The following is a 54,656-nucleotide window of genomic DNA, read 5'->3' on the forward strand; positions in this document are numbered from 1 at the left end:
AAAAAGTCAATTTATAGTTTCCAAGATTATCTCAATGGAAATAATAAAATGACTTTTTCTTTGTTTTTCTAGTCATATCTATTTGATGTTTAACAACTTATAAGTCCGAGCCAAGAAGGAGTACCGCAAGGTGGTCCATTAAGCCCAATCTTATCAAATATCTATTTGGACACATTTGACAAAGAGTTGGAGGAAAGAGGTTTGCGATTTGTAAGATATGCCGATGACTGTAATATATTCGTAAAGAGTGAAATGGCAGCAAATAGAGTAATGAAGTCAATCACATCGTGGCTAGAAAGGAAATTATTCTTAAAAGTGAATGCGACGAAAACGAAAATCGTGAGACCAACAAGAAGTCAATTTCTAGGCTTCACGTTTTTCAAAAATGGTCCCAAATGGAAATGTAAACCTACTGATGATAGGAAAGCAAATCTATACGCGAAACTGAAGGAAGTACTCCTCAGAAAACATGCAACATCAAGACCATTGGCAATAACATTTACAAGAGTAAATCAAATCGTTAGGGGATGGATAAACTACTTTCGTATTGGAAGTATGAAAACTTTCCTTGAAGAATTTGGTGGATGGTTACGACACAAGATAAGAGTCATAATCATAAAGCAATGGAAGAAACCAAAACGAATCTATATAAATCTAGAAAGATTAAACCGAGCACAACGCTTTAATTTCAAACATGAAGAAATATTTAAGGTTGCAAACTCAAGGTTGGGTTGGTATCGGAGGTGTGGAATGGATATAGTAAATTTTATCCTAAGTCCAAAAGCTCTAGCAGTAAAGAAAAAGGATAGACCAGGGTTGGTCAATCCTCTTCAGTACTATCTAAGATAGTCGTGTTTAATACATATGTAGCGCCGTATACGAGAACCGTACGTACGGTGCAATGGGAGGGGCGAAAGATTTTACTTTCCCTCTACCCTATTGTAGATGTGTTAACGATCTAAAATGGGGACATATTTTATGGTTTTTGTCGTTCGTTATAATTGTAGAAAGCATGCATTTTAGTTATTATAATATAAGTTAAGATTCATTGTGTAATTGATTTTTTAGGGATATAATAATAGGGTTCAAAAAGGAGGAATTATGGGAAAAATCAAAAAAATTAAATGGTATAACCTTGCCTTCATGGCGTTCTCATCTGTGTGGGGATTTGCCAATGTTGTGAACGGTTTTTCAGAGTACGATGGATTGAAAGCAATCGTTGCTTGGGTCTTAATCTTTGCATTGTATTTTGTGCCATATGCACTAATGGTTGGAGAAATGGGTTCAGCATTCAAAAACCTTGGTGGAGGTGTAAGTTCTTGGATTCAAGAAACAATATCACCAAAAGTTGCGTATTATGCAGGATGGACATATTGGATTGTCCATATGCCATACATTTCACAAAAGCCACAAAGTGCGCTTGTTGCATTAAGTTGGGCGGTAACACAAAGTCCAGATTTGACAAACAATATGAGCCCCATCTTATTACAGATTGGTTGTCTTATCATCTTCTTAATTTTTGCTTGGATTACTTTACAGGGTATTAACCCATTAAAAAATTTAGCAACAATTGCTGGAAGTAGTATGTTTGTGATGTCATTACTATATATATTATTAATGGTTGCAGCTCCTGCAATTGCACCAGACCGTATTCATGCAATTGATTGGAGTTTGGATAGTTTCATTCCAACTTTTGACTGGAAGTATTTAACGAGTTTCTCGATTTTAGTATTTGCGGTTGGTGGTTGTGAAAGAATCTCACCATATGTTAATAAAATGAGTGATCCTGCCAAAGGATTCCCTAAAGGTATGATTTTCTTAGCCTTGATGGTTGCAGCTTGTGCCATTCTAGGTACGATTTCCATGGGTATGATGTTTGACCCTGCAAATCCACCACAAGACTTAATGTTAAATGGTGCATATTACTGTTTCCAATTATTAGGTGAGTACTACCATGTTGGTAACTTATTCTTAATCGTATTTGCTTTATGTAACATGATTGGGCAATTGTCTGTACTTATCGTATCAATTGATGCACCATTACGTATGTTACTTGATTCAGCAAATCCACATTACATTCCAAGTTGGTTAACAAAACAAAATGCCAAAGGGGTGTATACAAATGGAGTGAAGATGGTTGTCATTATCGTAAGTGTCTTAATTATCGTTCCAGGATTATTACCAGGTGATGTAAACAGTATGTATAAAGGATTGATTCAATTGAACTCTGTGGCAATGCCTCTACGTTATCTATGGGTATTTGTTGCCTACATGGCACTTAAGAAAGCAGGTTCAAAATTCGATAGTGAATACAAACTGACAAAAAGTAAAACAATCGGTATGATGATTGGAGCATGGTGTTTCTTATTTACTGCCTTTGCATGTTTACTAGGTATGTTTAAAGGAGACATTGGACAAATTGCAATGAATGTTGTTACTCCACTAGTTCTACTAGGTCTTGGATTGATTATGCCAGCCTTTGCTAGACGTGAAGAAAGAAATAAACAAGCATAATAAAAGCGTGGGGGATGACCTCACGCTTTTTCTAGGTAGAGTCAATAGATTGAAAGCATAATAAGTGATATAATCACAAATGAAAGGAAGGTGCTTTATATGTCAGACAATAAAGAACTATTACACTTTTTAGAAAAAAGTAAAACACAATTTCATGCCATTCATGAGATTAAACAAATATTAGATACAAATAATTATGTAGAATTGAAAGAACAAGACCGTTGGGATCTAAAAAAAGGTGGTAAGTACTATACAACAAGAAATGGATCTGCCATTATTGCATTCCAAGTTGGTGAACAAATTGATGACTTACATTTCCAAGTAAGTGCAGCCCACTCAGATTCACCAACATGGAAAGTAAAAGAACATGCCCAATTAAAAGCAGGACCATATGTACAATTAAATACAGAAGGATATGGAGGAATGTTAATTGCTCCTTGGTTTGATCGTCCATTGTCATTAGCTGGACGCGTTCTTGTAAAAGAAGGAAATAAAGTCGTAAGCAAACTTATAGACATTGACCGTGATCTATTAATCATTCCAAATGTGGCAATTCACTTAAACCGTGAAGCAAACAATGGATACAAATACAACAATCAAATTGATTTGATGCCTTTATTAGCAATGGATAATAAAGATGATGCGATGTATCTAAAAATGATTGCCCAAGCAGCTGGAGTAAAGGTTGAAGATGTCGTAAGTCATGATATGTATTTATACAATCGAACAAAACCAACAACATTTGGTTACAATAATGAATTTATTGCATCTGGTAAAATCGATAACTTACAAAGTGCATTTACAACTTTACAAGGATTTATCGCTGGTAAAAATGATCAAGCAATTAATGTATACAGCGTATTCGATAATGAAGAAGTTGGATCTGCAACTCGTATGGGAGCAGGCGGAACGTTATTATACGATGTATTACAACGCGTAGTTACAAATTTAGGATATACAAGTGAAGACTATTATCAAGCAGTCGCAAAAAGCTTCATGCTTTCTGTGGATAATGGACATGCCATTCATCCAAATCATCCAGAGTTTTCAGACAAAAATAACCATCCAGTATTAAATGGTGGAGTTGTTATTAAATATAATGCGAATCAAAAATATACAACAGATGGATTAAGTGCTGCAGCATTTATGTCTTTATGTAAGGAAAACAATATTCCATACCAACCATATGCAAATCGTAGCGATATGCCTGGAGGGAGTACACTTGGAAGTATTTCATCAACAAACGTAGGGATGTTGGCAGTTGATTTAGGACTTGCACAACTAGCTATGCACTCAAGTTATGAAAGTGCAGGAGCAAAAGATCCACAACATATGATTGATGCTTGTAAAGCATTCTTTAGTACAAACATGATTGTAAGTGATGAAGGTGTACAGGTCGGCTAATGGATCAAAGAATGATCGAAGCCTATGAATCAGAAAAACAAGCACTTGAGCCTAAACAAAAAGCACAACTTGAATCAGTGGAACAACTGCTTTTCTCTAATAAAGAGTATCGTGAACAAGCATATGATTATTTGCGTCTAACGCTTGAAGATATCAAAGCAGGAAAAACTTTACCGAAAAGTTTAAAGACGTATATCAGTCAACTAAAAAACAGCGGACGACTCCATCAAGTAAGTGAAGATGAGATTAAACAAGATTATGAACACTACCGTATTCTATGTATGTGGATTGCGGTAGCAAGTTTACTTATCTTGCAATTTGTGAAAGCATGGCTAAATGAGAATTATATCGTTAGTTTCTCTGTGGATGTCATCTTTCCGATCTTTGGAGCATGGGTTTTATTTAAGAACTTAATCGGTAAACGTAAACTTGTTGAAAAGCATAAGTTTCCTAAAGCGTATTACACACTAGATTATCCAGTGTTATTTGTATCGTTGGTACTAAGTGTATTGATACGAACTCCATTCGATGTGAGTTTTGTCTTAGTTGCTTTGATTCAAGTATTCCAAGTACACAAAATAAAGAAAGAATTTCAATTGATAAAGTAACTGATAGATGTTGGTTACTTTTTCTTTTGGTTTTCACTAAAATTACGTATAATAGGGATATGAATAAATTTATAAAAACGTTCAGTAAGTGTTTGCTGCTTGTGTTTGTGTTGCTACTTGTGTATCGATTATATTTTGCATGTATTGTGACAAAATTTATTAGTGAACCACTAGATATCAAACAGATGTTGATAAATAGTAGAATTTTACCTAATGCAATAATGTTGTTTTTGATTGCCCTCTGGATGCGTGTGAAAAAGGTGAGCTTTCATGAACTGGGATTTGTTAAAATGCAGAAAGAAGGATTTGTTGATTGCTTTTACTTCTTACCAATTGTTGGTTTGTTACTTGTAATTTTTCTTACTATGCAACCATATGCGCCTATGGATGTAACAATGTGGATTATGGTGTTAATTGAGATCTTTCTCATAGCAATTATTGAAGAAGTCATATTTCGTGGGATAATTTATCGTGCATTACTACCTTATGGAAATTTAGTGACACTTTTTGGAACAGCGATTCTATTTACGATTGCACACATAGGCAGTTTGACTGAAATTTCAAGTGTCAATAATGAGTTAGTATTCTATTTACTAAGTTCGATGATGTTCTATTTTACAGTGTCATTAATGTTTTCGTACATACGTTATAATGCAAAAAGTATCATTCCTTGTATCGTTTATCATGTGTTGCACAATTTGATTGTCGTAAATACGAGTTTTGATGTTTTCTATCTAATTGCATTTTTTACAGCATATGCATATGCAATGCATGTTTATAATAAAAGAAAGGAAAGAATTGTATGATGTATGAAGAAAACCGAGAGAAAAATGTAAAAGTAAATGAGAAATATTTACAAGATTTTCTTAAGTATTTGATTGCTAATGGACTTAGCGAAAAAATGAGTTACAAGCATGTATATAACATGGATTTCTACTTGAATGATTATCTCAATTATTATGAGGTAGTGAAGATGAAAGATGGAGTAGAACACGTTGATGAATTTTTTATGGATTGGTTCAAACGCAAAGCTATGTGGTCAACTCCTGCAAGTTATAAACAAAACTTCACAAGTTTGAAAAAGTTTTATGGTTATATGTGTGAAAGAAATCTTGTATCAAAAGAGACATACGAAGAATTGCTAAGTACCATACGTGAAAGAAAAGCAATTTGGCTCAATGAAATTGATAGATACAATACACCAGATGATTTCATGTTCTAAAGTATTGAAATATAGATATGTCTAGTAAATCGTTATTGCGATTTTGCTAGACATGCCATATAATAAAGGAAGTTCAGACAGGGGCGCTATCCATTACGGTGGACGCTGAGATGTACGAAAGTACGGTCCCTTATGACCTGATCTAGTTAATGCTAGCGTAGGGAGTCTATCGATATGATATATCACTACGCCTGCCGTTTCATTATGGAGGTGTTTTTTTTATGAAAAAGAGCAGTGTTTTAGAACTTGTATTTATGGCGTTTTATGTAGCGTTGTTTATGGTCTTAGATTATATGACCAATATGCTATCGATTTTACAAATGCCACGAGGAGGATCTCTAGGGATTTCGACGATTGCCTTATTGATGGCAAGCTATCACTTAGGATGGCAAAAAGGTTTAATGGTTTCTTGTGTATCCATTTTGGCTCAATTTATTACAGGTCCAATGTATACACCGGATTTAATTGGATTCTTGCTTGATTACGGAATTGCGTTCTCAGTATATGGACTTGCTTGTCTATTGCCAAATATTGGCTGGTTTTATACTGGAATCTTAGCAACAAACCTTATCCGCTTTATGAGTAGTACTTTGTCAGGTGTTCTTGTATGGGATACACAGTGGTGGGCATCTGTAACGTATAATGCATCGTATATGATTCCTACATGTATTCTTGGATTAATTTTAATTCCAGTGTTAGATAATGCATTAAAAAAATACACAAAACGAGTGTAATAAAAGATTCAAACAAAAGGATGGAAACCCAAGTATCATGGGAATCCATCCTTTTTGATGTGATTAACTATTCATTCCATATATAACCATAACTACGTATAGCCGATATTGCTTGAATGTTCAGTTTGGAACGCAGTCGTTTGACATGTCCATCAATCACGCGAAAATCAATATCCTCAACTTCTGTGACCCAAAGCCGTTTTGCGATGATTTCACGACTTAAAGCAGAGCCTTTATATTCAAGAAACATAGACAACAATTCAAACTCTTTGTTTGTGACATGTATTGGTTTTTCTTCCTTAAAGACAAGTCGTTTGTCCGTGTCGATAGAAATCGCTTCTTTTGTAGAAAAAAGCATGTAACCTTGTTCATTTTGCTCAATCGTATCTTTACATAACACTTTATGAATATATGTAGTCAAGACAACGTGACTTCGATTGGTATTAAAGTAGAAATCAATTCCATGATCGAATGTATTGATTTCGATTTCATCGCTTTGATATGAAGACAACATGATACTGCGGAAAAAAGGTTTCATTTCCCGTAAAATTAGAATCAATCTGATTCCATCCATTTCCTTCATTTGATACTCACTGATTACAAGGTCATATGATTTCTTTGCAAAAAGTGCAATGGCATGGATTGGGCTTGTTGAACAATCAACACTATGTCCATATAATTCGATACTTTCTTTTAATTTCGAGGTGTATGTACTCGATGGTTTTACTAATAAAATTTTTTTATTCATACTAATTCCTTTACTCTAATATTCTAGTAAAAGATACCCGCGATATAACACACTATAAAATATTAACAAGATATAATGATTTGCACAATAGATTTTATTCGATTTCTTAAAACTTATTAATTCATTGGCAAATTTTGTAAACATATTTTACATAAACGACACATACCATTCGTAAAACATCACAAAAAAATGATGTACATTCAATGACCTTTGAGTTGCTAAAAGGAGCATTGCAATAATTTTTCTAAGATATATAGTACGAAACGTGTGTAGATATAATATGCATGATCGTAGTTAGTACTGAGAAAGGAGAACTGAAAAAGTTAACGACATGTTTGTTTAAAAGACATGGGGTGTAAAGAAAGGAATTGGATTGTATGGGAAAAAGGGAATTCGATTTATAGCAGTCATTATCATATTCGTATCTATGTTTACAAATACGCAACAAATTAAAGCGGCAAAGCAAGAACATGTAAAATATAATAAAGTAGAAATTGTAGCGATAGAAAAACATAATGATGCTAGTAAAAGTGTACAATCAACAAAATTTGATTTAAACCAACAAAGCACAAATCAACTGTCAACTAATGATGAGATAGCGCATGTGTGTATCATGATTTGTGCATTAGGGGTATCATGTTTGATTCTTGCATACATAGGAAGAAAAGTATATAAAAGTAAATAAATCAATAAATCGTGTGAATGTAAAGGAAACTCTATATATTATATATAAGGAAAAGAAAATGTACCTATTGGTTAAAAAAAGCCGGTAGGTACATTTTTGTGTATTTATTACTTTGTGGCTTGCTTGCTGTTAATTGAACTGGATTGAGTCAATAGTAGATGAATCACTATCAATATAGAAGCGTACAGTTCCGCTGTCTGTTTTCAATTCAGCTCTAGCGCTTCCATCAATTTGAAGTGGTTTTTCTTGATCCAACCATTCAGCAAGTAAGTCTTCATCGATATCACGAATATCAACTCCATTGTAGAAGAATGTATCTGCTCCAACTACATGTGTGCGGTAGTCGATCGTAAATGAAACGATCGTACCATTTTCAAGAGCGTTTTGGTATTCAGTTCCTACACTTCTTTCATCACCTAACCATGGTGTAGAAAGAGTGATGTCGATTGAAGAATACCCATCATCATACATTACATCAAAAGTCACAGTTTTGTCAGTCTTGTGAATTTTCCCTGAATACATATATGCAGTAGATGGTGTTAATTCTTTTAATGTATCAATGGTTTGTGTCCCATCAAATACAATATTGTTTCCTTTGATTGTTAGTACGTTAGGAAAAATCTTCGCTTCCTTTTCTGCTGGCGTGCTTTGACAAACGCAAAGCATACATGTTGTTAATAATACTGTAATTAATTTTTTCATAGTTTCCTTATTTTTAACTTTTAGCGTCAGAAGTCGCCCACTTCAACGGCGATAAGTAAGTGGGTGATGAATGACACCTTATGTCTTTATTAACACAAATAAATGACTCCTTTGTTTCAAGCAGTAAGGCGAATTATTGTGTGATAATTATTGTTGGTGATATTCCTACATGGTATAATCAGTATGAAGGATATATCATTCTACATTAGAGGTTATATATATGATAAAACTAGATAATAATAATCATTCGGTGTTCGCACTATATTACCATCTAATCCTTACAACTAAGTACCGTAGAGAAGTAATCGATGAAACTATCGCTAAGGAATTAGAGAACCACTTTATTCGAATTGCTAAAAACTACCATATCAAGTTGCAAGAACTCAACTTTGAAACAGATCATGTGCATATTTTGTTTAAAGCACATCCCAACAGTGAACTTTCTAAGTTTCTAAATGCTTATAAATCTGCTAGTTCTCGTTTGGTAAAGAAAGAACACCCAGAAATCAAAGACAAACTATGGAAGGAAATGTTTTGGTCAAAAACATTTTGCTTACTAACAACTGGTGGTGTCACAATTGACACAATAAAGGAGTATATTGAAAAACAAGGAGAAGCATAAGTTATCCACCTATGAAACAAGTGAAAAAAGCATTCGTATATCGTATCTATCCAAATGACTTGCAAAAAGAAATGTTTGCGAAGACTTTTGGTTGTGCTCGTAAGATATGGAATTTGATGTTAGATGATCGAATCAACAGTTACAAGCAGTACCACGAAGATGCTACGCCAATAAAAGAAACAACACCAGCAATGTATAAGAAAGATTATCCCTATCTTAAAGAAGTGGATAGTTTGGCACTGGCTAATGAACAAATGCATCTACGTCGTGCGTTTACAAATTTCTATCGTAATTCAAAGACTGTAGGTTATCCAAAGTTCAAAAGTAAGAATCGTAATCGAAACAGTTATACGACAAATAATCAAAATGGGACGATTGCCATTATTGATAAACAAGGAATCAAACTACCAAAGGTTGGTGTAGTTTCGATGGACTATCATCGTGAACATACAGGAAAGATAAAGAGTGCAACAGTTAGTCAAGATGCAACTGGTGCCTATTATGTAGCCATCCTATGTGAAACAGAAGTAGAGGCATTTGCAAAAACAAATAGTAGCATAGGTGTTGATATGGGTATACATCACTACGTTGTTCTTTCTGATGGTACCAAGATTGAAAACCCAAAGTATTTAAAAAAAGATATGCAACGACTACAGAAATTACAACGCAAACTTAGTCGAAAAGCTGAAATCGCAAAAGCCAAAGGTATTAAATTAGAAGATGCTAAGAATTATCAAAAATTAAAAATAACCATTGCTCGATTGCATAAACGCATTTATAATCGACGTCATGATTTTTTACATAAATTATCAACCTATCTCATCAAAAACCACGATGTAATTTGTGTTGAAAAACTAAGTGTAAAGAAGATGTTAGAAAGTCATTTAGCACAAGCAATCACAGATGCAGGTTGGACAAAATTTCTTGCTTTACTAAAATACAAGGCAGAATGGTATGGAAAGTCAATCAAAGAAGTCGAGCCATACTATCCATCTACACAGATATGTCATGTCTGTGGGAGTAAGGAATCAAAAAAAGCGCTCCACATAAGAGAATGGGAGTGCAGTAGTTGTCATAGTTATCATGACCGTGATATCAATGCAGCAATGAATATCCATCAACATGGACTAGCTATATAATTGAATAAAACACAATAAGGTCTAGGAACAGACCTGTGGGGTATATAGGAGCAACCGCTGATACAATATCAAGTACACTCTGTTTCCACGAAGCTCACACTTTAAATCGTTAGATTAAGTGGGGGTAGTTCACCACGAGATATATCATATCGAAATGACATTTATAAAGTCAAGTTGATTTCATTTAGTAACTTACATATATAGTTAGAAAAATATCGATATTTTTGTGAATGTATAGTCCAAAAAAGATTCATAAAAAAGACTAAAAAAATAATCAAGAAAATGCTTGCAAACCCAGTATTATAGGGTTATAATACTAACCGTGACCGCAATGAAGTGCGAGGTTGCTGACACACCGATACCCGTTGTCATGAGGTGGTGTGTTGGGGAATTCACATGGAGCGAGTCTATAGTTCATATAGATGAAAGGAGAACATCATGGCAAAAAACAGTGTACGTATTAGACTAAAAGCGTATGAACACAGAATCTTAGATGCATCTGCAGAAAAGATCGTGAAATCAGCACAATCTCACGGTGCGAAGAAAGTCGTTGGTCCAGTTCCACTACCAACTGAAAAACAAGTGGTAACAATTTTGAGAGCGGTACATAAGTACAAAGACTCACGTGAACAATTCGAAGTTAGAACGCACAAGCGTTTAATCGAAATCGTTGGGCCAACTGCTGAAACAATTGATTCTTTACAAAGATTAGAATTGCCAAGCGGAGTGGACATCGAAATTAAATTATAGGAGGTGAAAACTATGAAAGGTATTTTAGGACGTAAAATTGGAATGACTCAAGTTTTCACTGAAGACGGAGTTCTTATTCCGGTAACTGTAGTTGAAGCTACACCAAACGTAGTACTACAAAAGAAAACAGTGGAAAACGATGGATACGAAGCTGTGCAATTAGGGTTTGAAGATGTTAAAGAACAAAGAGCTACAAAAGCTAGCAAAGGGCACGCTGCAAAAGTAAACACAGCACCTAAGAAATTTGTTCGTGAATTCCGCGGAAGCGACATGGCTGACTTAGAATTAGGTTCTGCTGTTAGCGTTTCAATCTTTGAAGCAGGAGACATCGTTGATGTAACTGGTACTTCAAAAGGTAAAGGGTTCATGGGAACAGTTGTTCGTAACAACGCAAAAATTGGTCCAAAATCTCACGGTTCTGGACACCACCGTCACATCGGTTCATTAGCTACTGGAGGGATTACGTCTCGTAAAGGGAAAATCGACAAAGGTACAGTTATGGCTGGACAAGAAGGTGGATACAAAACAACAAACCAAAACTTAGAAATTATCGAAGTTAATGAAGCTGGTAACTACCTATTAATTAAAGGTAACGTGCCTGGACCTAAAAAAGGGTTTGTTATGGTAAAAGCCGCAGTTAAAAAAGACAAAACAGAAGCAAAAACATTAATTTCTTACGAAGTTGAAGAAGAAGTTAAAGCAGAAGCTTTAGTTGAAGAACAAGCTGTAGAAGCTAGTGAAGCAAAGGAGGCGTAGACGATGGCACAGATTAATGTAATCAACCAAAAAGGTGATAAAGTTAAAGACATCGAATTAAACGATGCAATCTTTGGTATCGAACCAAACCAACAAGTAATCTTCGACGCGATCGTTATGCAACAAGCAAGCAAACGTCAAGGAACTGCTGACACGAAAAACCGTACGGAAGTTCGTGGTGGTGGACGTAAACCATGGCGTCAAAAAGGTACTGGACGTGCGCGTCAAGGATCTATCCGTTCTCCTCAATGGAGAGGTGGAGGAATTGTATTCGGTCCAACACCAAGAAGTTACAAATATAACTTAAACAAAAAAGTTAGACGTTTAGCTTTAAAATCAGTATTATCTGAAAAAGCAATCGAAAAAGAAATTATCGTAGTTGATAAATTCGAATTAGCTGCTCCAAAAACTAAAGATTTCAAAGAAATCATTACAAACATTGGTGCAGGAAGAAAAACATTATTCGTCGTTGATAGCTCAGAAGACTATGAAAATGCATTCTTATCATTACGTAACATTGACTCAATGAGTATGTTACTTGCTGATGGAATCAACGTTTACGATATCGTAAATGCAAACAAATTAGTATTCACAGAAGCTGCAATGAAAAAGGTTGAGGAGGTGCTTGGATAATGAATAACGCTAGAGATATTATCATCCGTCCAATCATCACGGAAAAATCAATGAGATTTATGGATGCTGAAAACAAAATCACATTCGAAGTTGCAAAAACTGCAAACAAGACTGCGGTTAAACAAGCAATCGAAGAAATCTTCAACGTTGATGTTGTTAAAGTTAACATTATGAACGTTAGACCAAAAGCAAAACGTATGGGTAAATACGAAGGAAAAACAAAAGCAATTCGTAAAGCCATCGTTACAATTAAAGAAGGTCAAGAAATTAACTTATTCTCTGCTGAATAAGACGAGGAGATTCACGCTATTTCTCGGTAAAAAATGCGTTAGGAGGAACATGTTAAATGGGTATTAAATTTTATAAACCAACCACACCTGGTCGTCGTGGTATGACAAGTTTAACGTTCGAAGAAATTACGAAAACAACTCCAGAAAAAAGTTTAACGGAAACGTTAAGTAAAAATTCTGGTCGTAACAACCAAGGACGTATTACTACTCGCCACAAAGGTGGAGGTCACAAAAGACTATACAGAATTATCGATTTCAAAAGAAACAAAGATGCAATTCCAGCAACTGTTGCTGCAATTGAATACGATCCAAACCGTTCAGCTAACATCGCGTTATTAAACTACGCTGATGGTGAAAAACGCTACATCCTTGCACCAAAAGGATTAGAAGTTGGAGCGAAAGTTGAATCAGGAAGCAACGCTGACATTAAAGTTGGTAATGCACTTCAAATGAAAGACATTCCAGAAGGTACAACTGTACACAACGTGGAAATGAAACCTGGAAAAGGTGGACAACTTGCACGTAGTGCTGGATGTTCAGCGCAAATCCTTGGGTTTGAAGACAAATATGTAACATTACGTTTATCAAGTGGTGAAGTTCGTCGTGTAACTGCTGACTGTCGTGCAACAATCGGTGTTGTAGGAAACGAAGACCACAGCTTAGTAAATATTGGTAAAGCTGGTCGTTCACGCTGGAAAGGTGTTCGCCCAACAGTTCGTGGATCAGTAATGAACCCTAACGATCACCCTCATGGTGGTGGGGAAGGACGTACATCAATTGGACGTAAATCTCCAATGACACCTTGGGGTAAAAAAGCTATGGGTGTTGTTACTCGTAAAAAGAAAAATGCTTCGGACAAAATGATCGTTCGTCGTCGTAACAGTAAATAAGGCAAAGGAGGAACATGTTAAATGAGTCGTAGTCTTAAAAAAGGACCATTCTGTGATGATCACTTAATGAAAAAAGTGGAAGCAGTTAACGCGTCTGGAAAAAAAGAAGTAATTAAAACTTGGTCTCGTAGATCAACAATCTTTCCACAATTCGTGGAACACACTTTTGCCGTTTACAATGGTAAAGAACACTTACCAGTTTATGTTACAGAAGACATGGTAGGTCACAAATTAGGTGAATTCGTGCCAACGAGAAAATACTCTGGACACGGAAGCGATAAGAAAACGAAATAGAGGAGGAACTAACAATGGAAGTTAAAGCAACAGCAAAAACTCTACGTATTCCACCAAGAAAAGCTAGATTAGTTTTAGATCTTATCCGTGGAAAAGATGTAGAAGAAGCAGCAGCTATCTTACGTTTTACACCAAACTTCGCTGCAGAAGCAGCTGGTAAAGTGTTAAACTCTGCCGTAGCAAACGCTGTAAACAATCACGATTTAAATGAAGAAAAATTATTTGTAAAAGCATGTTATGCAGATGAAAGTGTTACATTAAAACGCTTCATGCCACGTGCTAAAGGATCTGCAAGTGCAATCCACAAACGTACTAGTCACATCACAGTTGTTGTGGCGGAAAGAGATTAGGAGGTAACTCATGGGTCAAAAAGTAAGTCCAATCGGATTACGAGTTGGTGTTATTAGAGATTGGGAATCACGTTGGTTCGCAGAAAAAGATTACGCTGACTTATTGTTAGAAGATGTTAAAATCCGTGAATATTTATTCAAAGAACTTAAGAGTGCTCAAGTCTCTAAAGTTGAAATCGAAAGAACAAAAAGCCGTGTTGATGTAATCATCAAAACTGCAATGCCAGGTATGGTAATTGGTGGTAACGGTGGTGAAAACGTTGAAAAACTGAAAAAAGCTTTAGTTAAGCTTACAAACGGTAAAAACGTATTCATCAAAGTACTAGAAATTGCTAACCCTTATTTAGATGCAAAATTGGTAGCTCGTAACATTGCTGACCAACTTGAAAACCGTGCATCATTTAGAACTGCACAAAAACGTGCAATTCAACAAACAATGCGTGCTGGGGCAAAAGGAATCAAAACAATGGTTTCTGGTCGTCTTGGTGGAGCTGATATGGCTCGTAGCGAAGGATACTCTGAAGGAAACGTTCCTTTACATACACTTCGTGCTGACATCGATTACGCATGGGAAGAAGCTGCAACGACTTACGGTCGTTTAGGAGTTAAAGTTTGGATCTGCCGTGGTGAAGTATTACCAGGACAAATGGTTCAAGAACCAGAAGCTCCAAAAGCTGACATGAGAGATCGTCGTCGTGGTGGACGTAACAACCGTGGTGGACGTAACGATAACCGTAACAACAACCGCAACCGTAACGCACAACAAGCAAAACCAGCAACAGCAGCTGCACCTGCACCTGCTAAGACTGAAGGAGGTAATTAATTATGTTAATGCCTAAAAGAACAAAATACCGTAGACCACACCGTTTAAGCTATGAAGGTCGTGCAAAAGCAGGACGTGACATCGCATTCGGTGAATACGGATTAATGGCTGATAACGGTAACTACATCAGTAACCGTCAAATCGAGGCTGCTCGTATTGCCATGACACGTTACATGAAACGTGGTGGTAAGGTTTGGATCAAAATCTTCCCTCACTTAGCAAGAACAGCAAAACCTCTAGAAGTACGTATGGGTTCTGGGAAAGGTGCTCCAGATAGCTGGGTAGCAGTAGTTAAAGCCGGAACAATTATGTTTGAAATCGCTGGAGTTCCTGAAGAAGTTGCACGTGAAGCATTCCGTTTAGCAGCTCACAAACTTCCAGTAAAATGTAAATTCGTTAAGAAAGGAGAAAAGTAAACTATGTTAGCTAAAGAAATCAGAGAAAAAAGTAATGATGAATTACTAAAAGATATCGATACACTAAAAGAAGAACTTTTCAACCTTCGCTTTCAACAAGCAACAGGAGCATTAGAAAACTCTGCTCGTATGAAAGATATTAAGAAAACAATTGCACGTATTAAGACAGTCATGGGCGAACGCGCTCGTGCTGCAGAATAGGAGGATGTGCTGATATGGAAAGAAACGCTCGTAAAGTACTTCGTGGTACAGTAGTGTCTGACAAAATGGACAAGACAATTACAGTTCTTGTAGAAACAAAGAAAACGCATCCTTTATATGGGAAACGTGTAAAATATTCAAAAAAGTTTAAAGCACATGATGCTAACAACGAAGCTAAAATCGGAGATAAAGTACTAATTATGGAAACTCGTCCATTAAGTGCTACAAAACGTTTCCGTTTAGTTGAAATCGTTGAAAAAGCAGTCGTGTTATAGGTCTAGGAGGGTAATTTTATGATTCAAAATGAAAGTAGATTACGCGTAGCGGACAACACGGGTGCTAAAGAAGTTTTGGTTATTCGTAACTTAGGAGGATCAAAACGTAAATTCTCTAACATCGGTGATATCGTTGTATGTACTGTTAAACAAGCGACTCCAGGTGGAACTGTTAAAAAAGGTGACGTTGTAAAAGCCGTTATCGTTCGTACAGTTTACGGAATCCGTAGAGAAAATGGAACATACATCAAGTTCGATGACAACGCAGTAGTAATTATTAAAGATGACAACACACCACGTGGTACTCGTATTTTTGGACCAGTGGCTCGTGAACTTCGTGAGAAAGACTTTATGAAAATAGTGTCTTTAGCTCCGGAAGTACTATAAAGGAGGTATCTTTGTGAAAATCAAAAAAGGTGATAAGGTTCAAGTTATTACAGGATCTGACAAAGGTACTGTAGCTGAAGTTAAAAAAGTTTTCCCTAAAGAAAACAAAGTAATCGTTGAAGGTGTTAACATGAAGAAAAAACACTTGAAACCAACACAAGAACAACCTGAAGGTGGAATTGCTGAATTCGAACACCCAATTCACGTTTCAAACGTAATGGCGTACGATGCAAAAGCAAAAAAAGCTTCTCGTATTCAATATAAAGTTGAAAAAGGCGAAAAAGTTCGCGTTTACGCTAAGAGCGGAAAAGCTGTAAAGTAGGAGGAACAACTTATGGAAAATAATGCATTATATGACAAATACATTAAAGAAGTTAGTCCTGCTTTAATGAAAAAATTTGAATACAAATCAGCAATGGAAGTACCAAAGATTGATAAAATTGTATTAAACATTGGACTAGGTGAAGCAGTAGCTAACCCTAAAGTGTTAGATGAAGCAGTAGCTGAGTTAACACAAATCACTGGTTTAAAACCAGTCGTTACAAAAGCGAAAAAATCAATTGCCAACTATAAATTAAGAGAAGGTATGCCAATTGGTGCTAAAGTTACATTACGTGGAGAAAAGATGTATGACTTCTTATACAAATTAGTTAACCTTACACTTCCTCGTGTACGTGACTTCCGTGGAGTTTCAACATCTGCATTTGATGGACGTGGAAACTACACATTAGGGATTAAAGAACAAATTATCTTCCCTGAAATCAACTATGATAAAGTAAACAAACTTCGTGGTATGGATGTTGTAATTGTTACAACTGCTAAAACTAACGAAGAAGCAAAAGAATTATTAACTGAAATGGGTATGCCTTTCAGAAAACAAGGAGGACAACACTAATGGCTAAAAAAGCGATGATTTTAAAATCACAAAAACCGCAAAAATTTAAAGTTCGTGAATACACTCGTTGTGAACGTTGTGGACGTCCTCACTCAGTATTAAGAAAATATAAATTATGTCGTATTTGCTTCAGAGAATTGGCTTACAAAGGTCAAATCCCTGGTGTAAAGAAGGCTAGTTGGTAAGAAGGAGGAATAGTTATTATGATTATGACAGACCCAATTGCGGATATGTTAACACGCGTAAGAAATGCTATTCAAGCACGTCATACAACAGTAGATATTCCTGCAAACAAAGAAAAAGTTGAGATTGCAAAAATCTTAAAAGCAGAAGGATTCATTACAGAATACGAAGTTAATGGAGACGTTAAGAAAACATTAACTGTAACGTTAAAGTATGGACCAAACAATGAAAAAGTAATCAACGGAATTAAGAGAATCTCTTCTCCAGGACTTCGTGTATACACAAAAGCAGAAGATATGCCACGTGTATTAAACGGACTTGGAATTGCGATTATCTCAACAAGCCATGGATTATTAACTGACAAAGAAGCTAGAGCTAAAAACGTTGGTGGCGAAGTAGTCGCTTACGTTTGGTAGTCTAGAATTACGGAGGAAAAGTAATGTCACGTATCGGAAATAAAGCGATTACCGTTCCTGCAGGTGTAGAAGTAAGTATTTCTGCAGCGAATGAGGTGACTGTTAAAGGTCCAAAAGGAACTTTATCTCGCCAATTCTCTCCATTAATGGATATTAAACAAGATGGAGAAATTATTACAGTTGCTCGTGCAAACGAACAAAAACACACAAAACAATTACACGGAACTACTCGTGCCTTATTAAACAACATGATCGTTGGGGTACACGAAGGTTACGAAAAAGACTTAGAACTAGTAGGGATTGGATTTAAAGCCGCTCTTAAAGGAAAAGTTCTTGAGTTAATTGTTGGGTATTCACACCCAGTTAACATCGAAATCGAAGAAGGATTAACTTGCGAAGTTAGTTCTCCAACTGCTATTAAGATTAGTGGAATCGATAAACAACGCGTTGGTGAATGTGCAGCCAACATTCGCGCAGTAAGAAAACCAGAACCTTACAAAGGAAAAGGTATTCGCTACAAAGGTGAATACATCCGTCGTAAAGAAGGTAAGACTGCTGCTAAGAAAGGATAATAGGAGGACACAATTATGATTAACAAAACAGCTAGAAATGTAGAACGTAAACGTCGTCACGTACGTGTTCGTAAAAAAATCAGTGGTACTCCAACATGTCCACGTTTAAATGTGTTCCGTTCAAACGCACACATTCATGCACAAATTATCGATGACGAAAACAGAAAAACTTTAGTATCAGCTAGTTCAGTATCAATGAAATTATCTAACGGTGGTAACGTTGAAGCTGCTAAACAAGTTGGTAAAACAATCGCTGAGTTAGCAAACAAAGCGAAAATTGAAAATGTAGTATTCGACCGTGGTGGATATGTTTACCATGGACGTGTAAAAGCATTAGCCGAAGCTGCTCGTGAAGCAGGGCTTAAATTTTAGGAGGAACTCATGATGGAAAACAAAGAAACAAATGTTGTTGAAGAAGTGAAAGCTCCTGAAGTGGAAGCTGCTACACCAGCAACTCAAGAAAAAGCGGCAGCTCCTGAAGCTAAGAAAAACTTCAAGAGAAATGACCGTAGACCACAAAGAAAACCAAGAAGAGATCGCAATGAAAAAGAATTCGAAGAACGCGTAGTTACAATTAATCGTGTTACAAAAGTAGTTAAAGGGGGACGTCGTTTCCGTTTCTCTGCTTTAGTTGTAATCGGTGATGGTAAAGGTCGTGTTGGATTCGCTACAGGAAAAGCAAATGAAGTTCCTGATGCAATCAAAAAAGCGGTCGAAGCTGCTAAGAAAAACGTATTTACAGTACCAATGGTTGGAACTACAATTCCTCATGAAATTACTGGAAACTACGGTGCAGGTAGCGTATTCTTACGTCCAGCTACAGAAGGTACAGGGGTAATCGCCGGTGGTGCGGTACGTGATGTACTAGAGGTTGCAGGAGTTAAGGATATCCTTACTAAATGTCTTGGTTCACGTACACCAATTAACATGGTGCGTGCGACAATTACAGCTTTAGAAGAACTTAAAACTGTAGAAGATATTGCACGTCTTCGTGGAAAAAAACCAGAAGAGATTCGTGGTTAGTAGGAGGGTGCACATATGAAATTACATGAAATGAAATATAACGACGGTGCTAGAAAAAACCGTAAACGTCTTGGACGTGGTCACGGATCTGGTCAAGGTAAAACTGCTGGAAAAGGACACAAAGGACAAAACGCTCGTTCTGGTGGAGGAGTTCGTTTAGGATTTGAAGGGGGACAAACACCTCTTGCAAGAAGACTTCCAAAACGTGGATTCACTAACTTTACTAGAAAAGAATACGGAATTGTTAATGTTGAAGCATTAAACAAGTTCGATAATGGAGTTGAAGTAACACCTGAATTACTAATTGAAACTGGATTAGTTAAAAAAGAACTATCTGGAATTAAAGTATTAGGTGAAGGTGCTCTAGAAAAGAAATTAACTGTAAAAGCTAACAAATTTTCTAAAGCTGCTATTGCTAGTATTGAAAAAGCAGGCGGGAAAGCAGAGGTAATCTAATATGTTTTCCACGTTTGCAGGATTCTTTAAGAACAAAGAGATTCGTAAAAAAATCCTGTTTACGATTGCGATACTATTTGTGTACCGTATGGGTGCACAAATACCTGTACCTAACGTAAGCTTAGATATAACACAAGTGTCTGAAACAAAATCGATTTTAGATATGATGAACCTACTTGGTGGGGGAGCCATTGATAAACTATCGGTCTTTGCATTAGGGGTTGGACCTTACATTACAGCATCAATTATTATTCAATTATTATCGATGGACGTAATTCCACACCTAACAGAACTATCAAAATCCGGTCAAACAGGAAAGAAAAAGCTCGACAAATACACAAGATATTTAGCAGTTGTACTTTGCTTCGTACAAGCATATACAACTACATTAGTCTTAACAAGACAAGATGGAACAAGTATACTTGAAAACTCAAGTACTGCTGGATTCCTATATGTTGCAATTGTATTTACCGCAGGAACCATGTTCCTATTATGGCTTGCGGATCGTATTTCAATGCATGGTATTGGAAATGGTGTTTCTATCATTATCTTCGCAGGTATTGTTAGTGATATGCCTTACCAATTCATCAATGCATTCCGCACACTTACAGCTGGTGCCAATGGAAGTTCATTCTTCTCAGGGGTGCTGACGTTTGTGGGATTTGTATTAGTGTATCTAATTATTATTGTACTGGTTATCTTTATGCAGACAGCCGTACGTAAAATTCCAATTCAATACACATCAAGTACTGTACAAAAAAGTGGAAAAGATATGACATATCTTCCATTAAAAATTAACTCAGCAAGTGTAATCCCGGTAATTTTTGCCAGCTCGATTATGATTGCTCCAGTTACAATTGTATCTTTGCTAGTAAATAATAATATTATTAAAGCAAGTGGATGGACGGAAACGATGCAAAACCTATTAGGTATGCAAAGTGCAACATCGCTTGTTATCTATGCAATCTTGATTGTATTATTTACGTTCTTCTATACAAAGCTTCAAGTTGATCCTGAAAAAATTGCAGACAACTTAAGTAAAAACGGAACGTACATTCCAGGTATTCGTCCTGGTAAAGAAACGAAAAACTACATCAACACGGTGTTATCAAGAATTACAGTTCTTGGAGCGATTGGATTATTATTCATCGCCTTGTTGCCAAACGTAGCACCATTGATTATGAAAAGTTTACCAAGTAGTATCCGTATGGGTGGTACAGGGCTAATCATTGTTGTTGGGGTAGCAATGGAGACGGTTGCTCAACTTAAAGGGCAAATGACTGCTAAGTCATACCGTGGATTTATGGGAGTAAAACGATAGTATGAACATTCTTATCATGGGAGGACCTGGTGCCGGTAAAGGTACAATGTCCAAAAAAATCGTTGAGAACTATGAAGTTACACATATTTCAACGGGAGATATCTTCCGTAGTGAAGTAGGAAATGGAACTCCATTAGGACTTGAAGCTAAGAAATATATGGATGCAGGGAAACTTGTTCCTGATGAAGTTACCAACCCAATGGTAAAAAGTTTCTTAGAAACACAAGATTTAGCAAACGGTTATCTACTTGATGGATACCCAAGAACCTTAGCGCAAGCAAAAGCGTTCGATGAACTTGTGAAAGGAAGCGATTTGGAAATTGATAAAGTGATCACACTCGACATTCCATTTGAGAAATTAGCAAAACGAATTACAGGGCGTCGCTTATGTAAAACTTGTGGACACATCTACCATGTAGATTACCATCCACCAAAAGTTGAAGGCATTTGTGATATCGATGGTAGTGAACTTTACCAACGTAAAGACGATACAATCGAATCTTTGGAAGTTCGTTTAGCAGAATACGAAAACAACGCACAACCAATTCTTGATTACTACAAGGATAAAGTTGTTATCATCAATGCTGACCAAAGCACGGATGATGTTTGGAAAGAAATCGAATCAGCTTTAGGAGGCAAGTAGTATGATTACTACGAAGTCTCCTAGAGAGATTGATTTAATGCGTAAAGCTGGTCATATTGTTGCACTGGCTCACAAACGTGCCAAAGAAGTCATTCGACCAGGTTTGAATACTTTAGAACTTGACAGAGCTTGTGAAAAGGTTATACTTGACCAAGGAGCAACCCCATCCTTCAAAGGATTGTATGGGTTTCCTAATGCTTGTTGTATTTCAGTGAATGAAGTGCTTGTTCATGGAATTCCTAATAAACATACAGTATTAAAAGAAGGCGACATTGTGTCTGTTGATATCGGTGCTTGTTACAAAGGTTACCATGGTGACTCTGCTTGGAGTTATCCAGTTGGTCAAATCAGTGAAGAAGCACAAAGATTACTTGACGTAACGGAAGAATCGTTATATAAAGGTCTAGAGAAAGCAAACGCACAGTATCGTTTAGGTGACATTTCACATGCGATTGAAGAGTACGTAGTAGAGCACGGATATTCTGTACCAAAGGACTATACAGGACATGGTATTGGAAGTGATGTGCATGAAGATCCAAGCGTACCAAATTTTGGTAAAGCAGGTAGTGGTATTCGACTTCGTGCTGGAATGTGTTTAGCAATTGAACCAATGGTTCAAGCTGGTAAACCACAAACCAAAACTTTAAGTGATGATTGGACAGTCGTTAGTCGCGATGGGTCCTTGACCGCACATTTCGAACATACTGTAGTGATTGGTGAAGACAGTTGTGAAATACTTACTAAATTACAATCAGAGGAGGACTAATGGGTAAGCAAGACGTTATTGAAATCGATGGAATTGTAGTTGATACACTTCCAAACGCAATGTTTAAAGTGAAATTAGAAAATGGGCACGAGATCATGGCTCACGTTTCTGGTAAAATCCGTATGCACTACATTCGCATTTTACCAGGTGATCGTGTAACAGTAGAAATTTCACCATATGATTTAACACGTGGGCGTATTACATTCCGTCATAAGTAAACGGATAGGAGGCTACATTATATGAAAGTAAGACCATCAGTAAAACCAATTTGCGACAAATGTCGTGTAATTAAAAGAAAAGGTCGTGTTATGGTGATTTGCGAAAATCCTAAGCACAAACAAAGACAAGGATAAAAGAGAGGTAAAGTAAAATATGGCTCGTATTGCAGGAGTAGATATTCCACGCGATAAGCGTGTAGTTGTTTCATTAACTTACGTATACGGTATTGGTCGTACAACAGCATCTAAAGTTTTAGCTGCAGCTGGTGTTGACGAAAACATCCGTGTAAAAGATTTAACTGAAGATCAACTTAACAAAATTCGTTCTGAAGTTGACGCAATTAAAGTAGAAGGTGATTTACGTCGTGAAACGCAATTAAACATTAAACGTTTAATGGAAATTGCATCATACCGTGGAATCCGTCACCGTAGAGGTCTACCAGTTCGTGGACAACGTACGAAAACAAATGCTCGTACACGTAAAGGTCCAGTTAAAACAGTAGCTGGTAAAAAGAAATAAGCAGAAGGAGGTAGACACTAAATGGCAAAAGGTAAACAAACGACTCGTAAACGTCGTATTAAAAAGAATATTGCTAAAGGTTGTGCACACATTCACTCAACTTTTAACAACACAATCGTTACCATCTCTGATGAAGGTGGAAACGCAGTTTCTTGGTCTAGTGCAGGAGCTTTAGGATTTAAAGGTTCTCGTAAATCAACTCCATATGCTGCACAAATGGCAGGAGAAGCGGCTGGTAAAGCGGCTATGGAACATGGAATGAAAACTGTTTCAGTTAACGTTAAAGGACCTGGTCCTGGACGTGAAGCAGCAGTTAGAGCACTACAAGTGGCAGGTTTAGAAATTACAATGATTAACGATGTAACACCTATTCCTCACAATGGTTGTCGTCCACCAAAAAGACCACGTGGATAAGATCATTAACGTAACGTAAAGAGGAGGTAATAGGAATGCAAAATTTTGAACGTGCGAATTTTGAAGTAAAAGAATTTATTGATTCTGAGAATTATGGAAAATTTGTGATTGAACCACTTGAAAGAGGGTTCGGTACAACGATTGGAAATGCACTTCGCCGTGTATTACTATCTTCCCTACCTGGAGGAGCTATTTTCTCTATTAAGGTTGATGGCGTATTCCATGAATTTACATCAATTCCTGGGGTAAAAGAAGATGTTACTTCGATTATCTTAAACCTAAAAAATGTAGTATTGAAAATTGATGATGATGAAATTCACACATTACGTATTTCTAAAAAGGGATACGGTGAAGTTCACGCTTCAGATATCGAACTTCCTGATGGAGTTGAAGTGTTAAATGAAGACCTATACATCTGTACAGTTGAACAAGGTCATACATTTGAAATGGAACTTCAAGCGAAAAGTGGAAGAGGTTACGTTAGTGCTGATCAAAACAAAGCATTATATGCAGGTGCTGGTCAAGCATTAGGAACAATCTATACAGATGCTATTTTTACACCAATTCAAAAAGTAGCTTACAATGTTGAACCAACACGCGTTGGTCAAAATGCAAACTACGATAAAGTAGAATTAGAAATCTGGACAGATGGTTCTATTACACCACAAGAATCTATCGCTTTAGGATCTAAAATCTTAATCGACCACTTAGAACTTCTAACAAATGTTCACGAAGTTGTAAATGAAATGGATTCAGTGATGAAAGATGTACAAGGTGAAGTTGTAAACAAAGGCCTTGTTATGATGATCGAAGACCTAGATCTTTCTGTTCGTTCATATAACTGTTTAAAACGTGCAGGTATTCAAACTGTTGAAGAACTTACACAAAAAACAGAAGACGAAATGATGAGAGTTCGTAACTTAGGTAAAAAATCATTAAAAGAAGTAAAAGACAAGATTTATGATTTGGGGCTTAGCTTCAAATCTTACGAATAGAAGGAGTATGAGGTATTATGAGAAATCGTAAACTAGGACGTAAAGCAGATCACCGTAAAGCAATGCTTAGAAACCTTGCAACTTCAGTAATTATTTCTGAAAGTGTTGAAACTACAGAAATGAAAGCAAAAGAAGTTAGTTCTGTGGTTGAAAAATTAATCACTCTTGCTAAAAGAGGTGACTTACATGCACGTCGTCAAGCGGCAGCTTATGTACGTGATGTTGTAGCTGATGAAACTACTGGACAAACAGCTCTACAAAAATTATTCTCTGAGATTGGACCTATGTACCAAGACCGTAACGGGGGATATACAAGAGTTGTAAAAACAAGAAACCGTCGTGGTGACAACGCTACAATGGCAATTGTACAATTAGTAAAATAATTGATGGAGAACTTCGGTTCTCTTTTTTTGTTTATAAAAAAACGAAAGACACCGGAGTAATGTCTTTCGTTAATTATCGATATAATATTGTAAATAGAATCCTGTTAAATCGAGTAATATTCGTTGCCAATTATCTTTAAAGCAATAATTTTTTACAACATCAATGTTTGGAAATCTTGTCATTAATTGAGTGAGTTCCAAATTGAATCGTTGTACTATTGAAGAATCCGGGCAAAGCATTACAGTCACAGAAAGTAAATAAAAATACGTCTCATTCGATGTACAAGGACCATAAACCTTTTCGAATTCATCAGAATGTAACAATTTAGGTGGTCTTTGTTTGTGTTCAACTTGGAATAGTCGTTCATAATGGCTACATTTATTACGAAACATACATAAACTTCGATACCAACTAACTAAAAAAGATCGAGCAATTCTTTTGTTTGGGAATCTAAAATAGCCATTACTTATTTCATCAATATGTTCAAATTTTAGACCCTCCAAAAGAGATGCAACATCTCCAAAAGAAAGAAATTCCATTAGTGCCCATAAAGGATATTCTCCACTATATTTATATTCATGTGTTTGAATGATTTTACTGTCTGCATGTTTCGATTTGTATGTCTGCATGCACTCCTCAAGATATGAAACATTTGAACTACGATAATAAATATCATTACTTTTATAGGATAGAGGTCCAATTTGGTTACATAGATAGTCAGTGATTATTGCCTTAAGACTTACTTCGACACTTTCAAGAAGCATAAGTGTACTCCTGCGTAAATACATATCAAATTGATAGCAATCATAGATATCCTCGAAGAATATATCACTTTTAAATTCTTGATCATTTTCGTAGAAACTGTTAAAGTACCCACTCAATCTATAATAGTTAATGTGACTCAAAGTATAGTATGCACTATTCTCATCTCTAAATTTTAATCCTCTATCAAGTAGTAAGTCAATTTGTTCAGTTATTGTTAGTGCTGGCTTTCCATTCTTACATTCCATTGTGCCCCCAAAATATTAAAAAGCCCCAGGCGAGTTAGCTTCAATGAGAGGCTCCCTGGGTTCTTACATATGTATAATAACACGAAATGTGAAGAATTGTAACTAAAAGAAATCTTAATTTTAAATTAACAATGTTTTAAAAATGTTGATGTTGTAAAAGATGATGGGTTCTACTACAATGAGTATAGAAAGAGATGAAGGAAGAAATCATGGAAAGAAAAAGCACAAAAGATGCTAGTGCTTTACGTATAGCACTTGAAAACCTACAAAATCATCCTTGTAAAGCAAGTGAAGTAGAACTTTATGCATGTTTAAAAGATGCACAATTGTATGCCCCAGTACATCCAAATCAACATACTTCAAAAAATCATAATGCAAATGTATTGGAATTAGCCACTGATTTTATGATGGTTTTAGATGCATCAAATGATTTATACTATCCAATTTTCAGTAGCAAAGAGGAACTGTTGAAGTTTACAAGTGAATTACAGCTTGGCTATATGAAAGTACGCTTACAAGATTATGAAAGTTTGCTTCATGGCCAAAAAGAAGTAAAAGGTGTTGTCTTGGATAAAGAATCCGTAAATTATTCACTGTGTTTAGAAGATATCTTGCATATTTATCATCATGTACAGTGTAGTGATATTACTAACTTAGAAATACGTGAGATCAAAGATCCAAACCACTATATAAAAGAAGAATTGGTACGTTTATTTAGCAAGATGCCACAAGTTCGTGCTGCTTATTTACATGAGCTATATTGTGATAAGCAAGCCAGTTATTTACTGATCATTGATAGTGATACTTTTGATGATGTAGCCCAACAAGTAAGTGACTTTCTGTATCCATTAACGTATGAAAATGGAGATCATGTAGAACTGATTGCGTTAGCAAGTCGTTTTGGTGAAAAAATCACACGTGAAGTCACACCATTTTATGAGCGAAAACAACGATTGCTGCATATATTACTACCCAAAGAGTAAAAACAAAAAGTCTTGAATGCAAGACTTTTTGCTTTCATTGAGTGAAAGCGTTGAATTTGGTATAATCGAAATAGAAAAACGAGGGAATACAATGAAAAAGATACTTACATTATGTGCAATCTTCATGTTAGTTGGTTGTAAAGATGTTGGTTGCGAAGCCATCTTATCAAATGAAGAAAAAAATACATTAAAAGAATATGGTGTACTAGACTATGTTGAAGATGATTGTAAAAACCAAAGAACCGTCCAAAAAATGTTGCATGATGATTTCAATAAAGACTATATAAAATCGTATTGTGCATTAAATATAAAAAGTACAGATCATGTCAATGATTTAATTGTTGCAGGATTTAGTGATAAAGAAATTACTGCATTATTAAAACTAGATAATTTAGATGAAGAACGTATTACACGTTATAAAGCATATACAGATGCAAATACTGAGAAAACGATGAAAGATATTGTTTTGGCTGTTAATTTAGATATGGATGAAGAAGCTTATGAGAATATCCAAATCATCGATGATGAAAGCTTGGATGTACTAATCAGCAAACATTATGGTTTAGCTGAAGGATATATTCCAAGTGACTTAGTTGATATTACATCGGTTTGCCAACAAGGAGTCGATTACTCTTGTTCGACAATGGATAAGCAACAACTTCGCAAAGAAGCAGCAGCTGATTATGAAGCTTTTGCTAGTTATGCAAAGGAAAAGAAAGGGTATGATATTGTTTCTATCGCATCATATCGCAGTTATGACTACCAAAAGAATTTATATAATTATTGGTTGAATGAAAAAGGTCAAGAATATGCAGATACATATTATGCTAGACCCGGTCATAGTGAACATAATGGTGGATTAGCTATTGATATTAGTGTTAGTGAATTTCCTTTCAATGAACTTGATACGTTTGAAGATTATGAATGGATTGTCGAAACGATGAAGGATTATGGCTTTATACTGCGTTATCCAGAAGATAAAGTAGATCTTACAGGATATGGTGCAGAAAGTTGGCATTTCCGCTATGTTGGTAAAAAACTAGCGAAGGAATTATATGCCGATGGATTAACGCTAGATGAGTATCATGCATTGGAGGCACGATAATGAAAAAACTTAAGATTGCATTACTATGTTTGTTTTTAGTTGCATGTAGTTCTCCTGCAAAAGAAGATACAACAAAAAAAGAAGAAGTAAAAGACACAACTGTTTCCTTCTTTGCAGTTGGTGATAATTTACTTCATGATACCATTAATGCAGAAGCAAAAACCTACGGGGAAACATCAGGACGTAATTATGATTATCGTCCATTTTATAAAAATTTTGAAAAGCAAATTCAAGGAGCAGATGTTGCTTTCATCAATCAAGAGACTATCGTTGGTGGTGAAGAACTGGTAATTTCAGGATATCCAAATTTTAACTCACCAAAAGAAGTAGCATCAGATTTAGCTACTACTGGATTTGATTTAGTGAACTTAGCAAGTAATCATAGTTTGGACCGTTCAAGCCAAGGAATTATCAACGCCTTGCAAACCTTTGATTTCGAAAAAAATCTCACAGTTGCAGGAATCAATGATAGCGAAGAACGTAAAAATGAAATAGCGACATTTAAACAAAAAGGTATTACCTTCTCATTTCTAGCATACACGTATGGAACCAATGGAATTATTCCTGAAAATGCATACGAAGTAAATTACTTTGGTGATGAACGTATTACAAGTGATGTCGCAAAAGCTAAAGAAGTTAGTGATGTTGTGATTGTCTCTGCACACTGGGGAGATGAAAACGCATTTGAACTAAATGATATGCAACAACACTATGCACAAGTATTTGCAGATGCAGGTGTTGATGTCGTCATTGGAACGCATCCACATGTTGTACAACCAGACACGTGGGTAGATGGAAAAGATGGACATAAAACATATGTGATTTATTCCCTGGGAAATTTTTTAGGTGGTATGCTTGATACGAAAAACATTGTCGGAAGTTATGCAACCTTTGATATTGTAAAAGATGGAAAAACGGGTGATATATCAGTTGAAAATGAAGATGTAAAACCACTAGTTATCGATTTCCATGGTAACCAAAACAATATTTTGGATGAACGTTATGATTATACAGTTCTACCACTTACAAAAGAGTACGATAAAGTAGCAAGCGATCATGTCTTACATGGATATGAAGGACAAGTCGTATCCTATGAGGAACTATTAAGGATGTGGACCTATGGAACAAAACGTGAAATTTAAGTTACTTGAAATGGAATCGTATGCTTCTTTACATCAAGTTCCAATTATGCAAAAAGAAGGAATTGAGTTTCTACAAACATACATTAAAGAGCATAAGGTAAAACGCATACTAGAATTAGGAAGTGCAATTGGTTACTCTGCTATCCAAATGGCAATAAGTGATCCAGATGTCACAGTTGATACAGTTGAACGTGATGATGTACGCTATCAAGTTGCGCAAGCAAATATTAAAGCATGTAACTTAGAAAATCGTATCCACTTATTTCATGAAGATGCACTTTTCTTTGAAACGAATCAAAGCTATGATTTGATCTTTATTGATGCCGCGAAAGCACAATACATAAAGTTCTTTGAACGTTATGAAAGTAATGTAAAAGTAAATGGAGTCATGATTAGTGATAACTTGGAATTCCATGGAATGGTACACGATATAGAACATATTAAAAATCGTAACACAAGACAGTTGGTGCGTAAGATCTTAAAATTTCGTGATTACTTACTTGAACGTAAAGATTTTGAAACAACTTTCTATGATATTGGTGATGGAATTGCAGTAAGTAAAAAACTTGTATTTTGATGAAAGACAGATGGAAACACTCTGTGCTATAATGTACATATCTATTTATGGAGGATAACTATGAAGAAAACATTAGGATTACTTGCAGCACTAACGGCAGCAGCTGCTGTAGCTGTATATAAATTATCAAAAGACGATGAAAAGAAAATTAAAGAATTAGATGATAGCAAAGAAAAAATCTTACGTTCAGTTGAAGAGCAAGGATTTGAACCTGTAGTTACTGACAAAGAAGAAACAGGTTTTGTTTCAAATGCTTACCCACATTTAACAGAAGCAGATCTAATTGAACTGACAAAAAAGAACGATGAGATGTTTGCAACAATTGCCGACTTGCAACCAACAGACGAATATCCAATTCAACATATGGTGCAATTTGCAAAACCAATTGATTTAGAAGAGTTCAAGAACATCGTAATCTCTGAAGGATATGTGATTACAGGTGGAGAAAAAGAGAACGAATTATTAGTTCTACACATTTCAAAAATGGACCATGATGACATCAGTGCAAAAGTGTTCTATCTTGCAAACTTAGCAAAAGCACATGATGGTGTATACGAAGGATGGATTTGTAAGAAGTAGTGAAATTTCACTGCTTTTTTTTGACCGTTTTGACAAGTGAATATACATTGTGTCATGACAGGAAAAGTAGTATAATTAGTTTAATTTTGAGAAAGGAATGATGGCATGATTAAAGTAGAAGATTTACATTTCAATTACGATGAACATGAAGAAACAATCAAAGGTGTAAACTTTACAGTGGAAGCAGGAAGTTATACATCAATTATCGGTCACAATGGAAGTGGGAAGAGTACCATTGCAAAATTACTCATTGGTTTACTCGAGAAATCGAGCGGTTCCATTGAAATTGACGGAATGGAACTTAATGAAGAAAACTTATATGCCATTCGTTCGTTGATTGGTGTGGTCTTTCAAAATCCAGACAATCAATTTATCGGTTCAACAGTAGCTGATGATATTGCCTTTGGTTTAGAAAATAAACAAGTACCACAAGAAAACATGCAAGCAATTATCGACAAGTTTTCAAAGGTTGTTGGTATGTATGATTTTCTAGATCGTGAACCTACAAGTTTATCCGGTGGGCAAAAACAAAGAGTTGCAATTGCTGGTGTACTAGCCATGGATTTAAAAGTGATTATTCTTGATGAAGCAGCAAGTATGCTTGATCCACGTGGAAAAAAAGAAATTCATGAACTAATTAATAAATTACATGAAGAAGAAAATCTAACTGTCATTTCGATTACACACGATATGGAAGAAGTATTACGTAGTGATAAAGTCATCGTTCTTGAACATGGACATGTGAAGATGAGTGGAACACCTGCAGAAATCTTACAGCATGAAGATGAGTTAGTTGCTTTAGAACTTGATATTCCTTTTGTCTATAAAGTGCAAAAAGAACTAAAAGAAATTGGGATTGAAATGGATACCCAAGTTAGCATTGAAGGAGTGGTGGAACAGTTATGTCAATTACATTCAAAAATCTAAGTCATATATATAATGAAAAAACACCATTTCCTTCAGCAGCATTAAAAAATATTAATTTAGAAATTGCAGATGGAAGTTTTACTGCGATTATTGGTGAGACGGGAAGTGGAAAAAGTACATTGGTGCAACATTTAAATGCTTTACTTTTGCCAACAGATGGAGAAGTTCGTGTAAATGACTTCGTAATCAAAGCAGGAGAGAAAATTAAAGATCTAAAACAATTACGTCGTCAAGTCGGGTTGGTATTTCAATTTCCTGAATATCAATTGTTTGAGGAAACGATTGAGACAGATGTTGCATTTGGTCCTAAAAACTTTGGGATTGAGGAAAAAGAGGCAAAAGAAAGAGCACGTTATGTATTAGAACTTGTAGGTTTAGATGCAAGTTATTTAGAACGTTCTCCATTTGATTTATCAGGTGGGCAAAAACGCCGTGTAGCAATTGCTGGAATTCTCGCATTTGATCCAGATGTTTTGGTTTTGGATGAACCTACTGCAGGTCTTGACCCTCAGGGTGCCAAAGAAATGATGGATTTATTCAAGAAGTTAAATACAGATTTTGGGAAAACGATTATTATGGTTACACATGATATGGAACACGTACTAAATTACTGTGATGAAGTTATTTTATTAAAAAAAGGTGAAGTGGAACTTGTAAGTGACGTGAAGAATTTTTTCAAAGATTCAACGATTGATTCACTGGATGTACAACCTCCACACATTGTGGAATTCAAACGACAACTAGAGGCTCGTGGATTTGCCTTTGATGAAGATGCATTTGATTTACCTACACTTGTACAAAGCTTAAAAGGAGAATTTGATCATGAGTAATATGGTACTTGGACGATATCTTCCTTTGGATTCTAAAATCCACAATATGGATCCTCGAGCGAAGATCATTTGTATGCTATGTTTGCTAATTGCAATATTTATTCCAGCAGGCTATGTCGGTTATGCAGTATTGATTGCCATTGTACTTATTGTTGTATTGGCTTCAAAAATTGGATTACCATATATTTTTAAAGCGATGAAACCAATGATGTTTATGATGATCTTTTTGTTTGTGATTAACATGTTGGTAATTAAACGTGGAACAATGCTAATTGATTTAGGATGGTTCAGTATTTATGATGAAGCGATATTTCAAACTTTATATATTGTTATTCGTTTATTATTAATGATTAGTATTACAACACTACTGACAGCAACTACAAAACCATTGGATCTAACTTTAGGAATTGAAGACTTACTATCCCCATTCCAAAAGATTGGTTTACCAAGTCATATTATTGCGATGATGATTTCAATTGCATTGCGTTTTATTCCAACACTGATTGAGGAAACACAACGTATTATGAAAGCACAAGCAAGTCGTGGAGTGGATTTCGAAGAAGGAAAATTGATGGAGAAAATTCGCAGTATTCTTTCACTTATTGTTCCACTATTTATCTCTGCTTTTCAAAGAGCAGAAGATTTAGCTTATGCAATGGAAGCAAGAGGATATTCTCCTGAGAATAAACGAACACGCTATAAAGTATTGAAATTACGTGGTTTTGATATCTTCAGTATGCTATTTTCTGCAGCTGTAGTTGGTGCACTTATTGGAGTTGCAATTCTTTTATGAGGTATAAAGTAACTGTAGCTTATGATGGAAGTCCATATATTGGTTGGCAAACACAGAACCGTGGAGATAGTATCGAAGAAGCCATTGAAAAGGTTCTAGAAACTATGCATGGTTATAAAGTGTCCATTGTTGGAAGTGGAAGAACGGATGCAAGAGTACATGCAAAAGGACAAGTATTTCACTTTGATTCAATATTAGATATTACATGTGAAAGAATGATAGAAGCACTAAATGCTCAACTTGATAAAAGTATTCGAATTCAAAATGTGGAAATTGTAGAGGATACATTTCATGCACGCTTTGATGCAACAGCAAAAACGTATATGTATGTATTAAGTCAAGATGCGAAAGATCCATTTATTCGTGCATATATGGGAGTAGATTATCATCCTTTAGATGTAGAGATGATGCAAAAGGCATGCCAGTTATTTATTGGTACGCATGATTTTACAAGTTTTACATCAACGAAGATTCATCCAGATAAAGATCGTACACGTACGATCTATCATTTTGATGTGAAGCAAAAAGGTAGTGTATTTCAATTCATCGTACGCGGTGACTCGTTTTTGCGATACATGGTACGCATGATGGTACAAACGGTACTGATGGTTGGTAAAGGGAAAGAAAGCTTAGCAAGTGTGCAAGCAATGTTAGAAGCAAAAAGCAAACATGCTTGTAAATATAAAGCAGAGCCGCAAGGGCTATATTTAATGGAGGTAGAGTATGGCAAAGAATAACTATCATACACATACCGAACGTTGTAAACACGCAAGTGGTTCAGATGAAGCATTTGTCTTAAGTGCGATCAAAGCAGGAATTCAAGAACTTGGATTTTCTGATCACACCCCTTGGAATTATGCACCAAGTACCTATAAAGGAAGCAACGTTCGGATGTTTCTAGATGAATTTGCAGGATACAAACAAAGTATTCTAGCACTTAAAGAAAAGTATAAAGATCAAATATCAATCAAACTTGGATTAGAAGTTGAGTATTTTCCAAAGTTCATGGACTGGTTTATCGATTTTATAAAGAAAGAAGAAATTGACTATGTCATCTTAGGAAATCATTTCCATGGGGATGATGAAACAGGTCCTTACTATGGACATGTATGTGATGATGATGCAATGCTTGAACTATATAAGCAAGATACGATCAAGGCATTAAAAACAGGTATCTATAGTTATCTAGCACACCCTGATTTATTTATGCGAGGGCGTAAACATTTTGATGCATTCACTAAGAAGATTTCTAGAGAAATTTGCGAAGCATGTAAGGAAATGGATATTCCATTAGAGTATAACTTAGCAGGAGCTGAGGTAAGTCATATTACACATCAACAACAATATCCACATCCTGATTTTTGGCAGATTGCTGCTGAAGTAGGAAATAAAGCGATTATTGGTTGTGATGCGCATAACAATCGTCAATTAGAAAATGAATATTACTATAACCAAGCAAAGGCACATTTAGACACACTTGGTATGGAAGTTATAGACACAATCAACTTTTTACGTTAATCTAAAGTTGAAGGTGGTCATATGGAAAAAATTAGAGAATATGTCGATGTAGTAAAAGCACAATTAGAAACGGCGTTACAACAAGAAGAGATTATTGATGCATGTGCAAGTCAATTTGCAAATACGATTTTGAATGATGGTATCATTCATGTCTTTGGTTGTGGACATTCACAGATGTTTGGTGAAGAACTTTGTTTTCGAACAGGTGGTCTTGTTCCAATTAACGCGATTAAGATTCCACAGTTTAATATCTACCCAAAAGCACGTTTATCGCAATTAATGGAGCGAACAGAAGGTTTTGTGGGTGGTGTATTAGAAAGTATGCATACTACAAAACATGATACGATGGTTATCGTTTCAGTTTCTGGTAGAAATGCAGCCGGTGTAGATATGGCAATTGAAGCAAAGAAGTTAGGTATGCATGTAATCGGTGTCACTAGTTTACACTATGCAAATAATGTAACAAGTAGGCATAGCAGTAAGAAACTTCTCAAAGATGTTAGTGATACAGTGTTGGATTTATGTGGTGTCTGTGGAGATGCTACACTAAGTGATCCACGTGTTAGTGAACACTTTGGTTCAACAAGTACTGTTGTTGGAATGAGTTTACTCAATGGCATTGTTGCTGAATGTATTGTGAAGTTAGCGGATGCTGGAATGGATCCACCAATTTGGGTTAGTGGAAACGTAGATCGTGGTGATGAAGCAAACAAAAAATACATGGAAGCATACAAAGGAAAAATTGATATTATCTAAAGATGACTAAAAAACGACAAACACTGATAAATTGTGAATAAAAAGGTTGCAAAGCGCAACCTTTTGTCTTACAATAAAACATGGCATGAAAGCCATTGTAGCCCCGGAAACTACAATGAAAGGAAGTATTAAACATGCGACAAACAACATTTTTGAAGCCTGCTGATGTAACACGTACTTGGTATGTAGTTGACGGTGCAGGAATGACTATGGGACGTCTTGCTACTGAAGTAGCAGCAGTATTACGTGGAAAAAACAAACCAACATTTACACCAAATGTTGACTGTGGAGACTTCGTAATCGTAATTAACGCAGATCAAATTGTGATGACTGGAAACAAGATGAATGATAAAAAATATTATTCACACTCAATGTATCCAGGAGGATTGAGAACACGTACAGCAAAAGAAATGAAAGCTAAATATACAGTTGAATGGGTTGAAAAAGCTATTCACGGTATGTTACCTCACACTCGTTTAGGAGACGTACAACGTCGTCACTTATTCGTGTACAAAGGAAGCACTCATCCACATGCTGCACAACAACCAGTAGAAATGAAAATTAAAGGTTAAGGAGGAAATAAGAGATGGCAACTAAGAAAAATGTATCTTACAACGGAACTGGACGTAGAAAAAGTTCTGTAGCCCGCGTCTTCTTGACTCCGGGAACTGGTAATATTGTTGTTAATGGTAAAACATTAGAAGAATACTTACCACTAGAAACTTTAAGAATGGTGGTTCGTTCACCATTAGAAACAACTGACACACTTTCTCAATTCGATGTAAAAATCAATGTTAAAGGTGGAGGATACACTGGACAAGCTGGAGCAATGCGTCATGGTATTGCACGTGCTTTACTAGAAGTATCTATTGACTACCGTGCAGGATTAAAAGCTGAAGGGTTCTTAACACGTGACCCTCGTATGAAAGAACGTAAAAAATACGGACTTAAAGCAGCTCGTCGTGCACCACAATTCTCAAAACGTTAATATTATCCCAAAAATCAAATGTTATGAAGCAGAAAAGGTACCGCAAGGTACCTTTTCTTTATGTTATGAAATTATAGAAATCCAATTAACAATTACAAACAGATATAATATGTGTATAATATTCAAGTAAGGTTAGATCGTATTGGAGGTAACAATGGAAAAAGCAAATAGAGTGCACAAGCGTAGCATCTTTGGTTTGAAGATGTTAGTAAAAGTGCTTATCGTGGTAGTTTTAGTAATCATTGGATTTACCATTGGTTCGAAAACTTCGTTTACAACAGAAAGCAAAACAACAAAACTTAGTTTTGATAATATTGGTGAACTTGCTACACAAGAAGCCTACGCAACAGAAGTCAACCATACAGAAGATGCTAGAGAATTGTTTGGAATTGAAATTCCGCTAACAAAATCAACGCATGTATATAGTTATGATGTGATTATCAAAGCTGGTTTCAATTTCGAACAAATTAAACCAAAGGTGGATCAAGATAAGCAACTGATTACGATTGAAATGCCTGAAGTGAAGATACTAAGTACTGAAATTGTTGAAGACTCATTGAAAGTGTATGTGGAAGATGAAAGCATTTTTAAGAAAATAACACTTGAGGATACAAGTGAAGCAAGAAAAACAATGAAAGAAAATGCAGAGAAAAGTGCAATTGAAAAAGGGTTATTCAAAAGTGCGAAAACAAATGCTGAAACATTGTTGAAAAACTTTATTAAAGAAAATGAAGTATATACAGAGTATCAAATTGAATTTGTATACAAGGAGAAATAACAGATGAAAACACTTAAGAAAATAGGAATTACAATACTTGTTGTGGTATGCTTATTTTACTTATATTTGTTCATAACTGCATAAGTTGTGGGAAATCATTATGCAACATAGTTTATGTTGAGAAAAGAGGGGAAAGGGAATATGAAAAAATATGCGATTTATTTTAGTCCAACCAATCGTACAAAAAAAGTAGTGAGTTGTATTGCCAATGAATTTGGTGAATACACAACCATTGATTTATGTCGAACAAACGATCGATATGAATATACATTTTCAGAAGATGATGTATGTATCATTGGTGTACCAGTATACGGTGGGCGTGTACCTGGTGTAGCGATTGAAAGAATTAAACAATTTACTGGAAATCAAACAAAAGTAATCATAGTTGCTTCATATGGAAATCGTGCATATGAAGATGCACTAAAAGAATTAGCAGATACACTAACAAGTAAAGGGTTTGTATGTGTAGGTGCAATTGCGGCTATTACAGAGCATAATATTGTGCATCAATTTGCAACTGGTAGACCAGATATGAATGATATACAACAATTGCAAACGTATGCCAAACAACTTAAAGAAAAACTGGCAAATCCATATGAAATTTCAACAGTTACATTGCCTGGAAATTATCCATATAAAGAGTTTATTGGTGGGGCGTTTAAACCATTGACAAATAGTATGTGTATTTCGTGTGGGATTTGTGCTAGAGTATGTCCAGTTGCCGCAATTCCAATAAATGAGCCAAGTACAACAAATTATTGCACATGTATTAATTGCATGCGATGTATTGAAGTTTGCCCAGAAGATGCACGAGGTCTGGATTCAGTATTGTTAGAGCAACTTGGTAAAAGACTTGAGCCTGTATGTTCAGATCGAAAAAATAACGAACTCTTCATTTAATGAGGAGTTCTTTTGAATTTATATAGATTTTTTGTCAAAAAAGGTTTACATCTCTTGCCTGTAAAGGGGATTTGATAGAAAATGGAATAGATGACTTTTATCATAAGACTAGGAGATGACATGGAAATATCAAAGAAGCTACAAAAACAAAGAAAAATGATGAAACTTTCACAAGAAGAACTAGCAAATCGTTTGAATGTATCAAGACAGACCATTTCAAGTTGGGAAACAGGAAAGAGTTATCCTGATATATACAGTCTTGTAAGCGTTAGTGATATCTATGGACTCACCTTAGATGAATTGGTAAAAGGAGATGTGAAAATGTTAAACACAATGAAAAAAGAAAGTAGAGCAGCACAAGTAAATAAGAAAGCGATGATTATGAGTGGTATCGGTTTGATTGGGTTGGGTCTAGGTTGGATCATTCCAACTTCACATGTAAGAGAATTTATCAGTGGTGCCGGGTTTGGCTTACTTATTGCGGGTGCATTGATGATGATTGTCACCAAAGTTGTGCTACAACTAGCAGTGGATAAAGACTAAGTATAATAAGAAAATCATCTTCGGATGTCTTTTCTTTTACGTAATAAAAAACTATAAACTCAATCGTGTGAATTTATAGTTCAGGATCTACATTAATGAACTCTTTATATTTATCACCAAAGCCAAGTATTTCACCATGTTTTGTATAGGAAAGAATACCTGTATCACCGATTTTAAGTGATGAATATAAGAATGAAGGAACACTAAAAGTTCTTGTTGTATGGTTGAATGCAAAAGTAACATCGTATGTATAAGAATATCTTTCGCCATATTTTGTGATAGCTACACTTTGATAATATGTCATATCCGTGATGGTTGCTGTATAACGTGAAATATCCTTTTCTTTAGGTTTTCGTTTCTTATATTTATGGTATGCCCACATAGGCATCATGTACAAAAAAACTGTTAAAACAAGTAAACCAATAACAATCAAATAATCAATAATTTTTCCCATTTATAGCCCTCTGATTACATTAATAATAGCATATAGTAGGATTGTATAAATATAAAAAATAAAAGTTACATAGTGCTCACTTATAAAAAATGGTAAAATAAACAAAAATAGGAGGCGTGTTTATATGATAAAAATTGGTATCGTTGGATATGGAAACCTTGGAAAAGGTGTAGAGAGCGCTGTTATTAACAGTAAGGATATGGAATTGATTGGAATTTTCACAAGAAGAAATCCAAGGGATCTAGTTGTACAAAGTGATACGAAAGTATATGCATTAGATGATGCATTTAACATGAAAGATGAAATTGATGTAATGGTGATGTGTGGAGGAAGTGCAAATGATCTATTAGATCAAACGCCTGCATTTGCAAAGCATTTTAATGTAATTGATAGTTTTGATACACATGCTCGTATCCCAGAACATTTTGCGAATGTTGATGCAGCTAGTCAAATCGAGAAAACGGTAAGTATTATTTCTGTTGGATGGGATCCAGGGTTGTTCTCTGTGCAACGTTTATATGGGCAAGCAGTATTACCATACGGAAATGATTACACTTTCTGGGGTAAGGGAGTGAGTCAAGGGCATTCTGATGCGATTCGTCGTATTGAAGGTGTTGTAGATGCTAGACAATATACAATCCCAGTAGAAGCTGCTTTAGCTAGTGTACGTAATAATGAAGACCCTGTATTAGATACAAGACAAAAACATACACGTGAATGTTATGTGGTTATAGAAGATGGGGCAGATGCAAAACAAATTGAAGATGCAATTGTAAATATGCCAAACTACTTTGCTGATTATGATACAACGGTTCATTTTATCTCAATGGAAGAATTACAACGTGATCATGCAGGAATTCCTCATGGTGGAGTTGTGTTTAGAAGTGGGAAAACCGGAATGAATTTAGATACACATCAATTAATTGAATATAAACTAGAGTTAGATTCAAACCCAGAATTTACAGCAAGTGTACTTGTTGCTTATGCAAGAGCTGCATATCGTTTACACAAAGATGGCGTATATGGATGTAAAACTGTCTTTGATATTGCTCCTGGACTGTTACATGAACAAGATGGAGAAACATTAAGAAAACATCTATTATAAGATGTAAGGAGATCGTTGTATGTATTGTGCAAATTATGAAAGTCCTCTTGGAATTTACAGAATGATAAGTGATGGACAAGCTTTAATCGGGTTAGATCGTATGGTAGATGCAACAGATATACTAAACCAATTTGAATATCAAGAAACGCTTCCCATCTTTCAAAAAACAAGAGCTTGGTTAGATGCGTACTTTCGTAAAGAGAATCCATCGATTGATGCTTTGCATATACAACTACATGGAACTGCTTTTCAAAAAGAGGTATGGGATGTATTGTTAGATGTGAAATATGGAAGTGTAGCAACATATGGTGATCTTGCAAAAATACTAGCAAAACGACGGAATATCAAACGGATGTCCAGTCAAGCGGTCGGTAATGCATTGGGTAAAAATCCAATACCAATCATTGTTCCATGTCATCGTGTTATTGGAACAAAGGATAATTTAGTAGGATATACTGGTGGTCTTCACATCAAGACATTTTTGTTAGAACTTGAAGGAATTGATATAACCAAACTTCACAAACCAAAATCGTAAATAGATGGTCATGCAGCAATGTGTGGCCTTTTTTTGTGAACAAATATTCACATGAAATTTAAGAGAGTTTTAAGGAAAGGTCGATATACTTTTGAAGAAATAACAAAAGGAGATCAAGGATATATGTATATTATAAAAAATGCATTACGAAATATTCGACGAATGTTTACAAAGAATATTCTTATTGCAATCATAATTTTGATTGTAGGATTCTCATGTGTGGTATCACTGAGTATTAAGGAAGCAGCAAATACAGCTAGACAAGAAGGAATAGATGCAGTAAATATTACTGCAAATATTTCTTACGATAGACAAAAGATGATGCAAAACATGCAACCACCAACACAAGGTGAACAAGATGGTACATCACAAGAAGACATGCGTGATAAAATGCGTGAAAGTATGCAAAATCAAAATCTAAGTCTGGATGAGTTAGAAGTCTATGCAAAAGCGGATAGTGTAAGTGATTTTTACTATGAAAAAACAATGGCTATTGGTGCAACTGAAATTGAAGCGATTGAATCATCAAGTTCAGAAAACTTTGGGGGTCCCCAAGGAATGCCTGGAAGAAATGATGAAGACACAACATATGTTGAAGGTGATTTTTCACTAGTTGGAATTTCAAGTGTAAATGCACTAAGTGATTTTACTGATGGAACAAAAGAGCTTGTGGATGGAGAATATCTAGATATTGAGAAAACACATACGGTAATGATTTCAGAAGATCTAGCAACATATAACTCATTAGAGGTTGGTTCAAGTATTAAGCTACAAAATCCAAACAGTGAAAGTGAGACATATGTGGTTGAAGTTGTTGGTATTTATAGTCAAGTGAGTGACCAACAAATGATGATGCGTCAAGATCCGGCCAATCAAATGTATACAAGCGCAAACACTATAGATGCAATTGAAGCAAAAACCGCATCTGATAATCCACTAACGAGTCAAGTGAAGGGTACCTATGTACTAGCAGATGTTGATGCCTATGATGCGTTTAGTGATGAAGTGTATGAACTAGGTTTATCAGATGATTTTACTGTGCAAAGCATGGATGTAAGTATGTATGAGCAATCATTAGCACCTTTAGAAAATCTATCCAGTTTTGCAGATACCTTCTTTTTAGTCAGTATTCTTGTTGGTGGAGCAATTCTTATTGTTTTCCAATTTTTAAGAGTGAAGGATCGCGTGTATGAAATCGGTGTATTACGTGCAATTGGAATGAGTAAGCTTAAAATATCACTTCAGTTCATTTGTGAATTGCTAATTATTACAACGGTATCACTAATATTAGCATTAGGAATTGGAGCAGCAACAAGTGTACCAATTACAAATCAATTATTAGAAAGTCAAAGTGTGAGTACAAATGAATCTGAGATGCAAAATATGCCCGGTGGAATGCCACAAGGTATGGGTGGTAGACAAAGTAGTGAACCTAGTGGAAGTTTTATTGAAGATAGTGTACAAAGTGTATCCAGTGCAACCAACTGGACAGTTGTATTAGAAATTATGGTAATTGGTCTATTATTGACCATTGTCTCTGGTGGTGTAGCAACAATTTTTATACAACGCTACGATACGATGAAAATACTACAACAAAGTTAGGAGAAAAACATGAGTGAATTATCAACAAAAGATCTAAGCTTTTATTATACAAAGGACAAATCAATCTTAAAGGAATTAAACCTTGCATTTGAGCGTGGAAAAATATATGCAATCGTTGGGAAATCAGGTGCAGGGAAAACAACGTTATTATCCTTATTATCACAACTACAAAGCCCAAAGGATGGACATATCTATTATGAAGGTCAAGACATTTCTAATATTAATGCAGATCACTATCGTTCATGTAACATTGGTGTGGTCTTTCAATCTTACAATTTACTGCCAAGTTGGAATGCAATCGAAAATGTAAGTCTTTCATTGGATATTGCAAATTGGAAAGAATCAGATAAAAAGACACATGCAAAAATGTTGTTAGAGAAGATGCAAATAGATGAAAGTGATATGCATCGTGCAGTGCATCAATTATCGGGTGGGCAACAACAACGTGTGGCAATAGCAAGAGCGATTAGTTACAATCCATCAATTATTCTTGCAGATGAACCAACGGGGAATTTAGATAAAGCAACAGAAAAAGAAATCTTAACGATCTTTCAACAACTAGCATATGAAGAAGATAAGTGTGTAATCCTTGTCACACATGCTTCTTCAGTTACAAAAATAGCAGACGAAATTTATCGACTATAAAATGAATCGAATGATACATGGTGTCATCCTAAATTGTATATAAAGTATTATAATCATAGAGATAAAAAAGTAGAAATGTATCATATATATTTGATAGGTGCTCAAAAAGCCCATGAAATAAGTGAAATTTCACACTCGATTAGATTTTTCGAGCAAAATATGCTATAATAAAGGCACAACGAGCGGTATTGATCATGTAGTTCTGTTGATCTTCCGCTTTTTATTTTTTTAACTAGGAGGTAATGATGTTAGAAATTGGAGAAAAAGTATTATATCACTTATATGTATGCAACGTCGTGAGTAAAGAAAAAAGAAACGGTAAAATTTTCTACAAACTAGTTTCTGTGGATCATGATGGATATTCGTTCAAAATCCCAGCGACGCACATTTCCACTAGTGTTCAACAAATCCCAACAAAAAAAGAACTACAAGGGTATTTAGAAAACATCGACATGAATGAAGTCAAACGCCCAACGGCTTTGGATATGGACCGTACGATTAAACCAATCTTGGATACATTTGATATTGAGAAATGGTTAGATGTTTATGGAATGTTATTTGATGAACGTAAAAAAGCCGTAGCAAGTGGAAAAATGGTTTCACAAAAGGTGCAAGGCTACTTAAATAACATGGAAGATAAAATCTTCAACTTATCTGCGTATATCTTTGATGATTCAGTAGATGAAGTAAAAGATCGTATTTATACACATTTAGACAACATCACGAGTTAATTCTTGTGGTGTTTTTTTATATTCATATACATATGAAAATGTGAACAACATTCATTTTTTTACATGATGATAGGCGTTTATATATTGTTATGGGATAATAATGATGTAGAAACGATTGTGCTGTGTGTGAAGGAGGTAGTTATGGATATACAAAAACTTAGAAGTGCACGCACTTGGTACAACGTAATGATGTTTGCTTTATCCTATGTTGTGTTTTATGACTTAAAAATCAATGTCTTTCTTTCAAGTGTATTTTTTACGTATTCTTTTGTATTGATATGGGTGCATGATTATTTTGTTAGAAATGTGAATAAAGAAAAACACTTTTTGTTGTACAAGCGAATCAATTACATTTGTGGGATACTATTGTGTGGATTCTATCTATACTTTTGTTTACCACATGGATGGGTCATACCGATGTTTATGATAATAGTCACATGTAGCTTTCTTGCATTTACATATTATGCAATAGAAGGTATTTAGTCTTGCGACAAAAAAACAGTGAATCACGTAGCTGTGATTCACTGTTCTTAATAATTATTTAATTGGTCTATTTCCAGTTTTTGTACTTTCTTTTTCCCAGTACTTTTTCACTTCATTAAGATCCAAGTAAGGTGCATCAGTAGTTCTGAAGTCAGTTAATTTGTCAAAGAAGAATTCAGCTTCATTGTAATCATCAAAGATCATTAACATTTTACCATCATTCTTTAAGATCCATTTTCCATCTTTTGATCCGACTTTGAAGTTTTTTAACTTCATGTTTAACATCTTTCCAGTTTTGTCATCACCTGTTCTGTAAACTAAATATTTTTTCATATCCTTTTCCTCCTTAGTTACATATTTATTATACAACGGACTGCATAATTATAAAGTGATATGCTTAACAAAAATAATGTAGAAATAAAGTGCAAACAATCAAAATGTAAAAAGTTTCATCCATATTTGTAAAAAATTACATTTTTTGTTGACATAGTTTTCATTCAAGCGTATGATAAGAACCATACAAAACGTTGATTAGGAAAAGTACTTAAGATTGAGATGCATAGCGAGATAACGATTGGTGGAAGGTTATCCAGGAGAAATTAAGGAAACGCACCTAGGAGTGTTTATGGGAATGTAAGTATCATAAATCGTTGATCCTCGTTACGGATTAGAGTGGGTAGTATAATACTATCAACTAGAGTGGTACCGCGTAAGTAAAACGTCTCTGGAATGATTTTTCCATGAGACGTTTTTTTAATCTTCAACAACCTAAAAACGTTCGTATATCGTATAATGAAATTGAATAAAGGACTATGAAAAAGGAGACGGTGTTATGAAAAAGGATATTAAGAAAATTGTATTGGCTTACTCAGGTGGATTGGATACATCTGTAATGATTCAATGGTTGAAAGAGAACTATGATAATCCAGAAATTATTGCTGTATCAGGAGATGTTGGACAAGCAGATGAACTTGAAGGTCTAGAAGAAAAAGCACTAAAAACGGGTGCTAGCAAATTTTACGCCTTAGATCTAAAAGATGCATTTGTTGAAGATATTATCTTTCCTTGTTTAAAAGCAAACGCAGTGTATGAAAATGTATATTTATTAGGGACAGCATTTGCTAGACCAATCATTGGTAAAGGTTTAGTTGATATTGCAATTCAAGAAGGTGCAGATGCAATTTGCCATGGTTGTACAGGAAAAGGAAATGACCAAGTACGTTTCGAACTTGCAATTAAAGCGTTCGCTCCTGATATGCATATTATTGCACCATGGCGTACATGGGAATTAAAAAGTCGTGATGATGAAATCGAATATGCAGAAAAACATAACATTCCATTAAAAATCAATCGTGAGACAAACTATTCAAAAGATAAAAACGTATGGCATTTATCACATGAAGGTTTAGACTTAGAAGATCCAATGAATGAACCAAAATATGATGACATTCTAGAAATGGGAGTAACACCAGAAAATGCTCCAGATGTTCCAACATATATTGAACTTGAATTTGAAAAAGGAATTCCAGTGGCTCTAGATGGAAAGAAAATGAAGGGACAAGATTTACTGCTTGCATTAAATGAAGTTGGTGGTAAAAACGGAATCGGAATTATCGACATGGTAGAAAATCGTTTAGTTGGAATGAAAAGCCGTGGGGTTTATGAAACGCCAGGGGGAACAATTTTATATAAAGCACACGAACTGTTAGAAACGATTACACTAGATAAAGATACACAACACTTTAAACAACATGTAGGAATCAAATTCGGAGAATTATTATATAACGGATTATGGTTTACACCATTAAGAGAAGCACTAAGTGCATTTGCTGATAAAACAAGTGAAACTGTAAATGGAACAGTTAAACTTAAGTTATACAAAGGGAATATTACAAGTGCAGGTATTTCATCACCTGACACATTATATTCAGAACAAATTGCAAGTTTTGGTGAAGATGATTCATATGATCAAAATGATAGTGCAGGATTCATTAACTTATTTGGATTACCAATTAAAGTAAAAGCAATGCAAGATGCAAAGAAACAAAAATAAATTGTGGTAAAGGAGGGCTTGCAATGAAGTTATGGGGTGCAAGATTCACAAAAGAAGCGAGTAAAAAACTCAATGATTTTAACTCTTCAATCCAAGTGGATTGTCGAATGTATAAACAAGATATTAAGGGTTCAATTGCGCATGTTACCATGCTAGCAAAACAAGATATCATTCCTGAAGAAGATGCAAAAACGATCGTTGAAGCACTACAGGACATTGAAAAAGATATTGATGAAGGAACCTTAATGATTGATCCAGAAGCTGAAGATATTCATATGTTTATCGAGCAAGTTCTCACGCAAAGAACGGGAGATGTTGGTAAGAAACTGCATACTGGGCGAAGTCGTAATGACCAAGTGGCACTTGATTTCCGTTTGTATACAATGGATCGCTTAGATGATTTAACAACTTTGGTTAAAGAATTAATTCTAACGTTATGTAAACAAGCAGAAAAACATACAGAAACCATTATGCCTGGATACACGCACTTACAACGTGCACAACCAATTACATTTGCACATCATCTACTTGCATATGTGGAAATGCTAACACGTGATTTACAGCGTTTCGCTTTTGCCAAAGAGCAAGCCAATGTTTCACCACTAGGTAGTGGAGCACTAGCAACTACAACGTATCCTATTGATCGTGCTTACAGTGCAAAGCTGTTAGGAATGAAAGATATTAGTTTGAACTCTTTAGATGGTGTAAGTGATCGTGATTTTGCAATTGATGCGGCTAATGCCGTAGCTACTTGTATGATGCACTTATCAAGATTTTCGGAAGAAATTGTATTATGGAGTTCATGGGAATTTAAATTCATTGAACTTGATGATGCTTTTGCCACAGGAAGTTCGATCATGCCACAAAAGAAAAACCCAGATATCTGTGAATTGATTCGTGGGAAAACGGGACGAACTTATGGAAATTTAATGAACTTACTAACTATGATGAAAGGTTTAGCCTTGGCATACAACAAAGATATGCAAGAAGATAAAGAGGCACTCTTTGATTCATTAGATACATTAGAAGTATGCTTGGAAACAGTTATTCCAATGGTGGATACAATGCAAGTACTAAAAGAAAATATGCGTTCAGCTGCTGCAAAAGGATTTATCAATGCAACAGACTGCGCAGACTATCTAACTAAAAAAGGAATGCCATTCCGTGATGCGTATGGCGTGATTGGAAAGTTAGTTCAACAGGCAATCACAAGCAATAAAGTGCTTGAGGAATTGCATCTAGAGGAATTCCAAGAAGTCAGTGAGCTTTTTGAAGAAGATATTTACGAGGCGATTTCTCTAGATACATGTGTAAATAAGCGTAGTGTTGTTGGTGGGCCAGCCCCAGCAGCAACCAAAGCGCATATCGCATTGGTCGTTCAAGAATTGGGTGATCAAAATGAATAAATTACAAGTAGGAATTATTGGTGCAAGTGGATATGGTGGAGCAGAATTATTACGTCTATTACTCAATCATAACCAAGTAGAGATTGCTGGTATCAATTCACGTAGTTACATCGGAAAACCAATTTGTGAACTATATCCAGGATTTCAAGAGATAAGTGATTTAGTGTTTGTTGATGAAGATGCTGTTATTGCGGCAAGTGATCTAATCTTTGCAAGTTTACCTCATGGAATCAGTGAACCAATTGCCAAAAAATGTGCAGATGCAAATAAGTGCTTTATCGATTTAGGTGCAGATTTCCGTTTGCATGATGAAGCGGATTATCAAGCTTGGTACAATGTTCCATTTAAAGAAAAAGCATTACACGAACAAGCTGTATACGGATTGAGTGAAATCTATCCAGAACAAATCAAGCAGGCAAAAATTATTGGGAATCCAGGATGTTATCCAACAAGTATTGGCCTTGCTCTATATCCACTTATGACAACAAACTATGCATTTGATGAACATGTGATCATTGATGCAAAAAGTGGAGTTACTGGAGCGGGAAAAGAATTGAGTGAAGGTTCACACTTTCCAAATGTTAATGAAGCATTTCATCCGTATAAGGTGGCAAATCACCGTCATACACCTGAGATTGAGCAAACATTAACTGAGATGCATAAGCAAAAAGTACAGATTACCTTTGTGCCACATCTACTACCAATCTCGCGTGGAATTATTTCTACGATATATGTCAAAATGAATGAAGCAATCAACTTTGATGACTTGTATCAACACTACGTTGATACATATAAAAACCATACGTTTGTGCGTGTGTTAGAAAACGGGAAATGTGCAAACTTAAAGTATGTTCAATATTCAAATTATTGTGATATTAGCTTACATTACGATACACGAACACATACACTTGTCTTAGTATCAGCGATCGATAACATGGTTAAAGGTGCTGCAGGACAAGCGATTCAAAATATGAATTTAATGTATGGGTTTGCTGAAGATGAAGGATTGAAACTCATTCCTCCATCATTCTAAAAGGAGGAATTATGAGTCAAACGGGAGTATGTTATCCAAAGGGATTTCTTGCGAATGGAATCCACTGTGGAATCCGAAAAAATAAAAGCAAAAAAGATTTGTGTTTAATCTATAGTGAGAATATATGTGCAGCTGCAAGTGTGTACACACAAAATAAAGTAAAAGGTGCACCAATTGCAATCACAAAAGAAAACTTATCAAACCATCTAGCACAAGCGATTGTCGTCAATAGTGGAAATGCAAATACATGCAATAGTAATGGTGAACAAATTGCTAGAGAGATGGCTAAGTTAAGTGCAAATGCACTAGGGATACAAGCAAACGATATGATTGTTGCTAGTACAGGTGTTATTGGTCAAAAACTAGATATTACACCGATTGCAAACCATATCCAAGAACTCGCAGACGGTCTAAGTGTTGAAGGTGGTATTGCTGCATGTGAAGCAATTATGACAACTGACACAACGATTAAAGAATGGCATGGTAGTTTTGTGATTGATGGAAAAGAATGTCGTATCGGTGGAATTGCCAAAGGAAGTGGAATGATTCATCCAAATATGGCAACCATGCTTTCGTTTATTACAAGCGACGTGGATATTAGTACAGAGATGCTAAATCTCGTAATAAAAGAAGTGGCCGATGAGACATTCAATATGGTAAGTGTTGATGGGGATACATCGACAAATGATATGCTGACTGTAATGTGTAATGGACAAGCAGAAAACCCGCAGATTCGCGAAAAAGGAAATAACTATGCCATCTTTAAAGAAGCACTGTTTCGTGTAGCCAAACACCTTGCACGCGCAATGGCAAAAGATGGTGAAGGAGCAACAAAACTATTAACTTGTCAGGTGGTAAATGCACCAACCAAACAAGCTGCAAAGCATATTGCCAAAAGTGTCATCGCATCAAGCTTGGTGAAAAGTGCGATGTTTGGAAATGATGCAAACTGGGGACGTATTCTTTGTGCTATAGGGTACAGTGATGCAGACTATGACGAAACAACAATTGATGTAACATTTACTAGTGTTGCAGGAAGTGTTGATGTTTGTAAACAAAGTCAAGGAGTAGACTTTGATGAAGAGCAAGCAACACAGATCTTAAAACAAGAAGAAGTCATAATCTATATTGATATGAATCAAGGCAAGGAAACAGCAGAAAGCTGGGGTTGTGACTTAACGTATGACTATGTCAAAATCAACGGAGATTACCGTACATAATGAGGGGTGAAACAAAAATGATGAAAGATGCAATTAAAGAAGCTGAGATTCTCTCGCAAGCTTTACCATACATTCAAGAATACAGTGATAAGATTATCGTTGTGAAATATGGTGGAAATGCCATGAAAAATGAAGAGCTCAAACAAAACGTTATGACGGATATCGTATTGTTGAGTGAAATAGGAATAAAAGTTGTGTTGGTACATGGTGGTGGACCAGCAATTAATCATATGCTACAAAAAGTAGGAATTGAACCGAAGTTTGTGGATGGATTACGGTACACAGATAAAGATACGATGGAAGTTGTACAAATGGTTCTGGCTGGGCAAACCAACAAAGAGTTGGTATCTATTCTAAATGGGAAAGGTGCAACTGCAGTTGGGCTTTCTGGAATGGATGCAAAACTGATCAAAGCAAAAAAATACGAAGCAAACGGAAAAGATCTAGGTTTTGTTGGTGAAGTAGAACAAATTCATGCGAAGTCAATTCTTGATGTATTGGCACATGGATATATTCCAGTAATTGCATCGGTAGGGGTTGATGATGAAGGACAAGCCTACAATATCAATGCAGATATTGCGGCAAGTTCCATTGCCCAAGCACTCAATGCTGAAAATATGATTTTAGTTAGTGATGTTCCAGGGATTTTAGAAGATCCGAAAGATGAACGTTCATTATATTCAAATATTTACTTCGATCAAATTGATGAATTAATTGCTAGTGACTTTATTAGTGGTGGAATGATTCCGAAAGTTGAGTGTATCAAAACTGCGCTTGATGGTGGTGTTAAGAAATCATGTATTATTGATGGTCGCATTCCACATTCAATCTTAATAGAAATATTAAGTCAACAAGGAATTGGAACCTTGTTTAAGAAAAGAGGCATTTATGAATAATGTATTGAAGATGCGAGAACATGCATATATTGCAAATACGTATAATCGTTTTGATGTCGCACTAAAGTATGGGAATGGTGTTATTGTTGTTGACGACGAAGGAAAAGAATATTTAGATTTCACAAGTGGAATTGGTGTATGTGGTTTGGGACATAGTTTTGAACCATGGGTGAAAGCAACTACAAAACAACTGAAGGATATTGAACACACATCGAATTTGTTTTATACAGAACCGATGGTAGATGTTGCTGAGAAATTATGTAAAGCAGCAAAATTAGAAAAAGTATTCTTTGCCAACTCAGGAGCAGAAGCCAATGAAGGAGCAATCAAAGCTGCGCGTAAATATGCTTTTGATATCTACAAAGGCGATCGTTCTGAAATTATTACGCTTAAGAATTCATTTCACGGTCGTACGATTTCTACATTAAGTGCAACTGGTCAAGATAGTTTTCATCAGTTCTTTGATCCATTTACACCGGGATTTGTTTATGTGGAAGCTAATAACTTTGAAGAATTAGCAAGTGCAATAAACTCGAAAACGCTCGCAATTATGGTTGAAGTCGTACAAGGAGAAGGTGGAGTTATTCCACTAGCAGAAACCTACTTACAAGCAATACAAGATATTTGTGACCATAAAGACATTCTTTTTATCGTTGACGAAGTACAAACGGGAATGGGACGCACAGGATCACTATTTGCATATATGCAATATGGATTGAAACCAGATATCGTAACATGTGCCAAAGGACTAGGAAATGGATTGCCAATTGGAGCAGTTCTACTAGGAGACAAAGTAGAAGATATCTTTGAAAAAGGAGACCATGGTTCTACTTTTGGGGCAAACCCAGTATCTTGTGCTGGAGCAAATGTTGTAATGGACTACATGAATGATAGTTTGTATAGCAATGTTATCAAGATGGGAGATTTACTAGTAACTAAATTAAAGGAAATCCCACAAGTTGTACAAGTGGATGGACTTGGATTAATGTTAGGAATTGAAATTGATGCATCAATTGCTGCACGTGAAGTAGTGGAAGCGTGTATTGAAAAAGGATTACTAATTTTAACTGCTAAAAATCGTTTACGCTTGTTGCCACCACTAGTGATTACAGATAAACATATTGAAAAAGCCGTAAAAATACTAGCAGATGTATTAGCAAGTAAAGCAAAGGGGTAATATGAAACATTTATTAAAGATGAGTGATCTAAGTAAAGCAGAGATTTATGAACTGTTGGACTTAGCAGATACATTGAAAAAAGAAGTGAAAGCGGGAATTCAAACGCCATACTTAAAAGGAAAGACGTTAGGTTGTATCTTTCAAAAAGCAAGTACGAGAACTCGTGTGTCATTTGAAGTCGGAATGGTACAACTTGGTGGATATCCATTATTTCTAAGCTCAAATGACTTACAAATTGGTCGTGGAGAACCTGTTGAAGATACAGCGCGTGTGCTTTCAAGATATCTTGATGGTATTATGATTCGTACCTTCGAACAAAAAGAAGTAGAAGATTTTGCCAAATATGGAAGTGTACCAATTATTAATGGACTAACTGATTATGCCCATCCATGTCAAATTCTTGCAGACTTAATGACAATCAGAGAGTTTAAGGGAACACTAGAAGGATTAAAACTATGCTATATCGGTGATGGTAATAATATGGCTAACTCATACATTGTGGGGATGTTAACTGCAGGGATGAAAGTCAGTGTAGCTACACCAAAAGGATATGAGCCAGATGCAGACATTCTTGCGAAGTATCAAGCAGATCCAAACTTTGAACTAACAAATGATCCAAAACAGGCTGCAAAAGATGCGGATGTAGTGGTAACTGATGTTTGGGCAAGTATGGGTGATGAAGCAGAAGCAGACCAACGTAAGAAAGTGTTTGCTGGAACATTCCAAGTAAACCGTGAAATTATGAATCTTGCTAAAGCAGATGCAATGGTCTTGCATTGCTTGCCTGCACACCGTGAAGAAGAAATTACTGCAGAAGTATTTGAAGAACATGCAAATGAGATCTTTGAAGAAGCAGAAAACCGTCTACATGCACAAAAAGCGGTGCTTGTAACACTGATGAAATAAGGGATTTTACATCCCTTTTCTATTTTATTGAAAATATTTTAAAAAACTTTCAAATAATGCTTGACTCACCCCCTTCGTTTCGGTATAATTCATCATGTACCTGTCAAAAAGGTAATGTTGGCCCGTTGGTGAAGCGGCTTAACACACCGCCCTTTCACGGCGGCATTCACGGGTTCGAATCCCGTACGGGTCACCAATATAAAAGAACGAGACAATTAAGCCGGTCTCTTTTTTTTATGTTTTATGTAAGATAGAAATCTAATATATGATTGACATACATCTAACGTCATATTATACTAAAGTTGTGATATGTTAGAGGGGTATCAAATATGAAAGAGATAACACGTAAAATGTTAATAAAGGATCAACCACGCTATGTTCGTTATATGAGTGCGAATTTGATCAATCGCTTTGGGGATGCAGTAGATTCCTTGGCAACGGTTTGGTTGACGTATGAAGTGACAGGTAGTGCAAGTATGTCTGCACTAGCATATGCATGCAACATGCTACCTACAGTAATTCTGACACCGCTATTAGGTGCGTACGTCGAAAAGTTAAATAAGAAGAAAGTAATGGTTCTTGTCGATTTTATGCGTGCAGTTTTGGTGTGTTTGTATCTATTCCTATATGTTAGTGGAATATTAAATGTTGCGATGATTTTAACACTTACCGTACTGACATCAAGTGTTGAAGCGTTTGGTCAACCAGCAATATCCGCTTTCGTGACAGAGATTCTTGACAAAGAGTATTATGAAGTTGGAGTTGGAACCAATCGTGCAATGATGTCTGCAATGGAGCTTGTTGGAAATGCATTAGCGGGAATTATTCTAGCAACCTTTGGTATTGCTGGTGCCTTTGTTGTCGATGGGTGTACATTTGTGATTGCTGCTTTATTAAAACTGAGTATTCCCTATAAACAAAGAATACATGAACAACATGCGAATACTCCATATCTTACAATGCTAAAAGATGGATTTGTTTATTTACGCAAATCGAAAGTTTTATTAACTCTATGTTTCATTGGATTGTTCTTAAATGCATCACTGGTTCCATTTAATGCAGTACTTGCACCTTATATTGGAACATACTTAAATGGAAGCCCTATGTTTCTATCACTAGTGAGTATTGGGGTTTCAGCAGGGGCAATGTTCGGTGGATTTTTATATCCTACAATCAGTAAAAAAATATCTACGAACATGCAATTTGCAATCGCAGGAATATGTGCAGCACTTCTATATTTTAGTTTTACGTTAGTTGCAGTTCTATCTTTACCACTTTACGTTTCGATTGCCTTACTTTTCGTCTTTATTTTTTTTATGGGAGTTGCAGTCAGTATTGGTGGTAGTATAGCCAACATTACATTCATCTCTCGGGTAGATCAGGAATACCTATCACGATCTTCTGCGATTATCGATGCGTTTTTCTATAGCGGAATGCCAATTACATCAGTTGTTGTATCGATTGTGGTAGCAAGTTTAAGCATTCCACAGGTATTTCTCATCTTTGGATGCATCTGCTTAGCATGTTTTGGTATAATACTACATAACAAGACATTGAAGGGGGACACAAGCGATGTTAACACTACAGCAACAACCATATGAACTATATGAAACCTTTTCGTACTTTGAGCGTGCGTACTTCAATATACCCGTAACAGCAGCTTGGAAGAAATATGATCCACTTCGTAAGAAACTAGAAGAAAGTTATACGGTGTTACAGCCAACGCTTAGC

The 54,656-nt window shown here is 35.7% G+C and carries 75 protein-coding genes, 1 tRNA gene, 1 riboswitch and 1 other annotated feature (1 of these 78 running past the window's edge); of the genes, 71 read left to right on the forward strand and 5 right to left on the reverse strand.

Annotation, left to right across the window (positions count from 1 at the left end; all coding sequences use genetic code 11):
• Positions 1-99 precede the first annotated feature (99 nt).
• From EDD63_RS03135 to EDD63_RS03165, 7 genes are all read left to right on the forward strand, one after another.
• On the forward strand, positions 100-849 hold the full coding sequence (locus EDD63_RS03135) for a reverse transcriptase domain-containing protein (RefSeq protein WP_134168411.1): 750 nt from the start codon (positions 100-102) through the stop codon (positions 847-849).
• A 252-nt stretch (positions 850-1,101) separates the two neighbouring features.
• A complete protein-coding gene (locus tag EDD63_RS03140) occupies positions 1,102-2,514 on the forward strand; it encodes an APC family permease (RefSeq protein WP_134168413.1) in 1,413 nt (470 codons plus the stop codon).
• Positions 2,515-2,613: 99 nt separating this feature from the next.
• Positions 2,614-3,918 carry a M18 family aminopeptidase gene (locus EDD63_RS03145; RefSeq protein WP_134168415.1) on the forward strand — a complete coding sequence of 435 codons (1,305 nt, stop codon included), beginning with the start codon at positions 2,614-2,616 and terminating at the stop codon, positions 3,916-3,918.
• On the forward strand, positions 3,918-4,526 hold the full coding sequence (locus tag EDD63_RS03150) for a hypothetical protein (RefSeq protein WP_134168417.1): 609 nt from the start codon (positions 3,918-3,920) through the stop codon (positions 4,524-4,526). Before EDD63_RS03145 ends, EDD63_RS03150 begins: the two co-directional genes overlap by 1 nt.
• A gap of 59 nt (positions 4,527-4,585) precedes the next feature.
• Positions 4,586-5,332 carry a CPBP family intramembrane glutamic endopeptidase gene (locus EDD63_RS03155; protein WP_134168419.1) on the forward strand — a complete coding sequence of 249 codons (747 nt, stop codon included), beginning with the start codon at positions 4,586-4,588 and terminating at the stop codon, positions 5,330-5,332.
• A complete protein-coding gene (locus EDD63_RS03160; protein ID WP_134168421.1) occupies positions 5,329-5,748 on the forward strand; it encodes a recombinase in 420 nt (139 codons plus the stop codon). Before EDD63_RS03155 ends, EDD63_RS03160 begins: the two co-directional genes overlap by 4 nt.
• A 69-nt stretch (positions 5,749-5,817) precedes the next feature.
• A riboswitch (TPP riboswitch) is annotated at positions 5,818-5,929 on the forward strand.
• A 40-nt stretch (positions 5,930-5,969) separates the two neighbouring features.
• Positions 5,970-6,482: an energy-coupled thiamine transporter ThiT gene (locus EDD63_RS03165; protein WP_134168423.1), complete on the forward strand. Its 513-nt coding sequence runs from the start codon at positions 5,970-5,972 to the stop codon at positions 6,480-6,482.
• A 67-nt stretch (positions 6,483-6,549) separates the two neighbouring features.
• Here EDD63_RS03165 and EDD63_RS03170 read toward each other — a convergent pair whose 3' ends face one another.
• Positions 6,550-7,230, reverse strand: coding sequence for a response regulator transcription factor (locus tag EDD63_RS03170; protein WP_134168425.1), 681 nt, complete (start codon positions 7,228-7,230; stop codon positions 6,550-6,552).
• Between the two features lie 373 nt (positions 7,231-7,603).
• Here EDD63_RS03170 and EDD63_RS03175 point away from each other — a divergent pair, with 373 nt between their 5' ends.
• Positions 7,604-7,915, forward strand: coding sequence for a hypothetical protein (locus tag EDD63_RS03175; protein ID WP_134168427.1), 312 nt, complete (start codon positions 7,604-7,606; stop codon positions 7,913-7,915).
• A 129-nt stretch (positions 7,916-8,044) separates the two neighbouring features.
• Here EDD63_RS03175 and EDD63_RS03180 read toward each other — a convergent pair whose 3' ends face one another.
• Positions 8,045-8,617, reverse strand: coding sequence for a hypothetical protein (locus tag EDD63_RS03180; protein ID WP_134168429.1), 573 nt, complete (start codon positions 8,615-8,617; stop codon positions 8,045-8,047).
• Positions 8,618-8,840: 223 nt separating this feature from the next.
• Here EDD63_RS03180 and tnpA point away from each other — a divergent pair, with 223 nt between their 5' ends.
• The 31 genes from tnpA (at position 8,841) to rplQ (ending at position 25,248) form a co-directional block, all read left to right on the forward strand.
• Positions 8,841-9,239: an IS200/IS605 family transposase gene (tnpA, locus tag EDD63_RS03185; protein ID WP_134168564.1), complete on the forward strand. Its 399-nt coding sequence runs from the start codon at positions 8,841-8,843 to the stop codon at positions 9,237-9,239.
• A gap of 11 nt (positions 9,240-9,250) precedes the next feature.
• Positions 9,251-10,378, forward strand: a complete 1,128-nt coding sequence (gene tnpB, locus EDD63_RS03190) for an IS200/IS605 family element RNA-guided endonuclease TnpB (protein ID WP_134168431.1) — start codon at positions 9,251-9,253, stop codon at positions 10,376-10,378.
• Positions 10,379-10,816: 438 nt separating this feature from the next.
• Positions 10,817-11,128 carry a 30S ribosomal protein S10 gene (rpsJ, locus tag EDD63_RS03195; RefSeq protein WP_067425805.1) on the forward strand — a complete coding sequence of 104 codons (312 nt, stop codon included), beginning with the start codon at positions 10,817-10,819 and terminating at the stop codon, positions 11,126-11,128.
• A gap of 12 nt (positions 11,129-11,140) precedes the next feature.
• Positions 11,141-11,884 carry a 50S ribosomal protein L3 gene (gene rplC / locus EDD63_RS03200; protein ID WP_134168433.1) on the forward strand — a complete coding sequence of 248 codons (744 nt, stop codon included), beginning with the start codon at positions 11,141-11,143 and terminating at the stop codon, positions 11,882-11,884.
• Positions 11,885-11,887: 3 nt separating this feature from the next.
• Positions 11,888-12,517 carry a 50S ribosomal protein L4 gene (gene rplD / locus EDD63_RS03205; protein ID WP_134168435.1) on the forward strand — a complete coding sequence of 210 codons (630 nt, stop codon included), beginning with the start codon at positions 11,888-11,890 and terminating at the stop codon, positions 12,515-12,517.
• Positions 12,517-12,807, forward strand: coding sequence for a 50S ribosomal protein L23 (rplW, locus tag EDD63_RS03210; protein ID WP_134168437.1), 291 nt, complete (start codon positions 12,517-12,519; stop codon positions 12,805-12,807). The genes rplD and rplW overlap by 1 nt, the downstream gene beginning before the upstream one ends.
• Before the next feature lie 56 nt (positions 12,808-12,863).
• On the forward strand, positions 12,864-13,697 hold the full coding sequence (gene rplB / locus EDD63_RS03215) for a 50S ribosomal protein L2 (protein WP_134168439.1): 834 nt from the start codon (positions 12,864-12,866) through the stop codon (positions 13,695-13,697).
• A 21-nt stretch (positions 13,698-13,718) separates the two neighbouring features.
• Positions 13,719-13,991 (forward strand): 30S ribosomal protein S19, encoded by a 273-nt coding sequence (gene rpsS, locus EDD63_RS03220; RefSeq protein WP_067425820.1) that lies wholly within the window; start codon positions 13,719-13,721, stop codon positions 13,989-13,991.
• Positions 13,992-14,005: 14 nt separating this feature from the next.
• A complete protein-coding gene (gene rplV, locus EDD63_RS03225; RefSeq protein WP_134168441.1) occupies positions 14,006-14,341 on the forward strand; it encodes a 50S ribosomal protein L22 in 336 nt (111 codons plus the stop codon).
• 10 nt (positions 14,342-14,351) lie between these two features.
• A complete protein-coding gene (gene rpsC, locus EDD63_RS03230) occupies positions 14,352-15,164 on the forward strand; it encodes a 30S ribosomal protein S3 (protein ID WP_067425825.1) in 813 nt (270 codons plus the stop codon).
• Between the two features lie 2 nt (positions 15,165-15,166).
• Entirely contained in the window at positions 15,167-15,580 is a 414-nt protein-coding gene (rplP, locus tag EDD63_RS03235) for a 50S ribosomal protein L16 (RefSeq protein ID WP_067425828.1), read from the forward strand.
• A gap of 3 nt (positions 15,581-15,583) precedes the next feature.
• Positions 15,584-15,781: a 50S ribosomal protein L29 gene (gene rpmC / locus EDD63_RS03240; RefSeq protein WP_067425830.1), complete on the forward strand. Its 198-nt coding sequence runs from the start codon at positions 15,584-15,586 to the stop codon at positions 15,779-15,781.
• A gap of 14 nt (positions 15,782-15,795) precedes the next feature.
• Positions 15,796-16,056, forward strand: a complete 261-nt coding sequence (gene rpsQ, locus EDD63_RS03245; RefSeq protein ID WP_134168443.1) for a 30S ribosomal protein S17 — start codon at positions 15,796-15,798, stop codon at positions 16,054-16,056.
• Positions 16,057-16,074: 18 nt separating this feature from the next.
• Positions 16,075-16,443: a 50S ribosomal protein L14 gene (gene rplN, locus EDD63_RS03250; protein ID WP_067425836.1), complete on the forward strand. Its 369-nt coding sequence runs from the start codon at positions 16,075-16,077 to the stop codon at positions 16,441-16,443.
• Between the two features lie 13 nt (positions 16,444-16,456).
• On the forward strand, positions 16,457-16,765 hold the full coding sequence (gene rplX, locus EDD63_RS03255) for a 50S ribosomal protein L24 (RefSeq protein WP_134168445.1): 309 nt from the start codon (positions 16,457-16,459) through the stop codon (positions 16,763-16,765).
• A 12-nt stretch (positions 16,766-16,777) separates the two neighbouring features.
• Positions 16,778-17,338: a 50S ribosomal protein L5 gene (rplE, locus tag EDD63_RS03260; RefSeq protein ID WP_134168447.1), complete on the forward strand. Its 561-nt coding sequence runs from the start codon at positions 16,778-16,780 to the stop codon at positions 17,336-17,338.
• Complete coding sequence (locus EDD63_RS03265) at positions 17,338-17,523, forward strand: type Z 30S ribosomal protein S14 (protein ID WP_134168449.1); 186 nt, start codon at positions 17,338-17,340, stop codon at positions 17,521-17,523. The genes rplE and EDD63_RS03265 overlap by 1 nt, the downstream gene beginning before the upstream one ends.
• Positions 17,524-17,541: 18 nt before the next feature.
• On the forward strand, positions 17,542-17,937 hold the full coding sequence (gene rpsH, locus EDD63_RS03270; RefSeq protein ID WP_067425848.1) for a 30S ribosomal protein S8: 396 nt from the start codon (positions 17,542-17,544) through the stop codon (positions 17,935-17,937).
• Between the two features lie 23 nt (positions 17,938-17,960).
• A complete protein-coding gene (rplF, locus tag EDD63_RS03275; RefSeq protein ID WP_134168451.1) occupies positions 17,961-18,509 on the forward strand; it encodes a 50S ribosomal protein L6 in 549 nt (182 codons plus the stop codon).
• A gap of 15 nt (positions 18,510-18,524) precedes the next feature.
• The gene (gene rplR, locus EDD63_RS03280) at positions 18,525-18,881 is read left to right on the forward strand and encodes a 50S ribosomal protein L18 (protein WP_134168453.1); all 357 of its coding nucleotides are present in this window, start codon (positions 18,525-18,527) and stop codon (positions 18,879-18,881) included.
• A gap of 60 nt (positions 18,882-18,941) precedes the next feature.
• Complete coding sequence (rpsE, locus tag EDD63_RS03285; protein ID WP_279586076.1) at positions 18,942-19,532, forward strand: 30S ribosomal protein S5; 591 nt, start codon at positions 18,942-18,944, stop codon at positions 19,530-19,532.
• 15 nt (positions 19,533-19,547) lie between these two features.
• Complete coding sequence (rplO, locus tag EDD63_RS03290) at positions 19,548-19,988, forward strand: 50S ribosomal protein L15 (protein ID WP_134168455.1); 441 nt, start codon at positions 19,548-19,550, stop codon at positions 19,986-19,988.
• Between the two features lies 1 nt (position 19,989).
• Entirely contained in the window at positions 19,990-21,309 is a 1,320-nt protein-coding gene (secY, locus tag EDD63_RS03295) for a preprotein translocase subunit SecY (protein WP_134168457.1), read from the forward strand.
• Between the two features lies 1 nt (position 21,310).
• Positions 21,311-21,952 (forward strand): adenylate kinase, encoded by a 642-nt coding sequence (locus EDD63_RS03300; protein ID WP_134168459.1) that lies wholly within the window; start codon positions 21,311-21,313, stop codon positions 21,950-21,952.
• 1 nt (position 21,953) lies between these two features.
• Complete coding sequence (map, locus tag EDD63_RS03305) at positions 21,954-22,718, forward strand: type I methionyl aminopeptidase (RefSeq protein WP_134168461.1); 765 nt, start codon at positions 21,954-21,956, stop codon at positions 22,716-22,718.
• Complete coding sequence (gene infA / locus EDD63_RS03310; protein WP_067425869.1) at positions 22,718-22,936, forward strand: translation initiation factor IF-1; 219 nt, start codon at positions 22,718-22,720, stop codon at positions 22,934-22,936. Before map ends, infA begins: the two co-directional genes overlap by 1 nt.
• A gap of 21 nt (positions 22,937-22,957) precedes the next feature.
• Positions 22,958-23,071 carry a 50S ribosomal protein L36 gene (gene rpmJ / locus EDD63_RS03315; protein ID WP_006505646.1) on the forward strand — a complete coding sequence of 38 codons (114 nt, stop codon included), beginning with the start codon at positions 22,958-22,960 and terminating at the stop codon, positions 23,069-23,071.
• Positions 23,072-23,090: 19 nt separating this feature from the next.
• On the forward strand, positions 23,091-23,456 hold the full coding sequence (gene rpsM, locus EDD63_RS03320) for a 30S ribosomal protein S13 (RefSeq protein WP_067425872.1): 366 nt from the start codon (positions 23,091-23,093) through the stop codon (positions 23,454-23,456).
• A 21-nt stretch (positions 23,457-23,477) separates the two neighbouring features.
• The gene (gene rpsK / locus EDD63_RS03325; RefSeq protein WP_134168463.1) at positions 23,478-23,870 is read left to right on the forward strand and encodes a 30S ribosomal protein S11; all 393 of its coding nucleotides are present in this window, start codon (positions 23,478-23,480) and stop codon (positions 23,868-23,870) included.
• 35 nt (positions 23,871-23,905) lie between these two features.
• Positions 23,906-24,865 (forward strand): DNA-directed RNA polymerase subunit alpha, encoded by a 960-nt coding sequence (locus EDD63_RS03330; protein WP_134168466.1) that lies wholly within the window; start codon positions 23,906-23,908, stop codon positions 24,863-24,865.
• Positions 24,866-24,882: 17 nt separating this feature from the next.
• A complete protein-coding gene (gene rplQ, locus EDD63_RS03335; protein WP_134168468.1) occupies positions 24,883-25,248 on the forward strand; it encodes a 50S ribosomal protein L17 in 366 nt (121 codons plus the stop codon).
• Positions 25,249-25,317: 69 nt separating this feature from the next.
• Here rplQ and EDD63_RS03340 read toward each other — a convergent pair whose 3' ends face one another.
• Complete coding sequence (locus EDD63_RS03340; protein ID WP_134168470.1) at positions 25,318-26,259, reverse strand: Abi family protein; 942 nt, start codon at positions 26,257-26,259, stop codon at positions 25,318-25,320.
• A 209-nt stretch (positions 26,260-26,468) separates the two neighbouring features.
• Between EDD63_RS03340 and EDD63_RS03345 the strand changes: the two genes are divergently transcribed.
• The 16 genes from EDD63_RS03345 (at position 26,469) to EDD63_RS03420 (ending at position 38,678) form a co-directional block, all read left to right on the forward strand.
• Entirely contained in the window at positions 26,469-27,242 is a 774-nt protein-coding gene (locus EDD63_RS03345; RefSeq protein ID WP_166667528.1) for an enhanced serine sensitivity protein SseB C-terminal domain-containing protein, read from the forward strand.
• A 91-nt stretch (positions 27,243-27,333) separates the two neighbouring features.
• The gene (locus EDD63_RS03350) at positions 27,334-28,347 is read left to right on the forward strand and encodes a M15 family metallopeptidase (RefSeq protein ID WP_166667529.1); all 1,014 of its coding nucleotides are present in this window, start codon (positions 27,334-27,336) and stop codon (positions 28,345-28,347) included.
• Entirely contained in the window at positions 28,347-29,489 is a 1,143-nt protein-coding gene (locus EDD63_RS03355) for a CapA family protein (protein ID WP_134168477.1), read from the forward strand. Before EDD63_RS03350 ends, EDD63_RS03355 begins: the two co-directional genes overlap by 1 nt.
• Entirely contained in the window at positions 29,467-30,066 is a 600-nt protein-coding gene (locus EDD63_RS03360) for an O-methyltransferase (protein ID WP_134168479.1), read from the forward strand. Before EDD63_RS03355 ends, EDD63_RS03360 begins: the two co-directional genes overlap by 23 nt.
• 60 nt (positions 30,067-30,126) lie before the next feature.
• Positions 30,127-30,645: a ribonuclease E inhibitor RraB gene (locus EDD63_RS03365; RefSeq protein ID WP_134168481.1), complete on the forward strand. Its 519-nt coding sequence runs from the start codon at positions 30,127-30,129 to the stop codon at positions 30,643-30,645.
• 105 nt (positions 30,646-30,750) lie between these two features.
• Positions 30,751-31,572, forward strand: a complete 822-nt coding sequence (locus EDD63_RS03370; protein ID WP_134168483.1) for an energy-coupling factor transporter ATPase — start codon at positions 30,751-30,753, stop codon at positions 31,570-31,572.
• Positions 31,548-32,402, forward strand: coding sequence for an energy-coupling factor transporter ATPase (locus EDD63_RS03375; protein ID WP_134168485.1), 855 nt, complete (start codon positions 31,548-31,550; stop codon positions 32,400-32,402). The genes EDD63_RS03370 and EDD63_RS03375 overlap by 25 nt, the downstream gene beginning before the upstream one ends.
• On the forward strand, positions 32,395-33,195 hold the full coding sequence (locus EDD63_RS03380; protein ID WP_134168487.1) for an energy-coupling factor transporter transmembrane component T family protein: 801 nt from the start codon (positions 32,395-32,397) through the stop codon (positions 33,193-33,195). The genes EDD63_RS03375 and EDD63_RS03380 overlap by 8 nt, the downstream gene beginning before the upstream one ends.
• A complete protein-coding gene (gene truA, locus EDD63_RS03385) occupies positions 33,192-33,932 on the forward strand; it encodes a tRNA pseudouridine(38-40) synthase TruA (protein WP_134168490.1) in 741 nt (246 codons plus the stop codon). The genes EDD63_RS03380 and truA overlap by 4 nt, the downstream gene beginning before the upstream one ends.
• Positions 33,919-34,713: a histidinol-phosphatase gene (locus EDD63_RS03390; protein WP_134168492.1), complete on the forward strand. Its 795-nt coding sequence runs from the start codon at positions 33,919-33,921 to the stop codon at positions 34,711-34,713. Before truA ends, EDD63_RS03390 begins: the two co-directional genes overlap by 14 nt.
• Before the next feature lie 21 nt (positions 34,714-34,734).
• Positions 34,735-35,469 (forward strand): sugar isomerase domain-containing protein, encoded by a 735-nt coding sequence (locus tag EDD63_RS03395; protein ID WP_134168494.1) that lies wholly within the window; start codon positions 34,735-34,737, stop codon positions 35,467-35,469.
• Positions 35,470-35,603: 134 nt separating this feature from the next.
• The gene (rplM, locus tag EDD63_RS03400; RefSeq protein ID WP_067425918.1) at positions 35,604-36,041 is read left to right on the forward strand and encodes a 50S ribosomal protein L13; all 438 of its coding nucleotides are present in this window, start codon (positions 35,604-35,606) and stop codon (positions 36,039-36,041) included.
• 14 nt (positions 36,042-36,055) lie between these two features.
• Complete coding sequence (rpsI, locus tag EDD63_RS03405; protein WP_067425920.1) at positions 36,056-36,457, forward strand: 30S ribosomal protein S9; 402 nt, start codon at positions 36,056-36,058, stop codon at positions 36,455-36,457.
• A gap of 154 nt (positions 36,458-36,611) precedes the next feature.
• Entirely contained in the window at positions 36,612-37,235 is a 624-nt protein-coding gene (locus EDD63_RS03410) for a DUF4230 domain-containing protein (protein WP_134168496.1), read from the forward strand.
• Between the two features lie 141 nt (positions 37,236-37,376).
• The gene (locus tag EDD63_RS03415) at positions 37,377-38,135 is read left to right on the forward strand and encodes an EFR1 family ferrodoxin (protein WP_134168498.1); all 759 of its coding nucleotides are present in this window, start codon (positions 37,377-37,379) and stop codon (positions 38,133-38,135) included.
• A gap of 120 nt (positions 38,136-38,255) precedes the next feature.
• On the forward strand, positions 38,256-38,678 hold the full coding sequence (locus EDD63_RS03420) for a helix-turn-helix domain-containing protein (protein ID WP_166667530.1): 423 nt from the start codon (positions 38,256-38,258) through the stop codon (positions 38,676-38,678).
• 73 nt (positions 38,679-38,751) lie between these two features.
• On the opposite strand, the gene EDD63_RS03425 is transcribed toward EDD63_RS03420, so the two are convergent.
• Positions 38,752-39,132 (reverse strand): DUF2500 family protein, encoded by a 381-nt coding sequence (locus EDD63_RS03425; protein ID WP_134168502.1) that lies wholly within the window; start codon positions 39,130-39,132, stop codon positions 38,752-38,754.
• A gap of 124 nt (positions 39,133-39,256) precedes the next feature.
• Here EDD63_RS03425 and EDD63_RS03430 point away from each other — a divergent pair, with 124 nt between their 5' ends.
• The 6 genes from EDD63_RS03430 (at position 39,257) to EDD63_RS03455 (ending at position 44,233) form a co-directional block, all read left to right on the forward strand.
• Complete coding sequence (locus EDD63_RS03430; protein ID WP_134168504.1) at positions 39,257-40,237, forward strand: diaminopimelate dehydrogenase; 981 nt, start codon at positions 39,257-39,259, stop codon at positions 40,235-40,237.
• Positions 40,238-40,256: 19 nt separating this feature from the next.
• Complete coding sequence (locus EDD63_RS03435) at positions 40,257-40,772, forward strand: methylated-DNA--[protein]-cysteine S-methyltransferase (RefSeq protein WP_134168505.1); 516 nt, start codon at positions 40,257-40,259, stop codon at positions 40,770-40,772.
• Between the two features lie 123 nt (positions 40,773-40,895).
• The gene (locus tag EDD63_RS03440; RefSeq protein ID WP_166667531.1) at positions 40,896-42,374 is read left to right on the forward strand and encodes an ABC transporter permease; all 1,479 of its coding nucleotides are present in this window, start codon (positions 40,896-40,898) and stop codon (positions 42,372-42,374) included.
• 9 nt (positions 42,375-42,383) lie between these two features.
• Entirely contained in the window at positions 42,384-43,019 is a 636-nt protein-coding gene (locus EDD63_RS03445) for an ATP-binding cassette domain-containing protein (protein ID WP_134168509.1), read from the forward strand.
• A 245-nt stretch (positions 43,020-43,264) separates the two neighbouring features.
• Positions 43,265-43,750, forward strand: a complete 486-nt coding sequence (locus EDD63_RS03450) for a hypothetical protein (RefSeq protein ID WP_134168511.1) — start codon at positions 43,265-43,267, stop codon at positions 43,748-43,750.
• 141 nt (positions 43,751-43,891) lie between these two features.
• Positions 43,892-44,233, forward strand: a complete 342-nt coding sequence (locus EDD63_RS03455) for a hypothetical protein (RefSeq protein ID WP_134168513.1) — start codon at positions 43,892-43,894, stop codon at positions 44,231-44,233.
• A gap of 54 nt (positions 44,234-44,287) precedes the next feature.
• Here EDD63_RS03455 and EDD63_RS03460 read toward each other — a convergent pair whose 3' ends face one another.
• Positions 44,288-44,566 (reverse strand): hypothetical protein, encoded by a 279-nt coding sequence (locus EDD63_RS03460; RefSeq protein WP_134168515.1) that lies wholly within the window; start codon positions 44,564-44,566, stop codon positions 44,288-44,290.
• 185 nt (positions 44,567-44,751) lie between these two features.
• Positions 44,752-44,962 (forward strand) — a binding site (T-box leader).
• 103 nt (positions 44,963-45,065) lie between these two features.
• On the opposite strand from EDD63_RS03460, the gene EDD63_RS03465 reads away from it, so the two are divergent.
• From EDD63_RS03465 to EDD63_RS03510, 10 genes are all read left to right on the forward strand, one after another.
• Positions 45,066-46,286 (forward strand): argininosuccinate synthase, encoded by a 1,221-nt coding sequence (locus tag EDD63_RS03465; RefSeq protein WP_134168517.1) that lies wholly within the window; start codon positions 45,066-45,068, stop codon positions 46,284-46,286.
• Positions 46,287-46,309: 23 nt separating this feature from the next.
• Positions 46,310-47,692: an argininosuccinate lyase gene (gene argH / locus EDD63_RS03470; protein ID WP_134168519.1), complete on the forward strand. Its 1,383-nt coding sequence runs from the start codon at positions 46,310-46,312 to the stop codon at positions 47,690-47,692.
• Positions 47,685-48,725 carry an N-acetyl-gamma-glutamyl-phosphate reductase gene (gene argC, locus EDD63_RS03475; protein ID WP_134168521.1) on the forward strand — a complete coding sequence of 347 codons (1,041 nt, stop codon included), beginning with the start codon at positions 47,685-47,687 and terminating at the stop codon, positions 48,723-48,725. The genes argH and argC overlap by 8 nt, the downstream gene beginning before the upstream one ends.
• An 11-nt stretch (positions 48,726-48,736) precedes the next feature.
• Positions 48,737-49,945 carry a bifunctional ornithine acetyltransferase/N-acetylglutamate synthase gene (argJ, locus tag EDD63_RS03480; protein ID WP_134168523.1) on the forward strand — a complete coding sequence of 403 codons (1,209 nt, stop codon included), beginning with the start codon at positions 48,737-48,739 and terminating at the stop codon, positions 49,943-49,945.
• A gap of 17 nt (positions 49,946-49,962) precedes the next feature.
• Positions 49,963-50,841 (forward strand): acetylglutamate kinase, encoded by an 879-nt coding sequence (argB, locus tag EDD63_RS03485; RefSeq protein ID WP_134168525.1) that lies wholly within the window; start codon positions 49,963-49,965, stop codon positions 50,839-50,841.
• Positions 50,834-52,018, forward strand: a complete 1,185-nt coding sequence (locus EDD63_RS03490; RefSeq protein WP_134168527.1) for an aspartate aminotransferase family protein — start codon at positions 50,834-50,836, stop codon at positions 52,016-52,018. Before argB ends, EDD63_RS03490 begins: the two co-directional genes overlap by 8 nt.
• Position 52,019: 1 nt before the next feature.
• Entirely contained in the window at positions 52,020-52,925 is a 906-nt protein-coding gene (argF, locus tag EDD63_RS03495) for an ornithine carbamoyltransferase (RefSeq protein ID WP_134168529.1), read from the forward strand.
• A gap of 119 nt (positions 52,926-53,044) precedes the next feature.
• Positions 53,045-53,121, forward strand: a tRNA-Glu gene (locus EDD63_RS03500).
• A 133-nt stretch (positions 53,122-53,254) separates the two neighbouring features.
• Positions 53,255-54,526: an MFS transporter gene (locus tag EDD63_RS03505; protein ID WP_134168531.1), complete on the forward strand. Its 1,272-nt coding sequence runs from the start codon at positions 53,255-53,257 to the stop codon at positions 54,524-54,526.
• On the forward strand, positions 54,498-54,656 hold the start of the coding sequence (locus EDD63_RS03510) for an ArsR/SmtB family transcription factor (protein ID WP_134168533.1). The gene runs 846 nt beyond the window's last position; only the first 159 of its 1,005 coding nucleotides appear in the window; it begins with the start codon at positions 54,498-54,500; the stop codon falls past the right edge of the window. Before EDD63_RS03505 ends, EDD63_RS03510 begins: the two co-directional genes overlap by 29 nt.

It is taken from the genome of Breznakia blatticola (assembly GCF_004365815.1).
GTDB lineage: Bacteria > Bacillota_I > Bacilli_A > Erysipelotrichales > Erysipelotrichaceae > Breznakia > Breznakia blatticola.

Excerpts from the sequence above, each read along its gene's own strand:
- EDD63_RS03140 (WP_134168413.1), top strand. The coding sequence starts at position 1,102 with ATGGGAAAAATCAAAAAAATTAAATGGTATAACCTTGCCTTCATGGCG.
- EDD63_RS03145 (WP_134168415.1), top strand. The coding sequence starts at position 2,614 with ATGTCAGACAATAAAGAACTATTACACTTTTTAGAAAAAAGTAAAACA.
- EDD63_RS03150 (WP_134168417.1), top strand. The coding sequence starts at position 3,918 with ATGGATCAAAGAATGATCGAAGCCTATGAATCAGAAAAACAAGCACTT.
- EDD63_RS03155 (WP_134168419.1), top strand. The coding sequence starts at position 4,586 with ATGAATAAATTTATAAAAACGTTCAGTAAGTGTTTGCTGCTTGTGTTT.
- EDD63_RS03160 (WP_134168421.1), top strand. The coding sequence starts at position 5,329 with ATGATGTATGAAGAAAACCGAGAGAAAAATGTAAAAGTAAATGAGAAA.
- EDD63_RS03165 (WP_134168423.1), top strand. The coding sequence starts at position 5,970 with ATGAAAAAGAGCAGTGTTTTAGAACTTGTATTTATGGCGTTTTATGTA.
- EDD63_RS03170 (WP_134168425.1), bottom strand. The coding sequence starts at position 7,230 with ATGAATAAAAAAATTTTATTAGTAAAACCATCGAGTACATACACCTCG.
- EDD63_RS03180 (WP_134168429.1), bottom strand. The coding sequence starts at position 8,617 with ATGAAAAAATTAATTACAGTATTATTAACAACATGTATGCTTTGCGTT.
- tnpB (WP_134168431.1), top strand. The coding sequence starts at position 9,251 with ATGAAACAAGTGAAAAAAGCATTCGTATATCGTATCTATCCAAATGAC.
- rpsJ (WP_067425805.1), top strand. The coding sequence starts at position 10,817 with ATGGCAAAAAACAGTGTACGTATTAGACTAAAAGCGTATGAACACAGA.
- rplC (WP_134168433.1), top strand. The coding sequence starts at position 11,141 with ATGAAAGGTATTTTAGGACGTAAAATTGGAATGACTCAAGTTTTCACT.
- rplD (WP_134168435.1), top strand. The coding sequence starts at position 11,888 with ATGGCACAGATTAATGTAATCAACCAAAAAGGTGATAAAGTTAAAGAC.
- rplW (WP_134168437.1), top strand. The coding sequence starts at position 12,517 with ATGAATAACGCTAGAGATATTATCATCCGTCCAATCATCACGGAAAAA.
- rplB (WP_134168439.1), top strand. The coding sequence starts at position 12,864 with ATGGGTATTAAATTTTATAAACCAACCACACCTGGTCGTCGTGGTATG.
- rpsS (WP_067425820.1), top strand. The coding sequence starts at position 13,719 with ATGAGTCGTAGTCTTAAAAAAGGACCATTCTGTGATGATCACTTAATG.
- rplV (WP_134168441.1), top strand. The coding sequence starts at position 14,006 with ATGGAAGTTAAAGCAACAGCAAAAACTCTACGTATTCCACCAAGAAAA.
- rpsC (WP_067425825.1), top strand. The coding sequence starts at position 14,352 with ATGGGTCAAAAAGTAAGTCCAATCGGATTACGAGTTGGTGTTATTAGA.
- rplP (WP_067425828.1), top strand. The coding sequence starts at position 15,167 with ATGTTAATGCCTAAAAGAACAAAATACCGTAGACCACACCGTTTAAGC.
- rpmC (WP_067425830.1), top strand. The coding sequence starts at position 15,584 with ATGTTAGCTAAAGAAATCAGAGAAAAAAGTAATGATGAATTACTAAAA.
- rpsQ (WP_134168443.1), top strand. The coding sequence starts at position 15,796 with ATGGAAAGAAACGCTCGTAAAGTACTTCGTGGTACAGTAGTGTCTGAC.
- rplN (WP_067425836.1), top strand. The coding sequence starts at position 16,075 with ATGATTCAAAATGAAAGTAGATTACGCGTAGCGGACAACACGGGTGCT.
- rplE (WP_134168447.1), top strand. The coding sequence starts at position 16,778 with ATGGAAAATAATGCATTATATGACAAATACATTAAAGAAGTTAGTCCT.
- EDD63_RS03265 (WP_134168449.1), top strand. The coding sequence starts at position 17,338 with ATGGCTAAAAAAGCGATGATTTTAAAATCACAAAAACCGCAAAAATTT.
- rpsH (WP_067425848.1), top strand. The coding sequence starts at position 17,542 with ATGATTATGACAGACCCAATTGCGGATATGTTAACACGCGTAAGAAAT.
- rplF (WP_134168451.1), top strand. The coding sequence starts at position 17,961 with ATGTCACGTATCGGAAATAAAGCGATTACCGTTCCTGCAGGTGTAGAA.
- rplR (WP_134168453.1), top strand. The coding sequence starts at position 18,525 with ATGATTAACAAAACAGCTAGAAATGTAGAACGTAAACGTCGTCACGTA.
- rplO (WP_134168455.1), top strand. The coding sequence starts at position 19,548 with ATGAAATTACATGAAATGAAATATAACGACGGTGCTAGAAAAAACCGT.
- secY (WP_134168457.1), top strand. The coding sequence starts at position 19,990 with ATGTTTTCCACGTTTGCAGGATTCTTTAAGAACAAAGAGATTCGTAAA.
- EDD63_RS03300 (WP_134168459.1), top strand. The coding sequence starts at position 21,311 with ATGAACATTCTTATCATGGGAGGACCTGGTGCCGGTAAAGGTACAATG.
- map (WP_134168461.1), top strand. The coding sequence starts at position 21,954 with ATGATTACTACGAAGTCTCCTAGAGAGATTGATTTAATGCGTAAAGCT.
- infA (WP_067425869.1), top strand. The coding sequence starts at position 22,718 with ATGGGTAAGCAAGACGTTATTGAAATCGATGGAATTGTAGTTGATACA.
- rpmJ (WP_006505646.1), top strand. The coding sequence starts at position 22,958 with ATGAAAGTAAGACCATCAGTAAAACCAATTTGCGACAAATGTCGTGTA.
- rpsM (WP_067425872.1), top strand. The coding sequence starts at position 23,091 with ATGGCTCGTATTGCAGGAGTAGATATTCCACGCGATAAGCGTGTAGTT.
- rpsK (WP_134168463.1), top strand. The coding sequence starts at position 23,478 with ATGGCAAAAGGTAAACAAACGACTCGTAAACGTCGTATTAAAAAGAAT.
- EDD63_RS03330 (WP_134168466.1), top strand. The coding sequence starts at position 23,906 with ATGCAAAATTTTGAACGTGCGAATTTTGAAGTAAAAGAATTTATTGAT.
- rplQ (WP_134168468.1), top strand. The coding sequence starts at position 24,883 with ATGAGAAATCGTAAACTAGGACGTAAAGCAGATCACCGTAAAGCAATG.
- EDD63_RS03340 (WP_134168470.1), bottom strand. The coding sequence starts at position 26,259 with ATGGAATGTAAGAATGGAAAGCCAGCACTAACAATAACTGAACAAATT.
- EDD63_RS03345 (WP_166667528.1), top strand. The coding sequence starts at position 26,469 with ATGGAAAGAAAAAGCACAAAAGATGCTAGTGCTTTACGTATAGCACTT.
- EDD63_RS03350 (WP_166667529.1), top strand. The coding sequence starts at position 27,334 with ATGAAAAAGATACTTACATTATGTGCAATCTTCATGTTAGTTGGTTGT.
- EDD63_RS03355 (WP_134168477.1), top strand. The coding sequence starts at position 28,347 with ATGAAAAAACTTAAGATTGCATTACTATGTTTGTTTTTAGTTGCATGT.
- EDD63_RS03360 (WP_134168479.1), top strand. The coding sequence starts at position 29,467 with ATGGAACAAAACGTGAAATTTAAGTTACTTGAAATGGAATCGTATGCT.
- EDD63_RS03365 (WP_134168481.1), top strand. The coding sequence starts at position 30,127 with ATGAAGAAAACATTAGGATTACTTGCAGCACTAACGGCAGCAGCTGCT.
- EDD63_RS03370 (WP_134168483.1), top strand. The coding sequence starts at position 30,751 with ATGATTAAAGTAGAAGATTTACATTTCAATTACGATGAACATGAAGAA.
- EDD63_RS03375 (WP_134168485.1), top strand. The coding sequence starts at position 31,548 with ATGTCAATTACATTCAAAAATCTAAGTCATATATATAATGAAAAAACA.
- EDD63_RS03380 (WP_134168487.1), top strand. The coding sequence starts at position 32,395 with ATGAGTAATATGGTACTTGGACGATATCTTCCTTTGGATTCTAAAATC.
- truA (WP_134168490.1), top strand. The coding sequence starts at position 33,192 with ATGAGGTATAAAGTAACTGTAGCTTATGATGGAAGTCCATATATTGGT.
- EDD63_RS03390 (WP_134168492.1), top strand. The coding sequence starts at position 33,919 with ATGGCAAAGAATAACTATCATACACATACCGAACGTTGTAAACACGCA.
- EDD63_RS03395 (WP_134168494.1), top strand. The coding sequence starts at position 34,735 with ATGGAAAAAATTAGAGAATATGTCGATGTAGTAAAAGCACAATTAGAA.
- rplM (WP_067425918.1), top strand. The coding sequence starts at position 35,604 with ATGCGACAAACAACATTTTTGAAGCCTGCTGATGTAACACGTACTTGG.
- rpsI (WP_067425920.1), top strand. The coding sequence starts at position 36,056 with ATGGCAACTAAGAAAAATGTATCTTACAACGGAACTGGACGTAGAAAA.
- EDD63_RS03410 (WP_134168496.1), top strand. The coding sequence starts at position 36,612 with ATGGAAAAAGCAAATAGAGTGCACAAGCGTAGCATCTTTGGTTTGAAG.
- EDD63_RS03415 (WP_134168498.1), top strand. The coding sequence starts at position 37,377 with ATGAAAAAATATGCGATTTATTTTAGTCCAACCAATCGTACAAAAAAA.
- EDD63_RS03420 (WP_166667530.1), top strand. The coding sequence starts at position 38,256 with ATGGAAATATCAAAGAAGCTACAAAAACAAAGAAAAATGATGAAACTT.
- EDD63_RS03425 (WP_134168502.1), bottom strand. The coding sequence starts at position 39,132 with ATGGGAAAAATTATTGATTATTTGATTGTTATTGGTTTACTTGTTTTA.
- EDD63_RS03430 (WP_134168504.1), top strand. The coding sequence starts at position 39,257 with ATGATAAAAATTGGTATCGTTGGATATGGAAACCTTGGAAAAGGTGTA.
- EDD63_RS03435 (WP_134168505.1), top strand. The coding sequence starts at position 40,257 with ATGTATTGTGCAAATTATGAAAGTCCTCTTGGAATTTACAGAATGATA.
- EDD63_RS03440 (WP_166667531.1), top strand. The coding sequence starts at position 40,896 with ATGTATATTATAAAAAATGCATTACGAAATATTCGACGAATGTTTACA.
- EDD63_RS03445 (WP_134168509.1), top strand. The coding sequence starts at position 42,384 with ATGAGTGAATTATCAACAAAAGATCTAAGCTTTTATTATACAAAGGAC.
- EDD63_RS03450 (WP_134168511.1), top strand. The coding sequence starts at position 43,265 with ATGTTAGAAATTGGAGAAAAAGTATTATATCACTTATATGTATGCAAC.
- EDD63_RS03455 (WP_134168513.1), top strand. The coding sequence starts at position 43,892 with ATGGATATACAAAAACTTAGAAGTGCACGCACTTGGTACAACGTAATG.
- EDD63_RS03460 (WP_134168515.1), bottom strand. The coding sequence starts at position 44,566 with ATGAAAAAATATTTAGTTTACAGAACAGGTGATGACAAAACTGGAAAG.
- EDD63_RS03465 (WP_134168517.1), top strand. The coding sequence starts at position 45,066 with ATGAAAAAGGATATTAAGAAAATTGTATTGGCTTACTCAGGTGGATTG.
- argH (WP_134168519.1), top strand. The coding sequence starts at position 46,310 with ATGAAGTTATGGGGTGCAAGATTCACAAAAGAAGCGAGTAAAAAACTC.
- argC (WP_134168521.1), top strand. The coding sequence starts at position 47,685 with ATGAATAAATTACAAGTAGGAATTATTGGTGCAAGTGGATATGGTGGA.
- argJ (WP_134168523.1), top strand. The coding sequence starts at position 48,737 with ATGAGTCAAACGGGAGTATGTTATCCAAAGGGATTTCTTGCGAATGGA.
- argB (WP_134168525.1), top strand. The coding sequence starts at position 49,963 with ATGATGAAAGATGCAATTAAAGAAGCTGAGATTCTCTCGCAAGCTTTA.
- EDD63_RS03490 (WP_134168527.1), top strand. The coding sequence starts at position 50,834 with ATGAATAATGTATTGAAGATGCGAGAACATGCATATATTGCAAATACG.
- argF (WP_134168529.1), top strand. The coding sequence starts at position 52,020 with ATGAAACATTTATTAAAGATGAGTGATCTAAGTAAAGCAGAGATTTAT.
- EDD63_RS03505 (WP_134168531.1), top strand. The coding sequence starts at position 53,255 with ATGAAAGAGATAACACGTAAAATGTTAATAAAGGATCAACCACGCTAT.